The following is a 41,413-nucleotide window of genomic DNA, read 5'->3' on the forward strand; positions in this document are numbered from 1 at the left end:
CCGCGCTGCGACTCGGTCGCGGCGTTGTACGCCTTGCAGAACTCCATGATGTTGACGCCGTGCTGACCGAGCGCCGGACCGACCGGCGGCGCGGGGTTGGCGGCGCCGGCCTGGATCTGGAGCTTGATCAGGCCTGCGACCTTCTTCTTGGGAGGCATTCCTCGGGTCCTTGCTGTGGTGTGGTGGTGCCTGCTCCGTCGCCCGTGGGCGCCGGCGCACGCCTTAGTTCTTCTGGATCTGGCTGAAGCCGAGCTCGACCGGGGTCTCGCGGCCGAAGATCTCGACCAGACCGGTGACCTTCTGCGCGTCCGCGTTGATCTCCGAGATCGTCGCGTGCAGGGTCGCGAAGGGACCGTCGATGACGGTGACGGAGTCGCCGACGGAGAAGTCGACGACGGTGACCTCGCCGACCGGCGCGGGCGTCCCGGGCTTCTTCTCGGGGGCCGGGGCGAGGATCGCGACGACCTCGTCGAGGCTCAGCGGCGCGGGCTGGTGCCCGTGCCCCACGAAGCCGGTGACGCCGGGGGTGTGCCGGACGGTGCCCCAGGAGGCGTCGGTGAGGTCCATGCGGACCAGGACGTAGCCCGGGAACTTGTTGCGGCGGACCAGCTTGCGCTGGCCGTTCTTGATCTCGGTGACCTCCTCCATGGGGACCTCGACCTGGAAGATCAGGTCCTCCATGTTCAGCGAGGTGATCCGGCTCTCGAGGTTGGTCTTCACCTTGTTCTCGTAGCCGGCGTAGGAGTGCACGACGTACCAGTCGCCGAGCTCGGTGCGCATGCGCTCGCGGAAGGCCTCGACCGGGTCGGTCTCGTCGTCGGCGGCCGCCTCCTCGACGGGCGCCGGCTCCTCGGCGGGGGCGGGCGCCGCGTCGGCGTCGGCGGCCTCCTCCTCGGCCTCCTCGGCCGCGGGCTGCTCGTCGGCCGTGTCGGCGGGGGCGGCGTCCGACTCCTCGGCCTCGACCTGGTCGGTCGCCGCAGCCTGGCCGGCGCTCTCGAACGACAGGCGCAGGGCGTCGGCGGGGGCCTCGGCGCCCTGGTCGGCGGCCGGTGCCTCGACCGTCGCCTCGGCGTCGTTCTCGTGCATGTCGGACACGGTGCTCCTCGGTCTGGCGGGTGGTGCGGGGGCGGGTGCGCTGGGGACGGTCAGGAACCGCCGAAGACCCAGAGCACCCCCTTGGCGAAGATCAGGTCCAGGACGGCGACGATCGTCGCGACGACCGTGACGAACACCAGCACGACCCACGTGTAGGTGATCAGCTCACGGCGGGTGGGCCACACCACCTTGCGCAGCTCGGCGACCACCTGGCGGTAGAACAGCGCGAGGCGCGCGCCGATCCCCTGGCGATCGTCCGATCGCTGCGGGCGGTCGCGGTCGGGCACCTCGGTGCCGACGGTGTCGCTCACGCGTCCTCGCTCGGGTCGGCCCCGCCCGGCGGGCGGTGGGCTCGTGGCGGCCGACCGGGCGGTCGACCGGGTGGTGCTGTGCTGACGGGTCCGCAGGACCCGGCGGAGCCGGTCCGCACCGGGTCCTCAGGACCCGGTCGAGCCGCCGCCGCCTCCCGGTCCGGGGACCGGGTCGCGCAGGGCCGGAGGGACTTGAACCCCCAACCGCCGGTTTTGGAGACCGGTGCTCTACCAATTGAGCTACGACCCTTCGGGACGCCCCTCCGCACGCCGCAGACCGATGTGCGGGCACGCTTGCGCAGGGGTGGACGTCCACCAGGAGGTCCGAGCATACGGGACTGCGCGGGCCCTTCCCAAACCGCGCCCGGCCGGGCCGGGGCGGCGCCCGACGGGGGCGGCCGGCAACCCACGGGGCACCCGCCCGGGCCCATGCGCGAGGATGGGCCGCATGACTGAGCAGGCGCACGCGGGCGTCGAGCACGCCCGCGTCTCCCACCGCATCGGGTCCATCGCCGAGTCCGCCACGCTCGCCGTCGACGCCCGCGCGAAGGCGCTCAAGGCCGCCGGCCGGCCGGTCATCGGGTTCGGGGCCGGCGAGCCGGACTTCCCCACCCCGGAGTACGTCGTCGAGGCGGCCGTGGCGGCCTGCCGCGACCCCCGCTGGCACCGCTACACCCCGGCCGCCGGCCTCCCGGAGCTGCGCGAGGCCATCGCGGCCAAGACGCTGCGCGACTCCGGCTACGCCGTCACCGCCGCGCAGGTGCTGGTGACCAACGGCGGCAAGCAGGCCCTCTACAACACCTTCGCCGCGCTGCTCGACCCGGGCGACGAGGCGCTGCTGCCGGCGCCCTACTGGACCACCTACCCGGAGTCGATCCGCCTCGCGGGCGGGGTCCCCGTCGAGATCGCGACCGACGAGACCTCCGGCTACCGGGTCACCCTCGAGCAGCTCGAGGCGGCCCTCACCCCCAGGACCAAGCTGCTGGTGTTCGTCTCGCCGTCCAACCCCACCGGGGCGGTCTACTCCCCCGCCGAGGTCGAGGCCATCGGCCGCTGGGCGCTGGACCGCGGCATCTGGGTCGTCACCGACGAGATCTACGAGCACCTGGTGTACGGGGAGGCCACCTTCGCCTCGATGCCCGCGCTGGTGCCCGAGCTCGCCGACCGGTGCGTCGTGGTCAACGGCGTCGCCAAGACCTACGCGATGACCGGGTGGCGCGTGGGCTGGCTGGTCGGGCCGAAGGACGTCGTGACCGCCGCGGCCAACCTCCAGTCGCACGCGACCTCCAACGTGGCCAACGTGTCGCAGGTGGCGGCGCTGGCGGCCGTGTCGGGCGACCTGTCCGCGGTGGCCGAGATGCGCGCCGCCTTCGACCGCAGGCGGCAGACCATCACCGGGATCCTCGACGCGATCGACGGCGTCACCTGCCCGCTGCCGGAGGGCGCGTTCTACGTCTACCCCTCGGTCAAGGGGGTGCTCGGCCGCAGCATCCGCGGCTCCGTGCCCACCACGTCGGCCGAGCTCGCCGCGCTCATCCTCGACGAGGCCGAGGTCGCGGTCGTGCCCGGCGAGGCGTTCGGCACCCCGGGCTACCTGCGCCTGTCCTACGCGCTCGGCGACGACGACCTCGTCGAGGGCGCCACCCGCATCGCCCGGCTCCTCGGCGAGGCCGGCTGAGCCGACCGGCTCCCGGGGGTCACAGCCCGCCCACGCACGGGCGCGCGCGGCCCCGGGGTCGGGGTCGCGCGCGCCGGTGCGTCCGGCCGCCGTGCGGCGGCGGTGCCGTCGTCAGCCGAGGAGCTTGGCCTTCGCGGCCGCGAACTCCTCGTCGCTGAGGATGCCGGCGTTCTTCAGCTCGGCCAGCTTCTGCAGCTCGGCCACCATGTCGGTGCCGCCGCCGGCCGGGGCCGGGGCCGCGGGCGGCGGGGCCGCCGCGGCGAGCTGCGCCTGCTGGGCCTGCTGCGCCGCGAGCGCCGCCTGCACCTGGGCGTCGATCTGCGCCTGCTGCGCGGCCATCGCCTGCTGCTCCTGGTAGGCCTGCGCCTGCGCGGCCTCCTGCTGCTTACCGGCGGCGTGCCGCTGCATGCCGCCGCTGACCGCGGTGGCGGTGCCGGCGATCACCGCGGTGCGGGCCATGGTCCCGACGAGGCCGGGTCGTCCCATCCGTCGCATGTCGTGCCTTCCTTCTCGCTGGTCCTGGTGGGGGGTGGCTCAGGCGTCGACCGCGTCGAGCACGGCGGCGACGTCGTCGGCGGGGATGCGCTCGAAGGCCACGAGCATGCCGCCGTTGTCGCGGATGGCCTGGCCGGCGCGGATGAGCCAGGTGTTCTCCCAGGCGATCATCATGATCGCCGACGACGGCGGCATCGCCTCGATCGCGGCGCCGGCGTCGTCCTCGGAGAGCAGGCCGGGGATGTCGCCGCGGATCGCGACGAGGTCCGGGACGCCGTCCCCGTCGATGTCGGTGACCTCGAACATCGAGGTCTCGCCGTTCTCGTCCTTGTTCACCAGCACGACGTCGAGCACGCGCACGATGCCCGCCGCCACCAGGTCGATGATGGCCGCGGCCACCGACCCGTCGAACCTCGGCTCGTCGAAGGCGACGACCGCCACGTCGACCGGCCCCACCGGTCGTACGACGTCTGACATGGATCCTCCTCGGGGGCGCCCCGTCCGCCCGGACGGCCGCGAGCAGAACCTAACCCCCGCCCCCGGGCGGAGTCCCGGGGAACCGGGATCAGGGCACGGAGCAGCCGACGAGGGTCGGCTCGGGCTCGAGGTCGATCCCGAACTCCGCCCGCACGCGGGCGCGGACCAGCCCGGCCAGCTCGAGGACGTCCGCCGTCGCGGCGCCGCCCCGGTTGGTCAGGGCGAGGGTGTGCCGGGTCGACACCGCGGCCCGGCCGCTGCCCGACGCCGTGCCGCGGGCCACCCCGGCCCGCTCGATGAGCCAGGCGGCGCTGGTCTTCACGCGGCCGTCGGCCGCGGGGTAGCGCGGGGCGTCGTCGGGCAGACGGGCGGCGTCCGCCGGGTCGAGGACGGGGTTGGTGAAGAACGACCCGACGCTCCACGTGTCGTGGTCGTCCGGGTCGAGCACCATCCCCTTGGCCCGGCGCAGCGCGAGGACCGACTCGCGCACCGCGGCGACGCCCGCGCGCCCCTGCTCGGGGACGCCGAGCGAGCGGGCCAGCTCGGCGTAGCGCAGCGGCGCCGAGACCGGCGACAGGCGCAGCTGGAGGGTGACGTCGAGGACCAGCCACCGGCCCGGCTCGCGCTTGAACCGGCTCGTGCGGTAGCCGAAGCCGCAGTCGGCCGCGGCGAAGGTGCGCACGACGTGCTCGGTCCGGTCCCACGCGCGCACCCGGGCGACGACGTCGGAGATCTCCTGGCCGTAGGCGCCGACGTTCTGCACCGGGGTCGCGCCCACGGATCCCGGGATGCCGGACAGCGCCTCGATGCCGGCCCACTCCTCGGCCACGGCGCGGGCCACGAGGCCGTCCCACGGCTCGCCGGCCGCGGCGGTGACCCATGCGCCGCCGCAGGTGTCGGCCTCCGTGGTCACGCCCGAGGTGCGCACGAGCACCACCGTGCCGGGGTACCCGTCGTCGGCCACCACCAGGTTGCTCCCGCCGGCCACCACCAGGGCCGGGACGCCGGAGGCGTCCGCCGCGGCCACCGCCTCGACCAGGCTGCGCTCGTCCTCGGCCACGACGACCTCGCGGGCCGGGCCCCCGACGCGCAGCGTCGTGAGGTCGGCGAGCGCCGGCGTGGTCGTCACGCCGGAAGCCTAGGCGGCCGCGAGGGCGGCGCCGGCGAAGCGGGCCGGGTCCGGGCCGGGTCCGGGCCGGCCGGTTCAGGCCAGGCGGACGACCGCCTGCGCCTTGCCCAGCACCGTCTGCCCCTGGAACGTGGCCGTGAGGTCGACCCGCACGGTGCCGTCGTCGCGCTTGTCGGCCACGACGCCGGTGACCTGCACCTCGGCGCCGTGGTCGTCGTCGGGCACGACCACGGGACGGGTGAAGCGCACGCCGTACTCCACGAGGGCGCCCGGGTCGCCCACCCAGTCGGTGACGACGCGCCCGGCGGTGGCCATCGTCAGCATCCCGTGGGCGACCACGTCCGGCAGGCCCACGGCGCGGGCGAACCGCTCGTTCCAGTGGATCGGGTTGAAGTCGCCGGAGGCGCCGGCGTACATGACGAGGTTGACGCGCTGGAGGGTCACGGTGAGGGCGGGCAGCTCGGTGCCCACCTCGACGTCGGACCAGGCGACGGACGCGGTCATGCGGACTCCTCGGCGGTTCCCCGGGCGACGGTGACGGTCCACACGGTGGCGACCGGCTCACCGTCCTCGGTGGTGATGTCGGCGCGAGTGGTGAGGATGTCGTTGCCCGCGGCGGCCCGGATGGCCTCGATGGTGGTGGTGACCCGCAGCTCGTCGCCGGCGGTGACCGGCCGGGTGTAGGCGAAGCGCTGCTCGCCGTGCACCACGCGGCTGTAGTCGAGGCCGAGGCCGGGGTCGAACATCGCGGCGGCCGCGGCGCGCATCGACGCGACGAACACGAAGGTCGGCGGCGCCACGACGTCGCGGTGCCCGAGCGAGCGGGCGTGCTCGACGTCGTGGTAGGCCGGGTTCGCGTCGCCGATGGCCAGGGCGAACTCGCGGATCTTCTCGCGGCCCACCTGGTAGGTGGGTCCGCCGTCGTAGACCTTGCCCAGGTAGTCCTGGTTCAGCGCCATCACATGCCTCCGATCTGGCCGCCGCTGACGGGGATGGTGACGCCGGAGACGAAGTCGGCGTCGCTCGACACCAGGAACGCGTGCACGTTCGCGACGTCCTCGGGCCGGCCGAGGCGGCCGAGCGAGATGAGCATGAGCGAGAGCTGGCGCAGCTGCTCGGGGACCCCGAGGTCGTCGCCCTCGCCCTTGGCGGCGGTGAGCCGGGTCTCGATGAAGCCGGGGGCGACGGCGTTGACGTTGATCCCGAACGGCCCCAGCTCGCGTGCCAGCGTGCGCGTGAGGGCGATGAGGCCGCCCTTGGCCGCCGTGTAGTTGGCCTGGCCCGGGTTGCCCATGAGCGCGGCCACCGACGAGGTGAAGACGATCTTGCGGTTGTACGCCGGAGCGCCGGTGGCCGCGATCTCGGCCTTCGCGGTCTCCCGCAGGTAGGGCATGGCCGCCTGGGTGGTGTGGAACGCGGTGCGCAGGTTCGCGTCGAGGACGAAGTCGAACGTCTCGTCGCTCATCGAGTGGAACATCTTGTCGCGGGTGATCCCGGCGTTGTTGACGACGATGTCGAGCTGCCGAAGGCCTCGGCCGCCGCGGCGGTCAGGCCGTGCGCCTGCTCGAGGTCGACGGTGTCGGCCACGTGGGCCACGGCGCGCCCGCCCTCGGCGGTGACGAGGTCGACTGTCTCGCCGGCGGGGCCGGCGTCGATGTCGTTGATGACGACCGCGGCGCCGTCGCGCGCGAGGCGCAGCGCCGTCGCCCGCCCGATCCCGCGCCCCGCCCCGGTGACCAGCGCGACCCGTCCGTCCAGCCGTCCCATGCGTGCTCCCGTCGTCGTGCGCCCGCGACCGGGCCCCTGCTCGGCGACCCTAGGGGACGTGCGTACGGGGGCGCACCGCGGCGCCGGGAGGAGCCGGCGGCGCACGAGGACGGCCGCCCCCCGAGGGGAGCGGCCGTCGCGATGTCGTGGCCCGTCAGGGGCGACCCGGCTAGCGGGTCTCCTTGTGCACCGTGTGCTGGTTGCAGTTGGGGCAGTGCTTCTTCATCTCCAGGCGATCCGGGTCGTTGCGCCGGTTCTTCTTGGTGATGTAGTTGCGGTGCTTGCACTCCTGGCAGGCCAGGGTGATCTTCGGGCGGACGTCGCTCTTGGCCACGGGAGTGCCTTTCCTTGCTTCTGACGTGGGTCGATCGGTTGTAGCGGAGGCCGGACTTGAACCGGCGACACAGCGATTATGAGCCGCTTGCTCTACCAGGCTGAGCTACTCCGCCGAGGCGACGACGCCGCCGGGCGGCGGAGCCGTCGGGTCCGAGCCCCCTTACGGAATCGAACCGTAGACCTTCTCCTTACCATGGAGACGCTCTGCCGACTGAGCTAAGGGGGCGTAGAGCCAGAGCAGAGTACCCGTCGGGCGCCCCGTTCTCCAAAACGAGGCTGGTGGGTCCGCGACCGGTGCCCCGCGCGGGTGGGCGGCCCTGGTGCGGCCCTCGCCGGAGCACCCCAGACTGGACCCGTGAGCACCCCCTGGACCGCCGACCGGATCCCCGACCTCTCCGGCCGCCGCGCGGTCGTGACCGGCGCCACCTCGGGCCTCGGCCGCGTCACCGCGCTCGAGCTGGCCCGGCACGGGGCGCACGTCGTCCTCGCGGTGCGCGACGCCGCCCGCGGGGGCGCCGTCGCCGACGAGCTGCGCGCCGAACTGACCGGGACCCCCGGGGCGGGCGACCTCGAGGTCGGCGTCCTCGACCTCGCCGACCTGGCCTCCGTGGCCACGTTCGCCGAGAGCGAGGGCGCCGGGACCCTCGACCTGCTGGTCAACAACGCGGGGGTCATGGCGATCCCGCGACGGGAGACCGCCGACGGCTTCGAGATGCAGCTCGGCACCAACCACCTCGGCCACATGGCGCTGACGCTGCGCCTGCTCCCGGCCCTGGTGCGCGCGGGCTCGGGCGAGCACGGCGCCGCGCGGGTGGTCACGGTGTCGAGCGGGGCGCACCGCTTCGGCCGGATCGACCTCACCGACCTCATGGGCGAGCGCCGCTACCGCCCCTGGGCGGCGTACGGCCAGACCAAGCTGGCCAACCTGCTCTTCGCCTTCGAGCTCCAGCGCCGGCTCGACGCGCGGCAGCTGCCGGTCGCCTCGTTCGCCGCCCACCCCGGCTACGCCGCCACCAACCTCCAGTCGGTGGGACCGCAGATGCGGGGCAGCCAGCTCGGCGCCCGCATGGCCGAGATCGGCAACCGGCTCCTCGCCCAGCCCGCGGAGATGGGGGCGCTGCCGACGCTCTACGCCGCCACGACGCCCGGGCTCCCGCCTGCAGCGTTCGTCGGCCCGGACGGCTTCCTCGAGCAGCGCGGGCACCCGCGGCTGGTGACCGCGACGTCGGCGGCGTACGACGAGGCGGTCGCGGCGGCGCTCTGGGCGCGCAGCGAGGAGCTGGTGGGCCTCACCCTCGAGCAGGCGCTGGCCGGGGTCGGCCCCGACCCGGCCTGAGCCCGGCCGCACACACAGAAGGAGCCGCAGCATGCGCTGCGGCTCCTCGTGTGGCGGGTGATGGATTCGAACCATCGAAGGCAAAGCCGACGGATTTACAGTCCGCTCCCATTGGCCGCTCGGGCAACCCGCCTTTGCCGTCCTTCGACGGCGCAGGGAAGGATACATAGGACGCGCGGCCCGGGTGAAATCGCCCCGACCGCGCCCGACGGGCACGACGACGTGCGGCGAGCACCGGAGAGAGGCACCCGCGACCATGGCCGACAGCAGCTTCGACATCGTGAACAAGATCGACCGCCAGGAGGTCGACAACGCGCTCAACCAGGCGGCGAAGGAGCTCTCGCAGCGCTTCGACTTCAAGAACACGGGGTCCTCGATCGAGTGGAAGGGCGAGCTCTCGGTCGAGATCACCTCGAGCACCGAGGAGCGGGCCAAGGCCGCCCTCGACGTGTTCAAGGACAAGCTGGTCAAGCGGCAGATCTCGCTGAAGAGCCTCGACGCGAGCGACCCGCGGGTGTCCGGCAAGGACTACAAGATCGCCTGCACGCTCACCGCCGGCATCTCCCAGGAGCAGGCCAAGAAGCTCGGCAAGCTGATCCGCGACGAGGGCCCGAAGTCGGTCAAGGCGCAGGTCATGGGCGACGAGCTGCGGGTGACGTCGAAGAGCCGCGACGACCTCCAGGCCGTCCAGGCGCTGGTGAAGGGCGCGGACCTCGACTTCGCGGTGCAGTTCGTCAACTACCGCTGAGGCCGCGCGCGTTCAGACGCCGGCCAGCACCTGGGCGGCGTCGAGGTAGGCGGCCATGATCGTGCCGTTGGCCACCGCGCCGCATCCGCCGGTGACCGCGAGGTCGACGTCGGGGCGCTCGGCGTAGGAGAGCGCCACCAGCGCGAGCGACCCGTCCGAGGACGGGCACGAGCGCGGCCCGTCGTCGTGCGCGAGCGGCAGCGCCGACACGCGCCGGGCCAGCGCCTGCGCCGCCGCGGGACCGAGCGTCGTGCTCGTGTCCAGCCGGCCGGGGCGCGCGTCGTTCATCCCGGCGTACCGGCACACGAGCCCGCCGGTCGGCGCGCCGTCCGGCAGCAGCGCGCCCGACAGGTCGCGACCGGGGTTGCGCACGCCGACCACGCCGACGGCCGACGCCGGGCAGCCGGTGGCCACGGCGACGCGGACCCGCGGGCCGCGGGCGGCGTCCGCGACCGGCGTCGGGTCGAGCCACACCACGTAGGCGTCGACGCGCAGCACCGACCCGGTCCCGGAACCGGCCACGGAGTACGTGAGCCACCCGCCGAGCAGGTCCGCGGCCGGCGCCGGCTCCTCGAAGCCCGTGTGCAGGACCTCTCCGGCCGTCGATCCCGAGCGCCCGGTGGAGCCCAGCACGAGCCCGCTCGGCGGGTGCCGGCGCACCCAGTCCGTGGCCGCGGTCGGGATGAGTGCGAGGCGGTAGGAGCGGTGGTCCGACTCCGACGTCGAGGCGGCCGGACCGCCGGGGTAGCCGACGGGCCCGGCACCCGCCACGGGTGTCGCGCCGGGCGGCAGCGGCGCAGAGCTGAGCAGCCTGGCCACCTCGAGCTGCGCGTGCTCGGCGGGCGTCAGCCCGTCGGCGGCGACCAGCGCGTGCTGCTGCGCCGGCGACGACGCGACCACCGGGGCCCGCGGCACCGCGGACGACGCGGCACCGGGGGCGGGCCCGGTGCAGCCGGCCGCGAGCAGGGGCACGGCGAGCAGGACGGGCAGCGGCGGCCTCACGGTCGTGGGACGCGACCCCGTCCCGGGCGGTTCCCGGCGCCGGAGGCACCGCGCCGCACGTGGTCGGGCTCCACCTCGGCGGCCGGGTCGAGCGGCGCCGGCTCCGGGACGGTGGCCTCCCAGCCGGCGAGGCGGTCCGCCTCGTGCACGAGGTCGACCGGGCCGGACGCGGCGTAGGCGGCGACGGGCGACCAGTGCAGGGCGTCGAACGGGCAGACCTCCACGCAGATCCCGCAGTACATGCACAGCCCGAAGTCGACCGCGAACCGGTCCAGCACGTTCACCGTGCGGTCGCGGCCCCGCGGCTCGGCGGCCGGCAGGGTCTGCACGTGCGAGTCGATCTCGATGCACCAGTCCGGGCACTCGCGCACGCAGAGCATGCAGACGGTGCAGTTCTCCTCGACGAGGGCGAGGACCCCCCGGGCCCGCGGCGGCCGCGCGCCGCCGCCCACGACGTCCGTCACGGCTGCGCCCCCCGGTCGTCGGCCGGCCCGGGCACCCAGTGCTCCGGCACGCCCGGCGGCAGGGTGCGCCGGCGCCGGCCGCGCCCCGCGGAGTCGGCCGGGTCCTTCTCGCCCGGCCAGGGCCGCGCCACCCGCGCCACCAGGACGGCGTCCTTGCGCAGCGGGGTGGCGGGCGCGTCCGGCCCGAGCAGCAGCGGGTCGAGCCCGGGGTGGCCCGGGAAGTCGACGCCGAACATCTCGTGCGTCTCCCGCTCGTGCCAGGCGGCCCCGGCGTACAGCGCGGTGATGCTCGGCAGCGACGGCGCCTCGCGCGGCACCCAGGTGCGGATCAGGACGTGCTCGGCGGCGTCGGCCCGCGACAGGTGCACCACCACGGCGAGCCCGGCGTCCCCGTCGTCGTAGGCGGTGAGCAGGTCGAACAGGACGGCGCCCGCGTCGCAGGCCGCGGTCGCGCTCGCGACCCACGCGTCGGCGCGGACGTCCAGCGTGGCCGGGCCGTAGCCCGACCCCGAGCCGAGCAGCGCCTCCCCCGCCGCAGCGCGCACGGCGTCCTCGAGCGTCACGGCGCACCGCCGGCACCGGCGCGCAGGGCGACCGCCCGCGCCACCGCCTCGCGCAGCGCCTCGGGCGGGGGCGGGCAGCCGGGCACGTAGACGTCCACCGGTACCACCGTGTCGACGCCGTCGGCCACGGCGTAGGAGTCCCAGTAGGGCCCGCCCGTGCAGGCGCACGCCCCGAAGCTGACCACCACCGGGTCGCCCGGCGCCGACTCGACCAGCCGGCGCACCAGCGGGGCGAGCACGTGGGTGACGGTGCCGGACACGACCAGCACGTCCACCGGCGTCCCGGGTGCGGCCTCCGGCAGCCGGCCGGCGGCGCGGCTGGACCCGGCGTCGAGGGCGGCCGCCATGACCTCGAGGGAGCAGCACGCCAGCCCGATGTCGAGGAGCGTGACGTCGTACGTCGCGCCCTCCCACTCCAGGGCCACCCGCACTCCGGACGCCGGCGTCGCGGACGCGGGGGTCAGGCCGAGCACCGGACCGGTCACCGCTCCCGCCTCCTCGCGCCTCGACGGCCGGCAGCACCCGGCCCGGGGCCCAGCCTAGGCAGCGGCCGCCTGCCCCCGGGGGCCGCGCTCAGGGCCGGGCGCCGACCTGCCGATCTCTCCGGGTGCGCGACGCGCCGGGGCCCCGTGGCGGGACCCCTGCGCGCGTGCGGGAGCAGTCGGGGGGAGGATGGCAGCACAGCACGCGGCGACCGTCGGCCCGACCCGGCGGGAGCGGGGGCGCGCACGAGACCGGATCACAACCCGAGAGCGATCGAGGACGCGGCAGTCGGCACCCACGCCCTCAGCGAGGCGGAAGACAACGTGAGCAAGCAGGTGGTCCAGCTCCAGCGGGTCATCATCCGTTTCGCCGGGGACTCCGGCGACGGCATGCAGCTGACCGGCGACCAGTTCACCTCCCGGACGGCGTCGTTCGGCAACGACCTCTCGACGCTGCCCGACTTCCCGGCCGAGATCCGCGCCCCAGCGGGGACGCTGCCCGGCGTCTCGGCGTTCCAGCTGCACTTCGCCGACCACGACATCACCACGGCGGGCGACAGCCCCAACGTGCTGGTGGCGATGAACCCCGCGGCGCTCAAGGCCAACCTCAAGGACCTGCCGCGCGGTGCGGACATCATCGTCAACACCGACGAGTTCACCACGCGCAACCTGAGCAAGGTCGGCTACGCCGTGAGCCCGCTCGAGGACGGCACGCTCGAGTCCTACGCCGTGCACCCGATCCCGCTCACCTCCATGACGGTGGAGGCGCTCAAGGGCTTCGACATCACCAAGAAGGAGGCCGAGCGGGCGAAGAACATGTTCGCCCTCGGCCTGCTGTCCTGGCTCTACCACCGCCCCACCGAGGGCACCATCACCTTCCTGCGGCAGAAGTTCGCCAAGAAGCCGGAGATCCTGGCGGCGAACATCACCGCGTTCGAGGCGGGCTGGTCCTACGGCGAGACCACCGAGGACTTCTCGGTGCAGTACGAGGTCAAGCCCGCGGTGATGACGCCGGGCCGCTACCGCAACATCTCCGGCAACCTCGCGCTGGCCTACGGGCTGATCACCGCGAGCGAGCGCTCGGGGCTGCCGCTGTTCCTCGGCTCCTACCCGATCACCCCGGCGTCGGACATCCTCCACGAGCTGAGCAAGCACAAGAAGTTCGGCGTCATGACCTTCCAGGCCGAGGACGAGATCGCCGGCGTGAGTTCGGCCATCGGCGCCTCCTACGGCGGCATGCTCGGCGTCACCACCACCTCCGGCCCCGGCATCGCGCTCAAGTCCGAGGCGATCGGGCTCGCCGTGTCCCTCGAGCTCCCGCTCGTCGTCGTCGACGTGCAGCGCGGCGGCCCGTCCACCGGCCTGCCCACCAAGACCGAGCAGGCCGACCTGCTCCAGGCCATGTTCGGCCGCAACGGCGAGGCCCCGGTGCCGATCGTCGCCCCGCGCTCCCCGGGCGACTGCTTCTACGCAGCCCTCGAGGCCGTGCGCATCGCCACCACCTACCGGACCCCGGTGTTCCTGCTCTCCGACGGCTACCTCGCCAACGGCTCCGAGCCCTGGCGGATCCCCGACGTCGACGCCCTGCCGGACCTCACGGTGTCGTTCGCCACCGAGACCAACCACACGGCCGAGGACGGCACCGAGGAGTTCTGGCCCTACCTGCGCGACCCCGAGACCCTCGCGCGGCCGTGGGCGGTGCCCGGCACGAAGGGCCTCGAGCACCGCATCGGCGGCATCGAGAAGGCTGACGGCCCCGGCAACATCTCCTACGACCCCGACAACCACGACCGCATGGTCCGGCTGCGCCAGGCCAAGGTCGACGGCATCACCGTGCCGGACCTCGAGGTCGAGGACCCGGACGGCGACGCCCGCGTGCTCGTGCTGGGCTGGGGGTCCACGTACGGGCCCATCAACGCCGCCTGCCAGATCTCGCGCCGCGGCGGGGTGTCGGTGGCCCAGGCCCACCTGCGCCACCTCAACCCGCTGCCGGCCAACACCGAGGCGCTGCTGCGCCGCTACGACAAGGTCGTCGTCCCGGAGATGAACCTCGGTCAGCTCGCGCTGCTGATCCGGGGCCGCTTCCTCGTGGACGCGGTGGCCTACAACCAGGTGCGCGGGCTCCCGTTCCGGGCGGAGGAGCTCGCCGGAGTGATCAAGGACGTGGTCGCCAGTGTCTGAGTCCGTCGACCTCGGGTTCCCGTCGTTGCGGCTGGTCCCCAAGACCGAGGTGAAGCAGTCCGCCAAGGACTTCAAGACCGACCAGGAGGTGCGCTGGTGCCCCGGCTGCGGCGACTACGCCATCCTGGCCGGCGTCCAGAGCTTCATGCCCGAGCTCGGCCTCGCCCGCGAGAACATCGTGTGGATCTCCGGCATCGGCTGCTCGAGCCGCTTCCCGTACTACATGAACACCTTCGGGATGCACTCGATCCACGGTCGTGCCCCGGCCATCGCCAGCGGCCTGGCCATCACGCGCCCGGACCTCTCGGTGTGGGTGGTCACGGGTGACGGCGACGCGCTCTCCATCGGCGGCAACCACCTCATCCACGCGCTGCGCCGCAACGTCAACCTCAAGATCCTGCTGTTCAACAACCGGATCTACGGGCTGACCAAGGGCCAGTACTCCCCCACCTCCGAGGTGGGCAAGGTGACCAAGTCGACCCCGATGGGCTCGCTCGACCACCCGTTCAACCCGGTGTCGCTGGCGATCGGGGCCGAGGCCTCGTTCGTCGCCCGCACCATCGACTCGGACCGCAAGCACCTCACCGAGACGCTGCGCGCGGCCGCGCACCACGAGGGCACCGCGCTGGTGGAGATCTACCAGAACTGCAACATCTTCAACGACGGCGCGTGGGAGCCGCTCAAGGACGCCGAGCATCGCGACTCGCTCACCTTCCGCCTCCAGCACGGCGAGCGGATCCTGCTCGCGGACGGCAGCCGGGGCGTGGTGCGCCTGGCCAACGGCACGCTGTCGATCGCGGACGTCTCGGCCGTGGGGCTCGAGGCCGTGCTGGTGCACGACGCCCAGAACCCCGACCCCTCGGTGGCGTTCGCGCTGTCGCGGCTGTCGGACCCGATGACGCTGGCCAACACCCCGATCGGGGTCTTCCGCGACGTCGCGCGCCCGTCGTACGACGCCGCGTTCCAGGACCAGCTCGCCCGGGCCCAGGAGGGCGGCCGCGGCGACCTCGCGGCGCTGCTCGCCGGCAGCGACACCTGGGACATCGCCTAGCGCACCGTCCCCGCCCGGGCAGGCGCGCCCCGGCGTCCCGCCGGCCAGGATCCCGTGCGTCGCCGCGCGGGGTCATGGCATACCGTCGGGAGGGTCATGACCCAGACCCCCGTGCCCACCGCCGCCGACGAGGCGGCCCGGTCGGCACGCGTCGGGCTGCTGCTGGGCATCGGCGCCTACGGGATGTGGGGCTTCTTCCCCCTGTTCTTCCCGCTGCTCGAGCCGGCGTCGGCGCTGGAGATCCTGGCCGACCGCTTCCTGTTCTCGCTCGTGTTCATGGCGCTGCTGCTCACCCTCACCCGCACCTGGTCGCGCCTGCGGCCGGTGCTGCCCGACCGGCGCCGGATGCTCCTGCTGCTGGCGGCCTCGGCGCTCATCGGCGTCAACTGGGGCCTCTACATCTGGGGCGTCAACAACGGACACGTGGTCGAGGGCTCGCTGGGCTACTTCATCAACCCGCTCGTGCTGGTGCTCATGGGCGTCGTCGTGCTGGGCGAGCGACTGCGCAGGCTGCAGTGGGTCGCCGTCGGGATCGCGGCGGTCGCCGTCGTCGTCCTGACCCTCGGCTACGGCAAGCTCCCGTGGCTGGCGCTCTCGCTCGCGTTCTCGTTCGCGGGCTACGGGCTGGTGAAGAAGGTGGCCGGCGTCGACCCGCAGGCGGCGCTCACCATCGAGACGGCGTACGCCACGCCGTTCGCGCTCGCCTACCTCGTGCTGCTCGGCACCCAGGGGACGCTCACCTTCGGCCACTCCTCCGGCGGGAACACCGCGCTGCTGGTGCTCACCGGCGCCGTCACCGCCATCCCCCTGCTGATGTTCGGCGGCGCCGCCAACCGGATCCCGCTGTCCACCGTGGGCCTGCTCCAGTACCTCACCCCCGTGATCCAGTTCGTGATCGGGGTCTGGGTGGTCGGCGAGCAGATGCCGCCGGCGCGCTGGGCGGGCTTCGCGGTCGTGTGGGTGGCCCTCGCGGTCTTCACCATCGACCTGCTGCGCCACTCGCGCTCCGCGCGCATGACGGCCGCCCAGGTCACCGGCATCGACGAGGTCGAGGCGCCGGTCTGACCCGCGGGTCAGGGCAGCAGGTTGACCGCCCGGGCCACGATGAGCACCGCGGTGAGCAGGGAGACCGAGGCCTGCAGCATCATCGCCATCTTGGCCCACCGCGACAGCGGCATGGTGTCCGTGGGGCTGAACGCGCTCGCGTTGGTGAACGACACGTAGGCGTAGTCGACGAACTCGGGCTCCCAGTGGTGGAAGGCGCCGGTGGTGTCGGCCATCTGCGGGAACAGGAAGTCCGGGTCGGGGTCCTCGCCCGTGGCGCGCGACCCGGGACCGCCGCGGTCGAGCTCCCAGTACCAGAGAGCGAAGATCACGATGTTGGTGATCCAGATGTTGCCGCCGGTCAGCAGCAGCTCCTGGGCCGAGCCGATGCTGCCGTCGAGCACGGCGCGCACCAGCAGCACCAGCGACCACCCGTTGACCAGGCTGGCGACGCCGATGAGGGCGAGGCTGACGGCCCGCAGGAACGGTCGGCGGCGGGTGATGCGCAGCGGGTTCGCCGAGACGAGGACCGTGGCGAGCACCACCTCCACTGCGGGCAGCACGAAGTGCCCGGCCGTCGTGAGCTCCCCGGGCAGGGTCAGCTGGAGCACGATCACGAGGACGACGGCCACGCTCGCGGGCCAGCGCTGCTCGCCCTGGGTCTGACGGCGCCACGCCGGGACCGGCGGCGCCGCCGGGTCCCCGGGCGACGCTCCGGCGGGGTCGCTGGTCACGTGCCGAGTATGGCGCCGCGCGACGCCGCGGGCGCGCAGCTCAGGTGCTGCGGTCGACGACGACGTCGCACATCTGCGACAGCGCGTCGGTGACGGGCCCGGCCGGCAGCGCCGCGAGCTCCGAGCGCGCCGACTCCGCCCACGACACCAGCGCGGCCCGGGCCTCGGCCATCGCCGGTGAGCGGCGCAGCAGTGTCAGCGCCTCGGCGTGCAGGTCCGGGTCGGTGATGGGCCCGGCCAGCAGCTCGCGCAGGCGGGCGCCCTCGGGGTCGGTGCCGCGCAGCGCCAGCAGCACCGGGAGCGTGCGCACGCCCTCGCGCAGGTCGGTGCCCGGGGTCTTGCCGGACTCCGCCGACTCGCTGGCGATGTCGAGCAGGTCGTCGGAGAGCTGGAAGGCCACCCCGAACTTCTCGCCGTAGGCGGAGATCGCCACGGCCACGCTCTCGGGCGCGCCCGAGGTCATCGCCCCCATGCGCCCGGCAGCGGCGATGAGCGACCCGGTCTTGCCCGCGAGCACGTCGAGGTGGTGGGCCACGGCGTCCTCGCCCTCGGCCGGGCCGACGGTCTCGCGGATCTGCCCGGTGCACAGGCGCTCGAAGGTCCGGGCCTGGAGCCGCACGATGTCGGCGCCGAGGTCGGCGGCGATGTCGGCGGCCCGGGCGAAGAGGAAGTCGCCGGTGAGGATGGCCACGGTGTTGTCCCAGCGCGCGTTGGCGCTCGGCGCCCCGCGGCGCAGCGGGGCCTCGTCCATCACGTCGTCGTGGTAGAGCGTCGCGAGGTGGGTGAGCTCGGAGACCACCGCGCCGGGCACGTTGCCGGGGGCGTCGGGGTCGCCGTACTGCGCGGCCACCAGGGCCAGGAGCGGGCGGAACCGCTTGCCGCCGGCGTTGACCAGGTGCGAGGAGGTCTCGGTGACGAAGGGGTAGTCGCTGGTGACGGCCTTGCGCAGCGCGATCTCGACGTCGTCGAGCCCGCTCCGCAGCCGGTCGGCGAGCGCGGCGTCCACGTCCGACAGCCCGAAGGGCAGCGACTCGCTCACGTCGGGGTCCTCATCCAGGTCAGCGTACGAAGAGCCCGGCCTGCGACGCCAGGGAGAGGATCACCTGCGGGACGACGCCGATCACCACGGTGATGGCGACGGCGACGCCGATGGCGGTGGAGGTGAACCAGCTCGGCACGACCACGCTCGGGCCGCCCTCCGCGCTCGGCTCGTTGAAGAACATGAGGACGATCACGCGGACGTAGAAGAAGGCGGCCACGGCGCTGGCGACCACGCCGATCACCACGATCGGCGCGGCACCCCCGGCGATGCCCGCGGTGAACACCGCGAACTTGCCGGTGAACCCGCTCGTGAGCGGGATCCCCGCGAACGCGAGCAGGAACAGCCCGAAGGCGCCGGCGACCACCGGCGAGCGCCGGCCGAGCCCGGCCCACTGCGACAGGTGGGTGGCCTCGCCCGTCGCGTCGCGCACGAGCGTCACGATGGCGAAGGCGCCGATCGTCGCGACGCCGTAGGCCACGAGGTAGACCATCGTGCCCTGGAGTCCGGCCGCGTTGGTGGCGACCACCCCGACGAGCATGAAGCCGGCCTGCGCGATCGAGGAGTAGGCGAGCATCCGCTTGATGTCCTGCTGGGTCAGCGCGAACAGCGTGCCGACGATCATGGTCAGCCCGGCGATGATGTACATCATCGGCCGCCAGTCCCAGCGGATCCCGCCGAGCGCCACGTACATCACGCGCAGCAGGGCGCCGAAGGCGGCGATCTTCGTGCACGCGGCCATGAAGCCGGTGACCGAGGTGGGCGAGCCCTGGTAGACGTCGGGGGTCCACTGGTGGAACGGCGCGGCGCCGATCTTGAACAGCAGGCCGACGGAGAGCAGCGCGACGCCGCCGAGCACGAGGCCGGTGTTGCTCGCGGAGGCGGTGAGCGCGTCGGCGATGCCGGACAGCGACACGGTGCCGGCGAAGCCGTAGAGCAGCGCCGTGCCGTAGAGGAAGAACGCCGACGAGAACGCGCCGAGCAGGAAGTACTTGAGCGAGGCCTCCTGCGAGAGCAGGCGGCGCCGGCGGGCCAGGCCCGCGAGGATGTACAGCGGCAGCGAGAGCACCTCGAGCGCGACGAACATCGTGAGCAGGTCCGTGGCCGCCGGGAACAGCAGCATGCCGCCGACGCAGAACAGGAACAGCGGCCACACCTCGGTCTGCAGCCAGCCCAGGCGGGTGAAGACCTGCTCGTCCTCCGAGCCCGGCAGCGCCGAGGCGCGCGGGGCGAAGGAGTCGCCCGCCGGGTCCACCCGGCGCTCGGCCATCACCAGTGCCGCGATCGCGGCCAGCACCAGGATCGAGCCCTGCATGAACAGGGTCGGTCCGTCGACGGCGACCGAGCCCAGCGCGACGATCTCCTGGGTGCCGCGGGCGGCGACGACGGCGGCGAAGGCCCCGGCCAGCGCGGCGAACGTGACCACGAGCTGCACCGGCCGGCGCAGGTGCTGCGGCAGGAACGCCTCGAGCAGCACGGACACGACCGCGGCGCCGAGGACGATCAGGATCGGGGCCAGGGCGGCGTACTCGATGGTCGGGACCTCGAACGATCCCACGGTGGCCAGGACGGCGTTCACGGGGTGTTCCCTTCGGCGACCGGTGCCACCTTCGGCGCCGGGTCGGTGGCGCCGACCGCGTGCATGACGCGACCGACGGCCGGGTTGACGACGTCGAGCACAGGCTTCGGGTAGAAGCCGAGGAAGAGGATCACGGCGATGAGCGGAGCGACGGCCAGCACCTCGCGACCGGTGAGGTCGTGGACCTTCTCCGTCACGACCTCGGGCGTGGGCCCGGTCATCGTGCGCTGGTACATGAGCAGGATGTAGAGCGCCGCGAGGACGATGCCCAGCGTGGCGACGATGCCGGCCCAGGTGTAGCGCTCGAAGGTGCCGACCAGCACCAGGAACTCGCTCACGAAGCTCGACAGGCCCGGCAGGGCCAGCGACGACAGGCCCGCCACGAGGAACGTGCCGGCCAGGACCGGCGCGACCTTCTGCACCCCGCCGAAGTCGGCCACGAGCTTGGAGCCGCGGCGGCTGATGAGGAAGCCGCCGATGAGGAACAGCGCCGCGGTCGAGAACCCGTGGTTGACCATGTAGAGCGCCGAGCCGCTCTGGCCCTGCGTCGTCATCACGAAGACGCCCAGGGCGATGAACCCGAAGTGCGACACCGACGTGTAGGCGATGAGCCGCTTGATGTCGGTCTGGCCGATGGCCAGCAGCGCGCCGTAGATGATGCCGACCACGGCGAGCACCAGCACGAGCGGCGTGGCCCAGCGGGAGGCGTCGGGGAACAGTTCGAGGCAGTAGCGCAGCATGCCGAACGTGCCGACCTTGTCCAGCACGCCCACCAGCAGCACGGCGGTGCCGGGGGTGGACTCGGCCGCGGCGTCGGGCAGCCACGTGTGGAACGGCACCAGCGGCGCCTTGATCGCGAAGGCGATGAAGAAGCCGGCGAAGAGCCACTTCTGCGTGCCGGGGTCGATCGACAGCGAGGCCAGCGTGGTGAAGTCGAACGTCCCCGTGCCGGTGATGTCGCCGGACACGACGTAGAGGCCGATCAGCGCCGCGAGCATCAGCAGGCCGCCGAACAGCGAGTAGAGGAAGAACTTCACGGCCGCGTAGTTGCGCCGCGGGCCGCCGTAGCGCCCGATCAGGAAGTAGACCGGGACGAGCATGGCCTCGAAGAAGACGTAGAACAGGAAGACGTCGGTCGCCGCGAAGACGCCGATCATCGCCGCCTCGAGGGTGAGCACGAGGGCGACGTAGCCGCGGACCGTGCCGCGGGCGCCGTCGGCGTCGTGCCACCCCGCGATGAGCACGATCGGCACCAGCGTGGTGGACAGCGCCACGAGGACCAGCGCGATGCCGTCGAGCCCCAGCGAGAAGTCGACGCCGAAGGCCGGGATCCACGGGGTGGAGAAGGCGAACTGGAAGGTGTCGCCCGCCGACGCGTCGAAGCTGAGGCCGAGGGCCACGGTGATCGCGAGGACCACGACGGAGAAGGCGAGACCGACCTGCTTGGCGAGGCGGTCGGCGTCGCGGGGCAGCAGCATCACCACCACCGCGCCCACGAGCGGCGCGGCGAGCAGGACGGGGAGCCAGACGTTGCTCACGGCTACAGCCTCACCAGGACGAGGGTGGCGGCGACGACGGCGGCCCCACCGAGCATGGACAGCGCATACGACCGGGTGAACCCGGTCTGCAGGCGACGGGCGCGGCCGGACAGGCCGCCGAACGTGGCCGCGACGCCGTTGACGATGCCGTCGACGACGCGGTTGTCGAACCACACCAGCCATCGGGTCAGGTACTGGCCCGGCCGCATCAGCAGCGCCTCGTTGGCGGCGTCGCCGTAGAGGTCGGCGCGGCCGGCACGGGTGATGAGGTTGCCCGCGGGCGCGGTGACCGGCACCGGGCGGGCGGCGAACATCATCCAGGCGATGGCGGCGCCCACCAGCACGAGCACGAGGGTGACCACCTGGAGCAGCACCACCGAGAAGCCGAGCTCGGGCTCCTCGAAGCCGAGCACCGGGGTGAGCCAGTTCTGAAGCGCGTTGCCCGACGCGAGCACGAGGCCGCCGATGGCGGAGAGCAGGGCCAGGATCGAGATCGGCACCAGCATGATCGCCGGCGACTCGTGCGGGTGGACGTCGTCCTCCCAGCGCTTCTCGCCGTGGAAGGTCATGCCGAACAGGCGCGTCATGTAGAAGGCCGTGATGCCCGCGCCGACGAGGGCGACCAGGCCCGTGACGGTCCCGTGCGCGAAGGCCGACTCGATGATCTTGTCCTTCGAGAAGTAGCCCGCGAACGGCGGGATGCCCAGGATCGCGAGGTAGCCGGCACCGAAGGTGATCCAGGTGACCACCATGACCGTGCGCAGCGCGCCGTAGCGGCGCATGTTGACCCGGTCGTTCATGCCGTGCATCACGGACCCGGCACCGAGGAACATCGTGGCCTTGAAGAAGCCGTGCGTCACGAGGTGGAAGATCGCGAACACGTAGCCGATCGGGCCGAGGCCGGCGGCGAGGATCATGTAGCCGATCTGGCTCATGGTGGAGCCGGCCAGCGCCTTCTTGATGTCGTCCTTCGCCGACCCGATCCAGGCACCCATGAGCAGGGTGATCGCGCCCACCACGACGACGAACGCCTGGGCGGTCGGCGCGGCGTCGAAGATCGCGTTGGACCGCGCGATCAGGTAGACGCCCGCGGTCACCATCGTGGCCGCGTGGATCAGCGCGGACACCGGCGTGGGGCCCTCCATGGCGTCCAGAAGCCACGACTGGAGCGGGAACTGCGCGGACTTGCCGCACGCGGCGAGCAGCAGCGCGAGGCCGATCCAGGTGTTGGCCGACTCGCTGGCCTGGGGCGCACCCGCGAACACGCCGGAGAACCCGACCGTGCCGAACGTGACGAAGATGAGCATCACGGCGAGGGAGAGCCCGACGTCGCCGACGCGGTTGACGATGAACGCCTTCTTCGCCGCGACGGCGGCCGACTCCTTGAAGAACCAGAAGCCGATGAGCAGGTAGGACGCGAGGCCCACGCCCTCCCAGCCGACGTAGAGCAGCAGGTAGTTGTCCGCGAGGACGAGCAGCAGCATCGCCGCCACGAACAGGTTGAGGAAGGCGAAGAAGCGACGGCGCTCGGGGTCGTGCGCCATGTAGCCCACGGAGTAGACGTGGATCAGCGTGCCGACGCCGGTGATCAGCAGCACGAACGTCATCGAGAGCTGGTCGAGCCGCAGGTCGAACGGGACGTTGAAGCTGCCGACGGCGATCCAGTCGAAGAGGTGCTGGACCACGGTGCGGTCGGACTCCGGCTGGGCGACCATGGCGAAGAAGAGCACCACGCCGACCGCGAACGACGCGGTCGAGGCCAGCACCCCTACCCAGTGGCCCCAGGCGTTGGTCCGCCGCCCGCCCAGCAGGAGCACGAGGGCACCCGCGGCCGGCAGGCCGATCAGCAGCCAGATGAGCGAGAACGTCCCGCTCGCCGCGACGGCCGTGGGAGCGGCGTCGGCGAGGGTCACCACGCCCGAGAACGTAGACACGACGGCGTACCCCTCTAGTACTTCAGCAGGTTGGCTTCGTCGACCGAGGCCGACCGGCGGGTACGGAAGATCGCCATGACGATCGCGAGGCCCACGACGACCTCGGCCGCCGCGACGACCATGACGAAGAACGCGATGACCTGGCCGTCGAGGTTGCCCCAGCTGCGGGCGAAGGACACGAAGGCGAGGTTGCTGGCGTTGAGCATGAGCTCGACGCACATGAACACGACGATCGCGTTGCGCCGCACGAGCACGCCGACGGCGCCGATGCTGAACAGCACCGCCGACAGGTAGAGGTAGTTCGCCGGGTTCACGACTCGTCCTCCTCGTCGTCCGCGGGGCCGACCGACAGGCCCGAGGCCAGCGCGGTGACCCGTGCGGTGTCCTCGTGGTCGACGCCGACCACCGCGCTGACCCCGCGCAGCGGCTCCGGCACCGACCGGTCCGTCGGCGTGCCGTCGGGCAGCAGCGCCGGGGTGCCGACGGCGTTGTGCCGCGCGTACACGCCCGGCCCGGGCAGGTTCTGCGGGTGGCCGGAGCGGACCCGCTCCTCGGACAGCCGCCGCTGCGTGGGCCGCGGCGTGTGCCGCTCGCGGTGGGCCAGCACCATCGCGCCGAGCGCGGCGGTGATGAGCAGGGCGGAGGTGACCTCGAAGGCCAGCACGTAGCGGCCGAAGATCAGGTGCGCGATGCCCTGCACGTTGCCGCCGTCGACGCCGTTGGCGTCGTCGAGGCCCTTCGCCTGGAGCGTCGCCGCGCCCACGGCCGAGAGCAGCAGCGCGGCGAACGCGAGGCCCAGGACGATGGCGGCGAGCCGCTGGCCCTTGATCGTCTCGACCAGGGAGTCCGAGGAGTCGACACCGACGATCATGAGCACGAACAGGAACAGCATCATCACGGCGCCGGTGTAGACGATCACCTGGGTGACGCCGAGGAACGGCGCGGAGAGCGTGACGTAGAGGACGGCGAGGCTGATCATCGTGGTGGCGATGAACAGCGCGCTGTGCACCGCCCGTCGCGAGAGCACCATGCCCAGCGCGCCGGCCACGGCGACCAGGGCGCAGACCCAGAAGACGATGGTCTCGCCGGTGTTGCCCGACGTCTCCAGCGCGGCCAGCAGCGGGCTCATGCCGACACCTCCTCGTCGGACGGCCCGGCCCACGTGCCCAGTCGCCGGGCCTCGGACTCGGCCGCCTGCGCCGCGACGGCGCCGGTGACCTTGCCGAGGTAGTAGTCGGTCTCCGTGGTGCCGGGCACCATGGCGTGCGGCGGGGCGGCCATGCCCGGCAGCAGCGGCGCGAGCAGGTCCTTCTTCTCGTAGATCAGGTCCGCGCGGTTGTCATCGGCGAGCTCGTACTCGTTGGTCATCGTGAGCGCCCGCGTGGGGCACGCCTCGATGCACAGCCCGCAGAAGATGCAGCGCAGGTAGTTGATCTGGTAAACGCGGCCGTAACGCTCGCCGGGGCTGAACCGCTCCTCGGCCGTGTTGGACGCACCCTCGACGTAGATCGCGTCCGCGGGGCAGGCCCACGCGCACAGCTCGCAGCCCACGCACTTCTCGAGGCCGTCGGGGTGACGGTTGAGCTGGTGCCGGCCGTGGTAGCGCGGCTGCGTCGGGCGCTTGTCCTCCGGGTACTGCTCGGTGGTGACCCGCTTGAACATCTGCCCGAAGGTCACGCCGAACCCGCGGAAGAACCGCCGTTCGTCGGTCACGACTGCTCCTCGCTGTCGGGTACGGACTCCTCGCGCGCCTCGCCCACCTCGACGGCCGTGGCCGTCACCGTGGCCCGCGCCCGGCGGGTGAGCTGCACCTGCTGGCCGGGCAGCGGCGGGACGGGATAGCCGCCGGCGAAGGCGTCGAACGGCTCGGGCTCGGGTTCGGGCTCCGGGCCGCGTCTGAGGTCGAGCACGAAGGCGAACGCGGCCACCGCGAGCAGGATCAGCGCGACCCACAGCAGCGTGGTGCGCAGGTCGGCCGAGTACTCGTTCTGGAGCCCGCGGAACGTGGCGATGATGAGGATCCACACGATGGAGACGGGGATCAGCACCTTCCAGCCGAACCGCATGAACTGGTCGTAGCGCAGCCGCGGCAGCGTGCCGCGCAGCCACACGAAGACGAACATGAACGCGTAGAGCTTGAGCAGGAACCAGAGGATCGGCCACCAGCCCTCGTTGGCGCCGGGCCAGATCGTGGAGATGGGCGGCGGCATGTGCCAGCCGCCGAGGAACAGCGTGATCGCCACCGCCGAGACGTTGATCATGTTCACGTACTCGGCGAGGAAGAACGACGCCCAGCGCAGCCCGGAGTACTCCGTGTGGAACCCGGCGACCAGCTCGCCCTCGGCCTCGGGCAGGTCGAACGGCGCGCGGTTCGTCTCGCCGACCATGGAGATGGCGTAGATGACGAACGACGGCGCGAGGAGCACGGCGTACCACCAGCTCGCGCTCTGGGCCGCGACGATCTGCGACGTCGACATCGACCCGGCCCAGAGGAAGACCGCGACGAACGACAGCCCCATCGCGATCTCGTAGGAGATCATCTGGGCGCTCGAGCGCAGGCCGCCCAGCAGCGAGTAGGTCGAGCCGGACGACCAGCCCGCCAGCACGATGCCGTAGATGCCGATCGACGCGATGGCGAGCACGTAGAGGACCGACACCGAGAAGTCGGTGAGCTGGAGCGGGGTCTGGACGCCGAAGATGCTCACGACCGGGCCGAGCGGGATGACGGCGAACACCATCATCGCGGCGGCCGCCGCGATCATCGGGGCGGCGAGGTAGACGATCTTGTCCGCCGCCGCGGGCGTGATGCCCTCCTTGAGCGCCAGCTTGATGCCGTCGGCCAGCGGCTGGAGGAGGCCCAGCGGCCCGGCGCGGTTGGGGCCGAGCCGCTGCCCCATGCGGGCGACGACGCGCCGCTCGAACCAGGTGGTGAACAGCGTGAGCAGGATGAGCCCGAGGAAGAGCGCGAGCGCCTTGATGACGACGAGCCAGAACGGGTCCTGGCCGAACACCGACAGGTCGCCCTGGGCGACCGCGAGCGTCGAGGTCACGCCGCACCTCCGCTGATCCGCACGATGTCGCCGTGCCCCGCGGCGAGCGTGGCCCGCGGGGTCGAGCCGTCGGAGTTGGCCGGCAGCCAGACGACGCCGTCGGGCATCGCCGTGACCACCAGGGGCAGCCGGGTGAAGCCCGAGTCGGTCGACACGACCACCTCGCCGCCGTCGACGGCGCCGATCGCGGCGGCGGTGGCCGGCGAGAGCCGGGCCACGGCCGGGCGCGCCGTCGCCAGCAGGTAGGGATCGCCCTCCTGGAGCACGCCGCGGTCGAGCAGCTGGCGCCAGGTGGCGAGCACGGCCTCGCCCTCGCCGGGTGCGGCCGGTGCCGCGGCCGCGACGCTGGGGGCCTCGGCGCGCTCGCCGTCCCACGGCCCGAACGCCGCGAGCTCGGCGCGCAGCGAGGCGACGTCGCCAGGGCCGAACGAGGCGGCACCCGCCTCGTCGGCGAGCATGGCGAGCACCCGTGCGTCGGAGAGCGTGAGCGCGGCGCGCAGCACCTGGGCGAACGGCCGCGGCCGGCCCTCCCAGTCGACGAAGGTGCCGGACTTCTCGTCCACCGAGGCCACCGGGAGCACGACGTCGGCCCGCTCGGTGACCGCGGAGTGGCGCTGCTCGAGGCTGACGACGAACGGCGCGGCGTCGAGCGCCCCGAGGAACGCCTCGGGGTCCGCGAGGTCGGCTGCCTCGACGCCGGCGACGAGCAGCGCGCCGACCGAGCGCTCGACCGTGTCCGGGTCGTCGGCGGCGGCCACCGCGGCGGCCTCGGCGTGCAGCGCGGCGAGCACCGCGGGCAGGTCGCGCCCGGCCTCGGCCGGCAGCGAGTCCTCGGCCACCCCCCACACGGAGGCGGCGGCGGCGCGGGCGGCCGGTGCGGCCAGCGGGCGGCCGCCGGGCAGCAGCCCGGCCAGCGCGCCGGCGTCGAGCGCGCCGCGCTCGCCGGCCCGGCGCGGCACCCAGCCGAGCCGCGCACCGGTGGCGGCCGCGAGCCGCGCCGCGGCCGACAGCGCCCCGGCCGACACGGCCAGCCGCTCGCCCACGAGCAGGACGGCGCCCGGCTCGCGCAGCAGGCGGGCGGCCTCGCCGAGGTCGCCGTCGGCGGTGTCGTCGGCGAGCGCGTCCAGGGTGGCGGCCTCGGCGCCGGGGACGGTGGCCAGCAGCGTGCCGCGGGCCTTGGTCACGCCGGTGGAGGCGAACGACGCCACGGAGAACACGCGGACGTTGCGGGTGCGCGCGCCCTTGCGCAGCCGCAGGAAGACCATGGGCGACTCGTCCTCCGGGTCGAGCCCGGCCAGCACGACGGCAGGCGCCGACTCGAGGTCGGCGTAGGTGGGCCCGAGCGGACGGCCCGCGACCAGCGCGGCGAGGAACGCGGTCTCCTCGGCCGAGCCCGGCCGCGCGCGGAAGTCGACGTCGTCGGTGCCGAGCACCGCGCGCGCGAACTTGGCGTAGGCGTAGGAGTCCTCGAGGGTCAGCCGCCCGCCGGTGAGCACCGCGGTGCGCGGGCCCGCGGCGCGCAGGCCCGCGGCCGCGATCGAGATCGCCTCCGGCCAGGACGCCGCCACCATCGAGCCGTCGGTGTCGCGCACCAGCGGGTGCTCGAGACGGCCCTCGGTCTGGTGGACGAACGCGAACCGGCCCTTGTCGCAGTTCCACTCCTCGTTGACCGCCGGCTCGTCCCAGGCCAGCCGGCGCATGACGGCGGAGCGGCGCACGTCGGTGCGCAGGCCGCAGCCGGAGGCGCAGTGCTCGCACACCGTCGGGGTGGAGACGAGGTCGAACGGCCGGGCGCGGAACCGGTACTTGGCGCTGGTGAGCGCGCCCACCGGGCAGATCTGCACGGTGTTGCCGGAGAAGTAGGAGTCGAACGGGGTGTCGCTCGAGGTGCCGACCTGCTGCTGGGCGCCGCGCTCGAGCAGGTCGATGAACGGGTCGCCCGCGATCTGGTCGGCGAACCGCGTGCACCGCGCGCACGAGACGCAGCGCTCGCGGTCGAGCAGGATCTGCGCGGAGACGTTGATCGGCTTGGGGAACGTGCGCTTCACGGCGTCGAAGCGGGTCTCGGAGCGCCCGTTGGACATCGCCTGGTTCTGCAGCGGGCACTCGCCGCCCTTGTCGCAGATGGGGCAGTCGAGCGGGTGGTTGATGAGCAGGAACTCCATGACGCCCTGCTGGGCACGCTCGGCGACCTCGGAGGTCACCTGGGTGCGCACCTTCATGCCCTCGGCGGCGGTGACGGCGCAGGCCGGCTGCGGCTTGGGCTGGCCCTCGATCTCGACGAGGCACATCCGGCACGCGGCGACCGGGTCGAGCAGCGGGTGGTCGCAGAAGCGCGGGACGGCGACGCCGAGCTGCTCGGCGGCGCGGATCACGAGCGTGCCCTTGGGCACGGTGATCTCGATGCCGTCGACGCTGAGCGTCACGCCGTCCGACGGCGCGGTGGCAGGGGTCTGGGGACCTGACGTGGTGACGGTCATCGCGCAGCGGCTCCCGCGAAGACGGTGGCGGCGACCGGGTCGAACATCTCGGCCGCCGGCGTGTGGGTTCCGGCGAGGAACTCCTCGCGGAAGTACTTCAGGGCCGGCGCGTAGGGCGTCGCGGCGGCGTCGCCGAGGGCGCAGAAGGAGCGCCCGGCGATCTGCTTGCAGATGTCGTCGACCTTGTCGATGTCGGACTCGACGGCGGTGCCGCGCTCGAAGCGCTCGAGCAGCTGGTCGAGCCAGAACGTGCCCTCGCGGCACGGCGTGCACTTGCCGCACGACTCGTGCTTGTAGAAGTGGATCCACCGGCTGATCGCCCGGACCACGCTCGTGGTCTCGTCGAACACCATCGGCGTGCCGGTGCCCAGCATCGTGCCGAGCCCGGCCATGTCCTCGTAGGTGAGCGGGGTGTCGAGGTGCTCGGGCAGCAGCATCGGGACGCTGGACCCGCCGGGCACCCAGAACTTCAGCTCGTGGCCCGCGCGGACGCCGCCGGCGAACTCCAGCAGCTCGCGCATCGTGGTGCCCAGGGGGGCCTCGTAGATGCCGGGCCGCTCGACGTGCCCGGAGACCGCGAACAGCTTGAAGCCGGGCGACTTCTCCGTGCCGAACTGCTTGAACCAGTCCGCGCCGTTGCGCACGATCGTGGGGATGTTCGCGATCGTCTCGACGTTGTTGATGACGGTGGGCGAGGCGTAGAGACCGGCCACGGCGGGGAACGGCGGCTTGAGCCGGGGCTGGCCGCGTCGTCCCTCCAGCGAGTCGAGCAGCGCCGTCTCCTCGCCGCAGATGTAGGCGCCGGCGCCGGCGTGCACGACGATGTCGAGGTCGAAGCCGGAGCCGAGGATGTCGGTGCCGAGGAAACCGGCGGCGTAGGCCTCGCGCACGGCCGCCGCGACCCGGCGCACGGCGTGCGGCACCTCGCCGCGGATGTAGATGAACGCGTGGTTGGCCCGGATGGCGTAGGCCGCGTGGATGCAGCCCTCGACCAGCGCGTGCGGGTTGGCCAGCATGAGCGGGATGTCCTTGCAGGCGCCCGGCTCGGACTCGTCGGCGTTGACCACCAGGTAGTGCGGCTTGCCGTCGTTCTGCGGGACGAAGCCCCACTTCATGCCGGTGGGGAAGCCGGCGCCGCCGCGGCCGCGCAGGCCGGAGTCCTTCACCAGGGCGATGAGGTCGTCCGGGTGCGCCCCGAAGGACACCTCGACCATGTCGTAGCCGCCGTGGCGGCGGTAGCCCTCGAGCGTGTGGGAGTCGGCCTCGTCCCAGTGCGCCGTGAGGATCGGGGTGAGCGGCACGCGTCAGCCCTCCGTCTTCTCGGTGGCCAGCGGCGAGCGCGCGGGCGGCTCCGGGGCGGCCATGCCGTGCTCGCGCGCGTAGGTGAGCCCGGCCAGCATCGTGGCGTCCTTCGCCTCGGCGCCGGCGAGGCCGTCGTCGAACCCGGCGAGCACGCGCTCGATCTCCTCGAAGGTGCCGATGCGCGGGCCGCGGGTGGAGTGGACCTCCTCGCCGGCGCGCAGCCGCTCGACCACCTCGAGGGCGCGGCTGACGTCCATGTCGTCGAGGAACTCCCAGTTGGCCGTCATCACCGGCGCGTGCGTGCAGGCGGCCTGGCACTCGATGCGCTCCAGGGAGATGGCGCCGTCGGCCGTGACCTCGTCGTGGCCGACGCCGAGCCGCTCCGTGAGCGCCGACCAGATAGCGTCGCCGCCCAGCACGGCGCACAGCGTGTTGGTGCACACGCCGACGTGGTAGCGCCCGACGCGGTGCCGCTTGTACATCGTGTAGAAGGTCGCGACGGCGGCGACCTCGGCGTTGGTGAGGCCGAGGACGTCGGCGCACAGCGCGATGCCCTCGGGCGTCACGGTCCCCTCGGCCGACTGGACGAGGTGCAGCATCGGGAGCAGCGCCGAGCGGCCCTGCGGGTAGCGCCCCGCGAGCTCCGCCGCCTCGGTGCGGGTCTGCTCGGTCAGTGCCATGTCGTCTCTCTCGGTGTCGTGAGGATCCCGGCGTCGGTCATCGGTCGACCCCGCCCATCACCGGGTCGATCGAGGCGACGGCGCCGATGACGTCGGCGACCTGGCCGCCCTCGCACATCGCCGCGGTGGCCTGGAGGTTGTTGAACGACGGGTCGCGGAAGTGGACCCGGTAGGGGCGGTTGCCGCCGTCGCTCACCACGTGGACTCCGAGCTCGCCGCGCGGGGCCTCGATCGCGGCGTACACCTGGCCGGCCGGCACGCGGAAGCCCTCGGTGACGAGCTTGAAGTGGTGGATCAGCGCCTCCATCGACTCGCCCATGATGTGGCGGATGTGGTCGAGGGAGTTGCCCTGGCCGTCGCCGCCGATCGACAGCTGCGCGGGCCAGGCGATCTTGCGGTCGGCCACCATCACCGGGCCGGGCTCGAGCCGGTCGAGCGCCTGGTCGATGATGCGGATCGACTGGTTGATCTCCTCGAGGCGCACGAGGAAGCGGCCGTACACGTCGCAGGTGTCGGCCGTGGGCACGTCGAAGTCGAACTGGTCGTAGCCGAAGTACGGCTCGGTCTTGCGCACGTCGAGCGGCAGGCCCGTGGCACGCAGCACGGGGCCGGTGATGCCCAGCGCCATGCAGCCGGCGAGGTCGAGGTAGCCGATGCCGGAGGTGCGGTCCTTCCAGATGCCGTTGTCCTCGAGCATCCGCGGAACGCCGGTGAGCTGGCCGGGCAGCTGGCGCAGCACGGCGCGGATCTTCTCGACGCCGCCCTCGGGCATGTCCTGCGCGACCCCGCCCGGCCGGATGTAGGCGTGGTTCATCCGCAGGCCGGTGATCATCTCGAGCATGTCGAGGACCAGTTCGCGGTCGCGGAACCCGTTGGTCATCGCCGTGAGCGCGCCCATCTCGAAGCCGCCGGTCGCCAGCGCGACGAGGTGCGAGGAGATGCGGTTGAGCTCGAGGGTGATGATGCGCATCAGCTGCGCGCGCGGCGGGACGTCGTCGACGATGCCGAGCAGCTTCTCGACCGCGAGGCAGTAGCCCGCCTCGTTGGCGATCGGCGCCAGGTAGTCCATGCGCGTGACGAACGGGACGGCCTGGGTCCAGGTGCGGTACTCGAGGTTCTTCTCGATGCCGGTGTGCAGGTAGCCGATGGCGCAGCGGGCCTCGGTGACGACCTCGCCCTCGAGCTCGAGGATCAGGCGGAGCACGCCGTGGGTGGACGGGTGCTGGGGACCCATGTTGACGACGACGCGCTCCTTCGTGCCGCCCTCGGGGGCCAGCACGGTGTCCCAGTCGCCGCCGGTGACGGTGTAGACGCGGGCGCCCTCGGTGGTGTCGTAGGCGCCGGCGTAGACGTCGGAGAGCGGCGGCTCGCCGACGACGTCGTCGTAGGACTCCTCGTAGGTGACGTCGTCCATCAGGTGTACGACCTCCGCTGGTCGGGCGGCGGGATGGTGGCGCCCTTGTACTCCACCGGGATCCCGCCGAGCGGGTAGTCCTTGCGCTGCGGGTGCCCCATCCAGTCGTCCGGCATGAGGATGCGGGTGAGGCCGGGGTGGTCGTCGAAGACGATCCCGAACATGTCGAAGGCCTCGCGCTCGTGCCAGTCGTCCGAGGGGTAGACCGACACGATGCTGGGCACGTGCGGGTGCGCGTCGGACGCCGTGACCTCCACGCGCACACGCCGGTTGTGCGTGACGGACAGGAAGTGCCACACCGCGTGCAGCTCGCGACCGGTCTGGTTCGGGTAGTGGACGCCGGAGACGCCCATGCACATCTCGAAGCGCAGCCCCGGCTCGTCGCGCAGGCGGCGGCAGAACGTCAGGAGGTGCTCGGGGCGCACGTAGAACGTGAGCTCGCCGCGGTCGGCCACGACCGCCTCGACCGCCTGGTCGAGGGACAGGCCGTCGTCGGCGAGCGCGAGGTCGAGCTCGTCGGCGACCTCGTCGAACCAGCCGCCGTAGGGCCGTGCGCTCGGCGGCGGCATCTCCACCACGCGGACGAGGTGGCCGTAGCCCGACGTGTCGCCGCTGCCGGAGCCGCCGAACATCCCGCTGCGGACGTCGACCACCGGGAGGGTGGGGGCGCCGGCCGGGACGACCTCGGAGGCGCCCGAGACCGCCGCGCCGGGGACGCCGGTCGCGTCGCTCACCGCAGCAGCCCCTTCATGGCCGAGGTGGGCACCGCCTGGAGCGCGAACTCCTCGCGCTCGGTGATCTCCTGCTCGCGGTGGACGCCCATCTTCAGCGCCTTGGCCTGCTCGTGGATCTTGAGGATGGCGTCCATGAGCATCTCCGGCCGCGGCGGGCAGCCGGGCAGGTACATGTCGACCGGGACGATGTGGTCCGCGCCCTGCACGATCGCGTAGTTGTTGAACATGCCGCCGGACGAGGCGCACACGCCCATCGCGAGGACCCACTTGGGGTTGGGCATCTGGTCGTAGATCTGGCGCATCACCGGCGCCATCTTCTGGCTGACCCGGCCGGCCACGATCATGAGGTCGGCCTGCCGCGGCGAGCCGCGGAAGACCTCCATGCCGAACCGGGCGAGGTCGTAGCGACCCGCGCCCGTGGCCATCATCTCGATCGAGCAGCAGGCCAGGCCGAACGTCGCGGGCCACATGGACGCGGCGCGTCCCAGGCCCGCCATCTTCTCGACCGTGGTCAGCAGGATGCCGCCGGGCAGGCTCTCCTCGAGTCCCATGCCAGTCCCTCCCGTCCTGGTCGTCGTGGTGTCCGAAGGTCGTGCTGGTCGTGCGGGTGGTGCGGGCCGTGCGCGTGCCGGGGGTCCGTCGTCAGTCCCACTCGAGCCCGCCCCGCCGCCAGACGTACCCGTACACGACGAGCACGGTGACGATGAACAGCGCCATCTCGATCAGACCGAACAGGCGCAGCTGGTCGAAGGCGACCGCGAAGGGGTAGAGGAAGACGATCTCGATGTCGAAGACGATGAACAGCATCGCCGTCAGGTAGTAGCGGATCGGGAACCGGCCGCCGCCCACCGGCTGCGGGGTGGGGTCGATCCCGCACTCGTAGGCCTCCAGGCGGGTGCGGTTGTAGCGCCGCGGGCCGATCAGGGTGGGGGCGACGACGGCGAAGACGCCGAAGGCGGCGCCGAGGATGCCCAGGACCAGGATCGGGAGATAGACCTCGCCCACTGCCGTTCCTTCCTTCGGACTGCCGTCCCTCGGTCAAACATCGTCGATCCTAGTGCCGCCTCTCGGGCGCGCGTGACCCCGTGTCAGGCTGCCGGCGCCACCCGGGCCAGCGCGTTGACGATGCGGTCCACGGCGTCGCCGCCGCGGGGGTCGCGCAGGTTCGACAGCATCGTCATCGTGAACTTCATCAGCAGCGGCCGCGAGAGGCCCTTCTGCGTGCACAGCCGCATGATCTCGGGGTTGCCGATGAGCTTCACGAACACCCGGCCGAGCGTGTAGTAGCCGCCGTACTCGGCCTTGAGCAGGCGGGGGTAGTCGGCCAGGGCCTTCTCGCGGGAGTACGGCGTGGGCCGCTGGAGCGCCTGGGCCATCACCTCGGCGGCCAGGCTGCCCGACTCCATGGCGTAGGCGATCCCCTCGCCGTTGAACGGGTTGACCATGCCGCCCGAGTCGCCCACCAGCAGCAGGCCGTCGGCGTAGTGGGGCTTGCGGTTGAAGGCCATGGGCAGCGCCGCGCCGCGCATGGGCTCGAGCCGGGTCTCCTCGGAGAAGCCGTAAGCGGGGTCGGCGCGCTCGATCCAGCGGGTCATGAGCGCCTTGTAGTCGACCTTGCCGAAGGCGGGGCTCGAGTCGAGGATGCCCAGGCCCACGTTGACGGTGCCGTCGCCGAGGCCGAAGACCCAGCCGTAGCCGGGCAGCAGCTTCTCGCCGTCCCACAGCTCGAGGTGGCTCTCGAGCCACTCGTCGTCGCTGAAAGCGGGCGACCGGTAGTAGGTGCGCACGGCCACGCCCATCGGACGGTTGTCCAGGCGCTCGCGGCCCGCCGCCACCGACAGCCGGCTGGAGTTGCCGTCCGCGGCCACCACGAGCGGGGCGCGGTAGGTGACCTCGTCGTGGCGGGTGCCGTCGGCGTCGGTGGTGCGGGCGGTGACGCCGACGGTGCGCCCGGTGCGGTCGTCGCGCACGGGGGCGGTGACCGAGGTGCGCTCGAGCACGCGGGCGCCGGCCTTCTGCGCCTGGCGGGCGAGGATCTCGTCGAAGTCCTTGCGGGTGCGGGTGAGCCCGTAGCCGGGGAAGGTCGACAGGTCCGGCCAGGGCATCTCGAGGCGGTGGCCGCCCCCGATGATGCGCAGGCCGACGTTGTGGGCCCAGCCGTTGTCGCGGCCGGTGTCGATGCCCATCTCGACCAGCTGCTTCACCGCGCGGGGGGTGAGGCCGTCGCCGCACACCTTCTCGCGCGGGAACGCGGTCTTCTCCAGGACGAGGACGTCGACCCCGCGCTGGGCGAGGTGGTAGGCGGTGGTGGAGCCGGCCGGGCCGGCGCCGACGACGATGACGTCGGCGTCCTGGGCGGGCGGCGCTGACGGAGTGCTCACGGGTGGAGGATCCTCGGGCTCGGGAGGTATCGCGCGTTCGCTTGTGAATCACTTCACGAGGGCAGGCTCACCCTACCCCCCGCTGCCGGGTGCCGGCAGCCGGCCGGCCCGGGCGGCGGTGCGCCGGCGGGGGCCGCACCCCCGGGCCCGTGCCGGAGACGTTCGCCACGTCCGGGCCTCCCGGGCTGCCGCGCGCCGCAGGGACGCCTAGCCTGAGCGCGTGTCCACCGCACCCGTCGCCGTGCCGGGACCGCCGGCCACCGTGCGGACCGTGGTGCTGCCCCCCGCCCTCGCCGACCGGCCCCTGCTCTCCCTCGTGCCCCGCGGCGTCCCGGCCACCACCTGGGTCACCTCCTCGGAGGACGGGCCGGCACCCGCGGGCGACCCGGCCGCGGAGACCGGCATGGTGGGCTGGGGAGAGGCGGCGCGCGCCGAGTTCGACGGGGCCGAGCGCTTCTCCCGGGCCCAGCGCTGGTGGGCCGGCTGGCTGGCCGACGCCGACGTGGACGACCCGCTCTCGCTGCCCGGCACCGGCCCCGTGGCCTTCATGTCCTTCGCCTTCGACGCCGTCCCCGGCCGCTCGGTGGCCGTCGTCCCGCGCGTGGTCGTGGGCCGGCGCGACGGGGCGAGCTGGCTGACCGTGGTGGCGGCCTCCCCCCGCGAGGCACGGCTGGCCGTGGACGAGACCCTCGCCGCGCTGCACCACCCCGTGGCGGTGCCCGAGGCGCCGGAGGGCATCGCGTACGCCGAGGGCTCCCTCACCGTGCCCGAGTGGCAGTCGGCCGTCGCCGAGGCGGTGCGCCGGATCGACGCCGGCGAGCTCGACAAGGTGGTGCTGGCCCGCGACGTCGTGGTGACCGCCGACGGGCCGATCGACCCGCGCTTCCTGCTCACCCGGCTCGCCGGCCGCTACCCGTCGTGCTGGACCTTCAGCGTGGACGGCCTGCTCGGCTCCACGCCGGAGATGCTCGTGCAGCGCATCGGCAGCTCGGTCACCTCGCGGGTGCTGGCGGGCACCATGCGGCGCAGCCGCGACGCCGACCGCGACGACTCCCTGGCCTCCGCGCTGCTCGGCTCGGCCAAGGACCACGCCGAGCACGAGTACGCCGTCCGCTCCGTGGCCCTGGCCCTCGCGGCCCACTGCACCGACCTCGACGTGCCGGGCACGCCCAGCCTGCTGCGGCTGGCCAACGTGCAGCACCTGGCCACGGACGTGCGCGGCGTGCTCGCCGACGGCTCGCCGGTGCTCGCCCTGGCCGCCTCGCTGCACCCCACCGCGGCCGTCTGCGGCACCCCCACCGAGCGCGCCTCCGCCGTCATCCGCGAGCTGGAGGGCATGGACCGCGGCCGCTACGCCGGCCCGGTCGGCTGGGTCGACGCGCGCGGCGACGGCGAGTTCGGCATCGCCCTGCGCTGCGGCGCGGTCGAGGCCGAGGACCGGCTGCGCCTGTTCGCCGGCTGCGGCCTGGTGACCGGCTCGGACCCCGACGTCGAGCTGGCCGAGAGCCAGGCCAAGCTCGTCGCGATGCGCGACGCCCTCGAGCCCGCCTGAGCGGACGCGCCACTCGCACGAGGCCGCTCGATCCGCGTTGGCCGCGCCCAGCGGCTGCCGCGAGCCGATGGCAGCTCAGCGGTCCCGCGTCGGCTAGCAGCCCAGATCGCGGTCGGTCATCTTCTCGTAGTCCGACGTCGACATCTGCCCGCGATCCCACACCAATGTGCCTGGCGCGAGCTCGGACGCCGCGAACTCCAAGCCCCCGGCGTCGCGCACGTCCGTCATGAGGGTGAGTTCGTAATGACCGTCCCCAAGCACAGACATCGGGACCACTGTTGCCAACCCGGGGATGGGCGCCCCGCTGACGAATACGCCCGCCGCTGATCCCGGGGCGCCTCGCACCTCCCACACAGTGGTGTCGCCAGGAACGCGGTTCAGTCGGATCTCCTGAACCAGCTCCCCACAGTTCCGGTACGAGACGACCAGGTGGTGGGCGCTGTCGACCGTCACCGAGATGCGCGTGGCGGGCTCGCCCGGCCCGCAGCCGGCGACGGACCACGCGATAGCGGCAGCGACGGCTGCCCCCACAAGTCGGGCGCCGCCTCCCCCAGACACGCGATGAGCATGCCCCTCCAGGGGGCGCTGGGCGAGCAAGATCGGCGTATCGACGCGTCGGCCGCCTTCCCCATTAGCCTTGGCGGGTGCAGCACCGCATCTTCGAGACGAGCGTGGCTTCGGTCTATCCGCACTACGTGGCCAAGGTCGAGAAGAAGGGACGCACGCGCGACGAGCTCGACACCGTGATCGAGTGGCTGACCGGTTTCGACGACGACGCCCTGCGGCAGCGGCTCGAGGACGGCAGCACCTTCCAGCAGTTCTTCGCCGACGCGCACCTGAACCCGAACGCTGCGCTCATCACGGGCAGCGTGTGCGGGGTGAAGGTGCAGGACGTCGAGGACCCGCTGATGCGCAGGATCCGCTACCTCGACAAGCTGGTGGACGAACTGGCCAAGGGCCGACCCCTGGACAAGATCCTGCGCGTCTGAGGTCGAGTCTCGGCGGTCCGTCGCGACGGGGCGGAGCCCGCCGCTCGACGTGCCGCGCCTCCCCCCGACCGGGAGCGGTCGGCGCCTCACCGCGTGCTCACGCAGGACGCATAGACGAGTTGGGCCTTGCTCGACATATGCCGGGTCGCTGATCGAGGGGCGAGCGATCGGCGCCATTGGGCCATCGCGATGCTGTCGCTGCCGGGGTGTCTGCAGGAGGATGTTCGCGTGGTTGCTACGCATGCCAGCGAGCACGCGGTTCCTTCGTCGCCTCCTGGTTGGCGACTGCGGGTGGCGCTGGCCGGCGTTGCGGCCGTCCCCCTTGTGCTGCTCGCAGGTTTGGGCGCGCTGAGTCTCTTGATCGCGGCTAGCCCTTCCGACCCCTGCGCCGTGGGCCAGCCCTGCGGAGGCGAGCAGAGTTCCTTCCTCGCCGTGGGTGGGCTCTGCCTGATCGGGGCAGCCGCAGGGTTGGCCGCGCTGATGTGGTCCCTGCGAAGCTGGCGCGCTCGCAGGCGGTTCCTCGCACCGCCGGGCTGGCCCCCATCACCGGAAGGCTGGCGACCGCCCCGTGGTTGGCGCCCGGATCCCGCCTGGCCAGCCGCTCCGCCCGGATGGCGGTTCTGGAGCTAGCCGGCAGGCGGTGTCCTGTCGGGGCGTCGGCGCGGTCTTCAGGGCGAGACCTCCACGGAGATGGACTGCCGTCCTATGCCGCAGGGCTCGGTGACCGCCGGCGCATCCGGGTCCATCGGACGCGCACCCTCTCGCAAGCGAAGAGGATCTGCGGCCCGTCGCCGCCACGTCCGACGAGTTCACATAGGAACCCCCTGTGCACGTCTTCGGCGTGTGCCAACAGTTCCGCCTTGGCGGCCATCGGGGGCAGGAACCTCGCGTTGCGCAGAGGCCAGCGACGCTGGTCGTCCAGGACCAGCGGCCAGTCCTGAGTAGTCACCACCTGGTCCAGCCGGACCACATGGACTCGGACGACGGCGCCCGAGGCAAGGTCGTGGCCGCCGAGCAACCGCGGCCCATGGAAGGCGAACAAGGACGTGACTGGCATCGTTGAGAGCGACCAGTCATCGAAACGCGCGTTCAACCTCATCAACTTCCGGAGCCCGAAGGCTGGCTCCACGCTGGCGACCACACACACCTCCCGAACGACGCACCAGAGCATCGCCGAGCTCCGGCGGAACAATCTCACTCGGTCCGACCCTTGGATAGGCGGTTCTGCGCGATAACCATCAGCGTCACCGCCAGAACACCAACAAGCAGCGCCCAGCCCATCCTTGAGAAGGCTGCGTCCGTGCATGCGGTGTCCTTCGGGGTGATGCCGTCCGGCCCTGGATCGCTTGGGATGCCGATGAAGAACGGCGGAACGCCGTTGCAGGAGACGGGCTTGACACCTACGTACGCATCCATCGGGACGACCGCAAGGGCGACGGCGGTCACCAAGAAGATGAAGCCGACGATGCGCACAGCGACGTACCGTCCCCGTTTCACCCGGGCGACACTGGCGGATGCGTCGCTGGCCGGCCGAGTCATACCGGCACAACCCGGCCCACGCTCTCAGCCGTCGACGGCATGGATGGTCGTGGCGGTCCCGTTCCAGAACGCCAACAGCCCGCGCCACCAGCGGAGCGACTCCGGTCCGAGGTACGGCACGAAGTCGGCTTCATCTACCTCCGGCTCGTGGCTAGTTGCGGCCTGCAAGCCTTCGAGGTAGCCGATAGTGGCCAGCTCGCGCACGTAGTCGTCCCCCTCTACGTGAAGCCGCTCAATGACGTTGAACACTGCGGGAAATGTCGCGGTCTGACCCGCAGCCTGCAACGCGACTAGGTGGCGCGTGACGTCTGCGGCGTCCAGGTAGACCAGTCTTTCGCCGGTGTCCTCATCCACGTTGATGTCGTGGGAGTCGTCCCAGATGGGTCGGTAGGTCGGACAAGCGGCAAGCATCAGTGCCGACACCTGGGATCTGTCGATCACTCCGCTCACGGGTCCGCATCATGCCTTGGGGGCGCCCCCTGATATCGGATGCGTCGCGGGCCGGGCGAGTCAAAGCGGCACATCTAGCTCGCCACAGTAGAACTCATCTGCCGTCCCCGGCTCGACCGGAAGTTCCGGATCAGGACGCCAACGCCGGCACCGATGCCGCTGAGGGCCGCAACAACGCCGAAGGTCGGGAGCGCGATGAGCATCAGCCCTGCGGCTGCAGCGTCATCCTGGATGTCTGGTTGGCCTTCGGGCACTGGGACAGCAAGCATCGCCGCGACGTACCACGCCAGGACGGCGCCCGTGACCCCAAGGACAAGCAGTACGACCACGAACCAGCGCCGGCGGGCCGCCAGCCAGCCAGACGTAGCAAGCAAGCCGGCGACCAGGCAGAGCAACAGACCGACGCCGGAGATGAGCATCGGTGCGGGCATCGGTGCGTTCGCGACGTCGTCCGGCGTCGCGGCCCAGATGGCCCACGCCACGGCGACTGCCCAGCCGACCGCCCATGCGGCAACGACAACCCATTCCCGACGGCTAAGCCGGCGCCTTTCGGCGGAGGTTCCCGCGCGACGCCAGTGGCTGCCGTCGAACCACCATTGACCATCCGGCGTCCAAGCGGGTACCCATTGCGTGCCGTCCCACCACCACTGTCCGTCAGCCGAGTGCTGGACAGATGCGAGGCTCATGCACTCAGGATGCCGGTTCGTGCGTCCCCAGGACGAGCCCGAAGGGCACTTCGGCGTGCCGGTCAGCCGTGGCCGCCGCCCGGCATCTTCATCGGGGACATCACGACGATGTCGCCGGGAACCCGAAGGGTCTTGTCCGGCGGGTTGGGATGACTCGAACGCCACCACACGTAGACGCCGATCAGCACACCGATCACGATCAGAAGGCCGCCGACATCCCGAGCCACGCCCATCCAACCTGGGTCAACGAGGGCGTTGTTGGGCAGGCGTACTGCCCCTACCGATGCCCCAACTCCGGGCGGCTGGACGTGGTACTGCCACGTTCCGGTGACGCCGTCAGCAGTACGAACGGTCACGGTGGAGACGCCGGTCGCCGAGTTGGTCTCGGAGGACACAACGCGAGCCTCGACGCTGGGCCTCGCGGCAAGGGCAACGAGTGCCACCCCAAGAAGAATGGCACCGCCTGCAGCCACGAGCGCGACCAGTTGCTTCGCGCTCCTTCGCCCCCGATCCATGCGAGTCAGAATGCCGGGTCGCTCACGAAGAAGCGAGCGCGATCGGCACCTCGGGGCGTTCTCACCAGTACCTGGGACCGCGCGCTAGCGTGCAGCCATGCTGAGCGCTGCGCTGGTCTGGTACCTCGTCGTTATCGCCGTGACTGCTGTGCTGGTGTTCGCGTTCTATCGCTTCGCACGCGGCGCCTACCGACGACCGCACCCGCGCAAGACCTCCGCCTGACGGCGCCTATGCGCGTGCGGTCGACTCCGGTGCGGCAGATGCAGTCTCGGGGCGGTGAGCGATCCGGTGTCGCACGAACAACGCCGAGCCGCCGACGACCGCGACGAGTAGCAGTAGCACGAGAATGATGAACCAGGTGTCGACGCCGTTCGGCACTGTTCCCGCCGCGCAGTCAGGTGCCCCAGGTGCGCAACCAGCTAGAACAACCCCCAAGTAGTCCATGACGGCAGACTACTGGGGGCAGGATCGAGCACGAGCGTGACTGCCGCTTCGATCTCGCAGACGCGAACGAGAACGGCACTTACGCGTGCCCCGGAGCGGCACGCTATCGGCACTTACGCGTGCCCCGGAGCGGCACGCTATCGGCACTTACGCGTGCCCCGGAGCGGCACGCTATCGGCACTTACGCGTGCCCCGGAGCGGCACGCTATCGGC

At 72.4% G+C, this 41,413-nt stretch carries 42 protein-coding genes, 4 tRNA genes and 1 pseudogene (1 of these 47 running past the window's edge); 8 read left to right on the forward strand and 39 right to left on the reverse strand.

The features are described 5' to 3' along the window. The 4 genes from rplK to GC157_05865 form a co-directional block, all read right to left on the reverse strand. Window positions 1-158, reverse strand: partial view of a 50S ribosomal protein L11 gene (gene rplK / locus GC157_05850; protein MBI1376993.1) — the 5' end (the start) only. Its footprint begins 274 nt before the window's first position; 158 of the gene's 432 nt are visible here — the first part of the coding sequence; the start codon lies at window positions 156-158; its stop codon lies off the left edge, out of view. Between the two features lie 64 nt (window positions 159-222). Continuing rightward, on the reverse strand, window positions 223-1,086 hold the full coding sequence (gene nusG, locus GC157_05855; GenBank protein ID MBI1376994.1) for a transcription termination/antitermination protein NusG: 864 nt from the start codon (window positions 1,084-1,086) through the stop codon (window positions 223-225). Window positions 1,087-1,145: 59 nt separating this feature from the next. After that, a complete protein-coding gene (gene secE, locus GC157_05860) occupies window positions 1,146-1,502 on the reverse strand; it encodes a preprotein translocase subunit SecE (protein MBI1376995.1) in 357 nt (118 codons plus the stop codon). An 81-nt stretch (window positions 1,503-1,583) separates the two neighbouring features. Next, window positions 1,584-1,656 (reverse strand) — tRNA-Trp (locus GC157_05865). 198 nt (window positions 1,657-1,854) lie between these two features. Here GC157_05865 and GC157_05870 point away from each other — a divergent pair. Further along, window positions 1,855-3,084 carry an aminotransferase class I/II-fold pyridoxal phosphate-dependent enzyme gene (locus tag GC157_05870; GenBank protein ID MBI1376996.1) on the forward strand — a complete coding sequence of 410 codons (1,230 nt, stop codon included), beginning with the start codon at window positions 1,855-1,857 and terminating at the stop codon, window positions 3,082-3,084. Between the two features lie 111 nt (window positions 3,085-3,195). Here GC157_05870 and GC157_05875 read toward each other — a convergent pair whose 3' ends face one another. The 9 genes and pseudogenes from GC157_05875 to GC157_05915 form a co-directional block, all read right to left on the reverse strand. Continuing rightward, entirely contained in the window at window positions 3,196-3,570 is a 375-nt protein-coding gene (locus GC157_05875; protein MBI1376997.1) for an SHOCT domain-containing protein, read from the reverse strand. 48 nt (window positions 3,571-3,618) lie between these two features. Then, window positions 3,619-4,056: a DUF1269 domain-containing protein gene (locus GC157_05880; protein ID MBI1376998.1), complete on the reverse strand. Its 438-nt coding sequence runs from the start codon at window positions 4,054-4,056 to the stop codon at window positions 3,619-3,621. An 88-nt stretch (window positions 4,057-4,144) separates the two neighbouring features. Continuing rightward, the gene (locus GC157_05885) at window positions 4,145-5,185 is read right to left on the reverse strand and encodes a UDP-N-acetylmuramate dehydrogenase (protein ID MBI1376999.1); all 1,041 of its coding nucleotides are present in this window, start codon (window positions 5,183-5,185) and stop codon (window positions 4,145-4,147) included. 75 nt (window positions 5,186-5,260) lie between these two features. Next, the gene (locus GC157_05890) at window positions 5,261-5,689 is read right to left on the reverse strand and encodes a dehydratase (GenBank protein ID MBI1377000.1); all 429 of its coding nucleotides are present in this window, start codon (window positions 5,687-5,689) and stop codon (window positions 5,261-5,263) included. After that, window positions 5,686-6,144 (reverse strand): MaoC family dehydratase, encoded by a 459-nt coding sequence (locus GC157_05895; GenBank protein MBI1377001.1) that lies wholly within the window; start codon window positions 6,142-6,144, stop codon window positions 5,686-5,688. The genes GC157_05890 and GC157_05895 overlap by 4 nt, the downstream gene beginning before the upstream one ends. After that, a pseudogene (locus GC157_05900) lies at window positions 6,144-6,952 on the reverse strand (glucose 1-dehydrogenase). Before GC157_05900 ends, GC157_05895 begins: the two are co-directional and overlap by 1 nt. Before the next feature lie 169 nt (window positions 6,953-7,121). Beyond that, on the reverse strand, window positions 7,122-7,286 hold the full coding sequence (gene rpmG / locus GC157_05905) for a 50S ribosomal protein L33 (protein ID MBI1377002.1): 165 nt from the start codon (window positions 7,284-7,286) through the stop codon (window positions 7,122-7,124). Window positions 7,287-7,327: 41 nt separating this feature from the next. After that, a tRNA-Met gene (locus GC157_05910) sits at window positions 7,328-7,401 on the reverse strand. 40 nt (window positions 7,402-7,441) lie between these two features. After that, a tRNA-Thr gene (locus GC157_05915) sits at window positions 7,442-7,514 on the reverse strand. A gap of 129 nt (window positions 7,515-7,643) precedes the next feature. Between GC157_05915 and GC157_05920 the strand changes: the two genes are divergently transcribed. Continuing rightward, window positions 7,644-8,624, forward strand: a complete 981-nt coding sequence (locus GC157_05920) for an SDR family NAD(P)-dependent oxidoreductase (GenBank protein MBI1377003.1) — start codon at window positions 7,644-7,646, stop codon at window positions 8,622-8,624. A gap of 51 nt (window positions 8,625-8,675) precedes the next feature. Here GC157_05920 and GC157_05925 read toward each other — a convergent pair. Continuing rightward, window positions 8,676-8,757 (reverse strand) — tRNA-Tyr (locus tag GC157_05925). Between the two features lie 123 nt (window positions 8,758-8,880). On the opposite strand from GC157_05925, the gene GC157_05930 reads away from it, so the two are divergent. Further along, entirely contained in the window at window positions 8,881-9,372 is a 492-nt protein-coding gene (locus tag GC157_05930) for a YajQ family cyclic di-GMP-binding protein (GenBank protein MBI1377004.1), read from the forward strand. Window positions 9,373-9,384: 12 nt separating this feature from the next. On the opposite strand, the gene GC157_05935 is transcribed toward GC157_05930, so the two are convergent. The 4 genes from GC157_05935 to GC157_05950 form a co-directional block, all read right to left on the reverse strand. Continuing rightward, window positions 9,385-10,374, reverse strand: a complete 990-nt coding sequence (locus tag GC157_05935; GenBank protein ID MBI1377005.1) for a hypothetical protein — start codon at window positions 10,372-10,374, stop codon at window positions 9,385-9,387. Next, window positions 10,371-10,754 (reverse strand): 4Fe-4S dicluster domain-containing protein, encoded by a 384-nt coding sequence (locus GC157_05940; GenBank protein MBI1377006.1) that lies wholly within the window; start codon window positions 10,752-10,754, stop codon window positions 10,371-10,373. Before GC157_05940 ends, GC157_05935 begins: the two co-directional genes overlap by 4 nt. An 80-nt stretch (window positions 10,755-10,834) precedes the next feature. Next, window positions 10,835-11,569 carry an NADH-quinone oxidoreductase subunit C gene (locus GC157_05945; protein ID MBI1377007.1) on the reverse strand — a complete coding sequence of 245 codons (735 nt, stop codon included), beginning with the start codon at window positions 11,567-11,569 and terminating at the stop codon, window positions 10,835-10,837. Beyond that, window positions 11,398-11,748: a hypothetical protein gene (locus tag GC157_05950; protein ID MBI1377008.1), complete on the reverse strand. Its 351-nt coding sequence runs from the start codon at window positions 11,746-11,748 to the stop codon at window positions 11,398-11,400. The genes GC157_05945 and GC157_05950 overlap by 172 nt, the downstream gene beginning before the upstream one ends. A 525-nt stretch (window positions 11,749-12,273) precedes the next feature. On the opposite strand from GC157_05950, the gene GC157_05955 reads away from it, so the two are divergent. The 3 genes from GC157_05955 (at window position 12,274) to rarD (ending at window position 16,180) form a co-directional block, all read left to right on the forward strand. Then, the gene (locus tag GC157_05955; protein ID MBI1377009.1) at window positions 12,274-14,064 is read left to right on the forward strand and encodes a 2-oxoacid:acceptor oxidoreductase subunit alpha; all 1,791 of its coding nucleotides are present in this window, start codon (window positions 12,274-12,276) and stop codon (window positions 14,062-14,064) included. After that, on the forward strand, window positions 14,057-15,115 hold the full coding sequence (locus GC157_05960; GenBank protein ID MBI1377010.1) for a 2-oxoacid:ferredoxin oxidoreductase subunit beta: 1,059 nt from the start codon (window positions 14,057-14,059) through the stop codon (window positions 15,113-15,115). The genes GC157_05955 and GC157_05960 overlap by 8 nt, the downstream gene beginning before the upstream one ends. Window positions 15,116-15,211: 96 nt before the next feature. After that, entirely contained in the window at window positions 15,212-16,180 is a 969-nt protein-coding gene (gene rarD, locus GC157_05965; GenBank protein ID MBI1377011.1) for an EamA family transporter RarD, read from the forward strand. Window positions 16,181-16,188: 8 nt separating this feature from the next. Here the strand turns inward: rarD and GC157_05970 are convergent, their stop codons facing one another. The 17 genes from GC157_05970 to GC157_06050 all read right to left on the reverse strand — a co-directional run bounded on the left by GC157_05970 (window position 16,189) and on the right by GC157_06050 (window position 35,024). Next, on the reverse strand, window positions 16,189-16,893 hold the full coding sequence (locus tag GC157_05970) for a hypothetical protein (protein MBI1377012.1): 705 nt from the start codon (window positions 16,891-16,893) through the stop codon (window positions 16,189-16,191). A 40-nt stretch (window positions 16,894-16,933) separates the two neighbouring features. Then, the gene (locus GC157_05975; GenBank protein MBI1377013.1) at window positions 16,934-17,932 is read right to left on the reverse strand and encodes a polyprenyl synthetase family protein; all 999 of its coding nucleotides are present in this window, start codon (window positions 17,930-17,932) and stop codon (window positions 16,934-16,936) included. Window positions 17,933-17,951: 19 nt separating this feature from the next. Then, the gene (nuoN, locus tag GC157_05980) at window positions 17,952-19,511 is read right to left on the reverse strand and encodes an NADH-quinone oxidoreductase subunit NuoN (GenBank protein ID MBI1377014.1); all 1,560 of its coding nucleotides are present in this window, start codon (window positions 19,509-19,511) and stop codon (window positions 17,952-17,954) included. After that, the gene (locus tag GC157_05985) at window positions 19,508-21,049 is read right to left on the reverse strand and encodes an NADH-quinone oxidoreductase subunit M (GenBank protein MBI1377015.1); all 1,542 of its coding nucleotides are present in this window, start codon (window positions 21,047-21,049) and stop codon (window positions 19,508-19,510) included. The genes nuoN and GC157_05985 overlap by 4 nt, the downstream gene beginning before the upstream one ends. Window positions 21,050-21,051: 2 nt before the next feature. After that, a complete protein-coding gene (gene nuoL / locus GC157_05990) occupies window positions 21,052-22,905 on the reverse strand; it encodes an NADH-quinone oxidoreductase subunit L (protein ID MBI1377016.1) in 1,854 nt (617 codons plus the stop codon). A 92-nt stretch (window positions 22,906-22,997) separates the two neighbouring features. Further along, window positions 22,998-23,297, reverse strand: coding sequence for an NADH-quinone oxidoreductase subunit NuoK (nuoK, locus tag GC157_05995; protein MBI1377017.1), 300 nt, complete (start codon window positions 23,295-23,297; stop codon window positions 22,998-23,000). Continuing rightward, on the reverse strand, window positions 23,294-24,112 hold the full coding sequence (locus GC157_06000) for an NADH-quinone oxidoreductase subunit J (GenBank protein MBI1377018.1): 819 nt from the start codon (window positions 24,110-24,112) through the stop codon (window positions 23,294-23,296). The genes nuoK and GC157_06000 overlap by 4 nt, the downstream gene beginning before the upstream one ends. Next, window positions 24,109-24,645 (reverse strand): NADH-quinone oxidoreductase subunit NuoI, encoded by a 537-nt coding sequence (gene nuoI / locus GC157_06005; GenBank protein ID MBI1377019.1) that lies wholly within the window; start codon window positions 24,643-24,645, stop codon window positions 24,109-24,111. Before nuoI ends, GC157_06000 begins: the two co-directional genes overlap by 4 nt. Window positions 24,646-24,692: 47 nt before the next feature. Further along, window positions 24,693-26,033, reverse strand: a complete 1,341-nt coding sequence (gene nuoH / locus GC157_06010) for an NADH-quinone oxidoreductase subunit NuoH (protein ID MBI1377020.1) — start codon at window positions 26,031-26,033, stop codon at window positions 24,693-24,695. Then, entirely contained in the window at window positions 26,030-28,513 is a 2,484-nt protein-coding gene (locus tag GC157_06015; protein MBI1377021.1) for an NADH-quinone oxidoreductase subunit G, read from the reverse strand. Before GC157_06015 ends, nuoH begins: the two co-directional genes overlap by 4 nt. Beyond that, window positions 28,510-29,814, reverse strand: coding sequence for an NADH-quinone oxidoreductase subunit NuoF (gene nuoF / locus GC157_06020; protein MBI1377022.1), 1,305 nt, complete (start codon window positions 29,812-29,814; stop codon window positions 28,510-28,512). The genes GC157_06015 and nuoF overlap by 4 nt, the downstream gene beginning before the upstream one ends. 3 nt (window positions 29,815-29,817) lie before the next feature. Beyond that, window positions 29,818-30,495, reverse strand: a complete 678-nt coding sequence (gene nuoE / locus GC157_06025) for an NADH-quinone oxidoreductase subunit NuoE (protein MBI1377023.1) — start codon at window positions 30,493-30,495, stop codon at window positions 29,818-29,820. Window positions 30,496-30,532: 37 nt separating this feature from the next. Further along, window positions 30,533-31,909 carry an NADH-quinone oxidoreductase subunit D gene (locus GC157_06030; protein MBI1377024.1) on the reverse strand — a complete coding sequence of 459 codons (1,377 nt, stop codon included), beginning with the start codon at window positions 31,907-31,909 and terminating at the stop codon, window positions 30,533-30,535. Continuing rightward, window positions 31,909-32,643, reverse strand: a complete 735-nt coding sequence (locus GC157_06035; GenBank protein ID MBI1377025.1) for an NADH-quinone oxidoreductase subunit C — start codon at window positions 32,641-32,643, stop codon at window positions 31,909-31,911. Before GC157_06035 ends, GC157_06030 begins: the two co-directional genes overlap by 1 nt. Next, complete coding sequence (locus tag GC157_06040) at window positions 32,640-33,194, reverse strand: NADH-quinone oxidoreductase subunit B (protein ID MBI1377026.1); 555 nt, start codon at window positions 33,192-33,194, stop codon at window positions 32,640-32,642. The genes GC157_06035 and GC157_06040 overlap by 4 nt, the downstream gene beginning before the upstream one ends. A gap of 91 nt (window positions 33,195-33,285) precedes the next feature. After that, on the reverse strand, window positions 33,286-33,648 hold the full coding sequence (locus GC157_06045; protein MBI1377027.1) for an NADH-quinone oxidoreductase subunit A: 363 nt from the start codon (window positions 33,646-33,648) through the stop codon (window positions 33,286-33,288). An 83-nt stretch (window positions 33,649-33,731) separates the two neighbouring features. Further along, the gene (locus tag GC157_06050; protein ID MBI1377028.1) at window positions 33,732-35,024 is read right to left on the reverse strand and encodes a geranylgeranyl reductase family protein; all 1,293 of its coding nucleotides are present in this window, start codon (window positions 35,022-35,024) and stop codon (window positions 33,732-33,734) included. A 220-nt stretch (window positions 35,025-35,244) separates the two neighbouring features. Here GC157_06050 and GC157_06055 point away from each other — a divergent pair, with 220 nt between their 5' ends. Together GC157_06055 and GC157_06060 are read left to right on the forward strand one after the other, a co-directional pair. Then, window positions 35,245-36,576, forward strand: a complete 1,332-nt coding sequence (locus GC157_06055) for an isochorismate synthase (protein MBI1377029.1) — start codon at window positions 35,245-35,247, stop codon at window positions 36,574-36,576. Window positions 36,577-37,220: 644 nt separating this feature from the next. Continuing rightward, window positions 37,221-37,565: a DUF2200 family protein gene (locus tag GC157_06060; protein ID MBI1377030.1), complete on the forward strand. Its 345-nt coding sequence runs from the start codon at window positions 37,221-37,223 to the stop codon at window positions 37,563-37,565. Window positions 37,566-38,759: 1,194 nt separating this feature from the next. Here GC157_06060 and GC157_06065 read toward each other — a convergent pair. The 4 genes from GC157_06065 to GC157_06080 all read right to left on the reverse strand — a co-directional run bounded on the left by GC157_06065 (window position 38,760) and on the right by GC157_06080 (window position 40,635). Beyond that, window positions 38,760-39,038, reverse strand: coding sequence for a hypothetical protein (locus tag GC157_06065; protein MBI1377031.1), 279 nt, complete (start codon window positions 39,036-39,038; stop codon window positions 38,760-38,762). A 90-nt stretch (window positions 39,039-39,128) separates the two neighbouring features. Further along, window positions 39,129-39,554 carry a hypothetical protein gene (locus GC157_06070; GenBank protein MBI1377032.1) on the reverse strand — a complete coding sequence of 142 codons (426 nt, stop codon included), beginning with the start codon at window positions 39,552-39,554 and terminating at the stop codon, window positions 39,129-39,131. Between the two features lie 74 nt (window positions 39,555-39,628). Next, window positions 39,629-40,240, reverse strand: coding sequence for a hypothetical protein (locus GC157_06075; GenBank protein MBI1377033.1), 612 nt, complete (start codon window positions 40,238-40,240; stop codon window positions 39,629-39,631). Window positions 40,241-40,302: 62 nt separating this feature from the next. Next, entirely contained in the window at window positions 40,303-40,635 is a 333-nt protein-coding gene (locus GC157_06080; GenBank protein ID MBI1377034.1) for a hypothetical protein, read from the reverse strand. Window positions 40,636-41,413: the final 778 nt, after the last annotated feature.

The sequence above is a fragment of the Frankiales bacterium genome (assembly GCA_016125335.1).
GTDB lineage: Bacteria > Actinomycetota > Actinomycetes > S36-B12 > CAIYMF01 > Longivirga.

Excerpts from the sequence above, each read along its gene's own strand:
- GC157_06030 (MBI1377024.1), bottom strand. The coding sequence starts at position 31,909 with ATGGACGACGTCACCTACGAGGAGTCCTACGACGACGTCGTCGGCGAG.
- GC157_06015 (MBI1377021.1), bottom strand. The coding sequence starts at position 28,513 with ATGACCGTCACCACGTCAGGTCCCCAGACCCCTGCCACCGCGCCGTCG.
- GC157_05890 (MBI1377000.1), bottom strand. The coding sequence starts at position 5,689 with ATGACCGCGTCCGTCGCCTGGTCCGACGTCGAGGTGGGCACCGAGCTG.
- GC157_05880 (MBI1376998.1), bottom strand. The coding sequence starts at position 4,056 with ATGTCAGACGTCGTACGACCGGTGGGGCCGGTCGACGTGGCGGTCGTC.
- GC157_06075 (MBI1377033.1), bottom strand. The coding sequence starts at position 40,240 with ATGAGCCTCGCATCTGTCCAGCACTCGGCTGACGGACAGTGGTGGTGG.
- GC157_05930 (MBI1377004.1), top strand. The coding sequence starts at position 8,881 with ATGGCCGACAGCAGCTTCGACATCGTGAACAAGATCGACCGCCAGGAG.
- GC157_05870 (MBI1376996.1), top strand. The coding sequence starts at position 1,855 with ATGACTGAGCAGGCGCACGCGGGCGTCGAGCACGCCCGCGTCTCCCAC.
- GC157_05955 (MBI1377009.1), top strand. The coding sequence starts at position 12,274 with ATGCAGCTGACCGGCGACCAGTTCACCTCCCGGACGGCGTCGTTCGGC.
- GC157_06000 (MBI1377018.1), bottom strand. The coding sequence starts at position 24,112 with ATGAGCCCGCTGCTGGCCGCGCTGGAGACGTCGGGCAACACCGGCGAG.
- rarD (MBI1377011.1), top strand. The coding sequence starts at position 15,212 with ATGACCCAGACCCCCGTGCCCACCGCCGCCGACGAGGCGGCCCGGTCG.
- GC157_05895 (MBI1377001.1), bottom strand. The coding sequence starts at position 6,144 with ATGGCGCTGAACCAGGACTACCTGGGCAAGGTCTACGACGGCGGACCC.
- GC157_05875 (MBI1376997.1), bottom strand. The coding sequence starts at position 3,570 with ATGGGACGACCCGGCCTCGTCGGGACCATGGCCCGCACCGCGGTGATC.
- nuoE (MBI1377023.1), bottom strand. The coding sequence starts at position 30,495 with ATGGCACTGACCGAGCAGACCCGCACCGAGGCGGCGGAGCTCGCGGGG.
- nuoI (MBI1377019.1), bottom strand. The coding sequence starts at position 24,645 with ATGTTCAAGCGGGTCACCACCGAGCAGTACCCGGAGGACAAGCGCCCG.
- GC157_05940 (MBI1377006.1), bottom strand. The coding sequence starts at position 10,754 with ATGCTCTGCGTGCGCGAGTGCCCGGACTGGTGCATCGAGATCGACTCG.
- nusG (MBI1376994.1), bottom strand. The coding sequence starts at position 1,086 with ATGCACGAGAACGACGCCGAGGCGACGGTCGAGGCACCGGCCGCCGAC.
- GC157_05950 (MBI1377008.1), bottom strand. The coding sequence starts at position 11,748 with ATGGCGGCCGCCCTCGACGCCGGGTCCAGCCGCGCCGCCGGCCGGCTG.
- GC157_06040 (MBI1377026.1), bottom strand. The coding sequence starts at position 33,194 with ATGGGACTCGAGGAGAGCCTGCCCGGCGGCATCCTGCTGACCACGGTC.